Source organism: Streptomyces sp. CA-249302, assembly GCF_050936785.1.
Classification (GTDB): domain Bacteria; phylum Actinomycetota; class Actinomycetes; order Streptomycetales; family Streptomycetaceae; genus Streptomyces.
In genome coordinates this window covers 8,259,386-8,317,056 of the sequence record NZ_JBNJMG010000001.1, presented here as the reverse complement: position 1 = coordinate 8,317,056, position 57,671 = coordinate 8,259,386, and the positions used below count along the sequence as shown (strand labels likewise).

The 57,671-nt window shown below is 70.3% G+C and carries 42 protein-coding genes, 1 pseudogene and 1 riboswitch (2 of these 44 running past the window's edge); of the genes and pseudogenes, 20 read left to right on the top strand and 23 right to left on the bottom strand.

Annotated features, from left to right (window positions below; genetic code table 11):
- The 4 genes in view from ACQEWB_RS37655 to ACQEWB_RS37640 are tightly spaced (at most 36 nt apart) and all read right to left on the bottom strand, a layout consistent with a single transcriptional unit that may run on beyond the window.
- Window positions 1-1,418, bottom strand: the 5' portion of a protein-coding gene (locus ACQEWB_RS37655) for a GH39 family glycosyl hydrolase (RefSeq protein ID WP_432839193.1). It extends 121 nt beyond the left edge of the window; only the first 1,418 of its 1,539 coding nucleotides appear in the window; it begins with the start codon at window positions 1,416-1,418; the stop codon falls past the left edge of the window.
- Window positions 1,415-3,070 carry an ABC transporter substrate-binding protein gene (locus ACQEWB_RS37650; RefSeq protein ID WP_432839191.1) on the bottom strand — a complete coding sequence of 552 codons (1,656 nt, stop codon included), beginning with the start codon at window positions 3,068-3,070 and terminating at the stop codon, window positions 1,415-1,417. The genes ACQEWB_RS37655 and ACQEWB_RS37650 overlap by 4 nt, the downstream gene beginning before the upstream one ends.
- Before the next feature lie 36 nt (window positions 3,071-3,106).
- Window positions 3,107-3,979 (bottom strand): carbohydrate ABC transporter permease, encoded by an 873-nt coding sequence (locus tag ACQEWB_RS37645; protein WP_432839189.1) that lies wholly within the window; start codon window positions 3,977-3,979, stop codon window positions 3,107-3,109.
- Window positions 3,973-4,938 (bottom strand): ABC transporter permease, encoded by a 966-nt coding sequence (locus ACQEWB_RS37640; RefSeq protein WP_432839187.1) that lies wholly within the window; start codon window positions 4,936-4,938, stop codon window positions 3,973-3,975. The genes ACQEWB_RS37645 and ACQEWB_RS37640 overlap by 7 nt, the downstream gene beginning before the upstream one ends.
- Window positions 4,939-5,142: 204 nt before the next feature.
- Between ACQEWB_RS37640 and ACQEWB_RS37635 the strand changes: the two genes are divergently transcribed.
- Window positions 5,143-6,147 carry an acetylxylan esterase gene (locus ACQEWB_RS37635; protein ID WP_432839185.1) on the top strand — a complete coding sequence of 335 codons (1,005 nt, stop codon included), beginning with the start codon at window positions 5,143-5,145 and terminating at the stop codon, window positions 6,145-6,147.
- Here the strand turns inward: ACQEWB_RS37635 and ACQEWB_RS37630 are convergent.
- Together ACQEWB_RS37630 and ACQEWB_RS37625 are read right to left on the bottom strand one after the other, a co-directional pair.
- Window positions 6,128-9,400, bottom strand: a complete 3,273-nt coding sequence (locus ACQEWB_RS37630; protein ID WP_432839183.1) for a GH92 family glycosyl hydrolase — start codon at window positions 9,398-9,400, stop codon at window positions 6,128-6,130. The two genes, ACQEWB_RS37635 and ACQEWB_RS37630, sit on opposite strands and share 20 nt — an antisense overlap.
- A gap of 337 nt (window positions 9,401-9,737) precedes the next feature.
- Entirely contained in the window at window positions 9,738-10,811 is a 1,074-nt protein-coding gene (locus ACQEWB_RS37625) for a lytic polysaccharide monooxygenase (protein WP_432839181.1), read from the bottom strand.
- 266 nt (window positions 10,812-11,077) lie between these two features.
- On the opposite strand from ACQEWB_RS37625, the gene ACQEWB_RS37620 reads away from it, so the two are divergent.
- Window positions 11,078-11,692, top strand: coding sequence for a Uma2 family endonuclease (locus ACQEWB_RS37620; protein WP_432839179.1), 615 nt, complete (start codon window positions 11,078-11,080; stop codon window positions 11,690-11,692).
- A gap of 38 nt (window positions 11,693-11,730) precedes the next feature.
- Here the strand turns inward: ACQEWB_RS37620 and ACQEWB_RS37615 are convergent, their stop codons facing one another.
- Together ACQEWB_RS37615 and ACQEWB_RS37610 are read right to left on the bottom strand one after the other, a co-directional pair.
- A complete protein-coding gene (locus ACQEWB_RS37615) occupies window positions 11,731-13,260 on the bottom strand; it encodes an ATP-binding protein (RefSeq protein ID WP_432839177.1) in 1,530 nt (509 codons plus the stop codon).
- A complete protein-coding gene (locus ACQEWB_RS37610; RefSeq protein ID WP_432839175.1) occupies window positions 13,257-13,982 on the bottom strand; it encodes a response regulator transcription factor in 726 nt (241 codons plus the stop codon). Before ACQEWB_RS37610 ends, ACQEWB_RS37615 begins: the two co-directional genes overlap by 4 nt.
- A 222-nt stretch (window positions 13,983-14,204) precedes the next feature.
- Between ACQEWB_RS37610 and ACQEWB_RS37605 the strand changes: the two genes are divergently transcribed.
- Together ACQEWB_RS37605 and ACQEWB_RS37600 are read left to right on the top strand one after the other, a co-directional pair.
- Entirely contained in the window at window positions 14,205-17,321 is a 3,117-nt protein-coding gene (locus ACQEWB_RS37605; RefSeq protein ID WP_432839173.1) for a S8 family serine peptidase, read from the top strand.
- Window positions 17,322-17,964: 643 nt separating this feature from the next.
- Window positions 17,965-18,966, top strand: coding sequence for a response regulator transcription factor (locus ACQEWB_RS37600; RefSeq protein WP_432839171.1), 1,002 nt, complete (start codon window positions 17,965-17,967; stop codon window positions 18,964-18,966).
- Between the two features lie 80 nt (window positions 18,967-19,046).
- Here the strand turns inward: ACQEWB_RS37600 and acnA are convergent, their stop codons facing one another.
- Together acnA and ACQEWB_RS37590 are read right to left on the bottom strand one after the other, a co-directional pair.
- The gene (acnA, locus tag ACQEWB_RS37595; RefSeq protein ID WP_432839169.1) at window positions 19,047-21,761 is read right to left on the bottom strand and encodes an aconitate hydratase AcnA; all 2,715 of its coding nucleotides are present in this window, start codon (window positions 21,759-21,761) and stop codon (window positions 19,047-19,049) included.
- A gap of 220 nt (window positions 21,762-21,981) precedes the next feature.
- Window positions 21,982-22,371 carry a VOC family protein gene (locus ACQEWB_RS37590; protein WP_432839167.1) on the bottom strand — a complete coding sequence of 130 codons (390 nt, stop codon included), beginning with the start codon at window positions 22,369-22,371 and terminating at the stop codon, window positions 21,982-21,984.
- Between the two features lie 70 nt (window positions 22,372-22,441).
- Here ACQEWB_RS37590 and ACQEWB_RS37585 point away from each other — a divergent pair.
- Together ACQEWB_RS37585 and ACQEWB_RS37580 are read left to right on the top strand one after the other, a co-directional pair.
- Window positions 22,442-22,573 (top strand): annotated as a pseudogene (locus ACQEWB_RS37585) (DUF4236 domain-containing protein); the annotation flags it as partial.
- A 41-nt stretch (window positions 22,574-22,614) separates the two neighbouring features.
- Entirely contained in the window at window positions 22,615-24,144 is a 1,530-nt protein-coding gene (locus ACQEWB_RS37580; protein WP_432839165.1) for a helix-turn-helix domain-containing protein, read from the top strand.
- 144 nt (window positions 24,145-24,288) lie between these two features.
- Here ACQEWB_RS37580 and ACQEWB_RS37575 read toward each other — a convergent pair whose 3' ends face one another.
- The 5 genes from ACQEWB_RS37575 to ACQEWB_RS37555 form a co-directional block, all read right to left on the bottom strand.
- A complete protein-coding gene (locus ACQEWB_RS37575; protein WP_432839163.1) occupies window positions 24,289-25,461 on the bottom strand; it encodes a tyrosine-type recombinase/integrase in 1,173 nt (390 codons plus the stop codon).
- Window positions 25,462-25,595: 134 nt separating this feature from the next.
- Window positions 25,596-25,898, bottom strand: a complete 303-nt coding sequence (locus tag ACQEWB_RS37570; RefSeq protein ID WP_432839161.1) for a helix-turn-helix transcriptional regulator — start codon at window positions 25,896-25,898, stop codon at window positions 25,596-25,598.
- Window positions 25,899-26,020: 122 nt separating this feature from the next.
- Window positions 26,021-26,722, bottom strand: a complete 702-nt coding sequence (locus ACQEWB_RS37565; protein WP_432839159.1) for a hypothetical protein — start codon at window positions 26,720-26,722, stop codon at window positions 26,021-26,023.
- Between the two features lie 386 nt (window positions 26,723-27,108).
- On the bottom strand, window positions 27,109-29,223 hold the full coding sequence (locus ACQEWB_RS37560; RefSeq protein ID WP_432839157.1) for a tetratricopeptide repeat protein: 2,115 nt from the start codon (window positions 29,221-29,223) through the stop codon (window positions 27,109-27,111).
- A gap of 505 nt (window positions 29,224-29,728) precedes the next feature.
- A complete protein-coding gene (locus tag ACQEWB_RS37555; protein ID WP_432839155.1) occupies window positions 29,729-30,376 on the bottom strand; it encodes a superoxide dismutase in 648 nt (215 codons plus the stop codon).
- A 236-nt stretch (window positions 30,377-30,612) separates the two neighbouring features.
- On the opposite strand from ACQEWB_RS37555, the gene ACQEWB_RS37550 reads away from it, so the two are divergent.
- Entirely contained in the window at window positions 30,613-31,065 is a 453-nt protein-coding gene (locus tag ACQEWB_RS37550; RefSeq protein ID WP_432839153.1) for a Fur family transcriptional regulator, read from the top strand.
- Window positions 31,066-31,231: 166 nt separating this feature from the next.
- Here ACQEWB_RS37550 and cobN read toward each other — a convergent pair whose 3' ends face one another.
- A complete protein-coding gene (gene cobN / locus ACQEWB_RS37545) occupies window positions 31,232-34,810 on the bottom strand; it encodes a cobaltochelatase subunit CobN (protein WP_432839151.1) in 3,579 nt (1,192 codons plus the stop codon).
- A gap of 32 nt (window positions 34,811-34,842) precedes the next feature.
- A riboswitch (cobalamin riboswitch) is annotated at window positions 34,843-34,993 on the bottom strand.
- Between the two features lie 45 nt (window positions 34,994-35,038).
- On the opposite strand from cobN, the gene ACQEWB_RS37540 reads away from it, so the two are divergent.
- Genes ACQEWB_RS37540 through ACQEWB_RS37530 form a run of 3 tightly spaced genes read left to right on the top strand, consistent with a single transcriptional unit; the run spans window position 35,039 to window position 38,483 of the window.
- Window positions 35,039-36,325, top strand: coding sequence for a cobalamin biosynthesis protein CobG (locus tag ACQEWB_RS37540; RefSeq protein WP_432844211.1), 1,287 nt, complete (start codon window positions 35,039-35,041; stop codon window positions 36,323-36,325).
- Window positions 36,322-36,996, top strand: coding sequence for a precorrin-8X methylmutase (locus ACQEWB_RS37535; RefSeq protein ID WP_432839149.1), 675 nt, complete (start codon window positions 36,322-36,324; stop codon window positions 36,994-36,996). Before ACQEWB_RS37540 ends, ACQEWB_RS37535 begins: the two co-directional genes overlap by 4 nt.
- A complete protein-coding gene (locus ACQEWB_RS37530; RefSeq protein WP_432839147.1) occupies window positions 36,993-38,483 on the top strand; it encodes a precorrin-2 C(20)-methyltransferase in 1,491 nt (496 codons plus the stop codon). Before ACQEWB_RS37535 ends, ACQEWB_RS37530 begins: the two co-directional genes overlap by 4 nt.
- Before the next feature lie 44 nt (window positions 38,484-38,527).
- Here ACQEWB_RS37530 and ACQEWB_RS37525 read toward each other — a convergent pair whose 3' ends face one another.
- Both ACQEWB_RS37525 and ACQEWB_RS37520 read right to left on the bottom strand, forming a co-directional pair.
- Window positions 38,528-39,688 carry a HoxN/HupN/NixA family nickel/cobalt transporter gene (locus ACQEWB_RS37525; RefSeq protein ID WP_432839145.1) on the bottom strand — a complete coding sequence of 387 codons (1,161 nt, stop codon included), beginning with the start codon at window positions 39,686-39,688 and terminating at the stop codon, window positions 38,528-38,530.
- A 110-nt stretch (window positions 39,689-39,798) separates the two neighbouring features.
- Window positions 39,799-40,563: a cobalt-precorrin-6A reductase gene (locus ACQEWB_RS37520; RefSeq protein ID WP_432839143.1), complete on the bottom strand. Its 765-nt coding sequence runs from the start codon at window positions 40,561-40,563 to the stop codon at window positions 39,799-39,801.
- A gap of 18 nt (window positions 40,564-40,581) precedes the next feature.
- On the opposite strand from ACQEWB_RS37520, the gene ACQEWB_RS37515 reads away from it, so the two are divergent.
- Window positions 40,582-41,721, top strand: a complete 1,140-nt coding sequence (locus ACQEWB_RS37515) for a cobalt-precorrin-5B (C(1))-methyltransferase (RefSeq protein WP_432839141.1) — start codon at window positions 40,582-40,584, stop codon at window positions 41,719-41,721.
- Between the two features lie 33 nt (window positions 41,722-41,754).
- On the opposite strand, the gene ACQEWB_RS37510 is transcribed toward ACQEWB_RS37515, so the two are convergent.
- From ACQEWB_RS37510 to cbiE, 3 genes are all read right to left on the bottom strand, one after another.
- Window positions 41,755-42,099 carry a GNAT family N-acetyltransferase gene (locus ACQEWB_RS37510; protein ID WP_432839139.1) on the bottom strand — a complete coding sequence of 115 codons (345 nt, stop codon included), beginning with the start codon at window positions 42,097-42,099 and terminating at the stop codon, window positions 41,755-41,757.
- A gap of 61 nt (window positions 42,100-42,160) precedes the next feature.
- The gene (gene cobM, locus ACQEWB_RS37505) at window positions 42,161-42,910 is read right to left on the bottom strand and encodes a precorrin-4 C(11)-methyltransferase (protein WP_432839137.1); all 750 of its coding nucleotides are present in this window, start codon (window positions 42,908-42,910) and stop codon (window positions 42,161-42,163) included.
- Entirely contained in the window at window positions 42,907-44,175 is a 1,269-nt protein-coding gene (cbiE, locus tag ACQEWB_RS37500) for a precorrin-6y C5,15-methyltransferase (decarboxylating) subunit CbiE (RefSeq protein ID WP_432839135.1), read from the bottom strand. The genes cobM and cbiE overlap by 4 nt, the downstream gene beginning before the upstream one ends.
- A gap of 141 nt (window positions 44,176-44,316) precedes the next feature.
- Here cbiE and tsaD point away from each other — a divergent pair, with 141 nt between their 5' ends.
- The 4 genes from tsaD (at window position 44,317) to ACQEWB_RS37480 (ending at window position 47,171) form a co-directional block, all read left to right on the top strand.
- Window positions 44,317-45,369 (top strand): tRNA (adenosine(37)-N6)-threonylcarbamoyltransferase complex transferase subunit TsaD, encoded by a 1,053-nt coding sequence (gene tsaD / locus ACQEWB_RS37495; RefSeq protein WP_432839133.1) that lies wholly within the window; start codon window positions 44,317-44,319, stop codon window positions 45,367-45,369.
- Window positions 45,369-45,935, top strand: a complete 567-nt coding sequence (locus tag ACQEWB_RS37490; RefSeq protein ID WP_432839131.1) for an N-acetyltransferase family protein — start codon at window positions 45,369-45,371, stop codon at window positions 45,933-45,935. The genes tsaD and ACQEWB_RS37490 overlap by 1 nt, the downstream gene beginning before the upstream one ends.
- Before the next feature lie 100 nt (window positions 45,936-46,035).
- Window positions 46,036-46,377 (top strand): antibiotic biosynthesis monooxygenase family protein, encoded by a 342-nt coding sequence (locus tag ACQEWB_RS37485; protein ID WP_432839129.1) that lies wholly within the window; start codon window positions 46,036-46,038, stop codon window positions 46,375-46,377.
- Window positions 46,374-47,171, top strand: coding sequence for a MucR family transcriptional regulator (locus tag ACQEWB_RS37480; RefSeq protein WP_432839127.1), 798 nt, complete (start codon window positions 46,374-46,376; stop codon window positions 47,169-47,171). The genes ACQEWB_RS37485 and ACQEWB_RS37480 overlap by 4 nt, the downstream gene beginning before the upstream one ends.
- 10 nt (window positions 47,172-47,181) lie before the next feature.
- On the opposite strand, the gene ACQEWB_RS37475 is transcribed toward ACQEWB_RS37480, so the two are convergent.
- Complete coding sequence (locus tag ACQEWB_RS37475; protein ID WP_432839125.1) at window positions 47,182-47,844, bottom strand: class F sortase; 663 nt, start codon at window positions 47,842-47,844, stop codon at window positions 47,182-47,184.
- Entirely contained in the window at window positions 47,841-48,671 is an 831-nt protein-coding gene (locus tag ACQEWB_RS37470; protein WP_432839123.1) for a hypothetical protein, read from the bottom strand. Before ACQEWB_RS37470 ends, ACQEWB_RS37475 begins: the two co-directional genes overlap by 4 nt.
- A 177-nt stretch (window positions 48,672-48,848) precedes the next feature.
- Between ACQEWB_RS37470 and ACQEWB_RS37465 the strand changes: the two genes are divergently transcribed.
- The 5 genes from ACQEWB_RS37465 to ACQEWB_RS37445 form a co-directional block, all read left to right on the top strand.
- The gene (locus ACQEWB_RS37465) at window positions 48,849-49,583 is read left to right on the top strand and encodes a GntR family transcriptional regulator (RefSeq protein ID WP_432839121.1); all 735 of its coding nucleotides are present in this window, start codon (window positions 48,849-48,851) and stop codon (window positions 49,581-49,583) included.
- Between the two features lie 119 nt (window positions 49,584-49,702).
- Complete coding sequence (locus ACQEWB_RS37460) at window positions 49,703-51,349, top strand: purine-cytosine permease family protein (protein WP_432839119.1); 1,647 nt, start codon at window positions 49,703-49,705, stop codon at window positions 51,347-51,349.
- A gap of 59 nt (window positions 51,350-51,408) precedes the next feature.
- Window positions 51,409-54,984 carry an urea carboxylase gene (gene uca, locus ACQEWB_RS37455; protein WP_432839117.1) on the top strand — a complete coding sequence of 1,192 codons (3,576 nt, stop codon included), beginning with the start codon at window positions 51,409-51,411 and terminating at the stop codon, window positions 54,982-54,984.
- On the top strand, window positions 54,981-56,675 hold the full coding sequence (gene atzF, locus ACQEWB_RS37450; protein ID WP_432839115.1) for an allophanate hydrolase: 1,695 nt from the start codon (window positions 54,981-54,983) through the stop codon (window positions 56,673-56,675). The genes uca and atzF overlap by 4 nt, the downstream gene beginning before the upstream one ends.
- A gap of 562 nt (window positions 56,676-57,237) precedes the next feature.
- Window positions 57,238-57,671: the beginning of a nickel/cobalt transporter gene (locus ACQEWB_RS37445; RefSeq protein WP_432839113.1), read on the top strand. The gene runs 1,087 nt beyond the window's last position; 434 of the gene's 1,521 nt are visible here — the first part of the coding sequence; it begins with the start codon at window positions 57,238-57,240; its stop codon lies beyond the right edge, outside the window.

The following is a 57,671-nucleotide window of genomic DNA, read 5'->3' as shown; positions in this document are numbered from 1 at the left end:
CGCCCGTCCTCCACCGGCAGGCGCTCATGCCGTCGGCCCGGTTCCGCCGCCTCATGGAGTACGTCGAGCTGGTGCGGGCGTGGGGAGCGCGGGCTGCCCATCCGTTGCCAGGCCGTACGCGCGTTGCCGTGCTCCTCGTCGACCGTCGACCGGCGTACGAAGGCCTCTCCCGCGCGCATCGGCACGGACAGCCGTACCACGTGCCGGTCCGGGCCGGGTGTCGCGCCGCTCGGGTCGACCGGAGCCCAGGCCAGCACGGTCACCCGGCCGTCGGGGTGCCGTGTCACCAGGTGGTCGTCGCCGCGCGTCAGCAGCTCCTCCCCCATCCGGGCCATGAACGCGTACAGGTGGTACGTCGGTTTCCTGACCTGCCGGTGGGTGAGCAGCCCGAAGCCGCCGTGGAAGAGCGCGGTCGGCACGCCCTCCTCCTCGAACATGTCGCTGAAGGTCCAGTAGGAGAAGGAGTCGGCGTGATCGCCGCCGGCGGCCAGCACCGGTGCGAGGTAGGCGGCGTGGAAAGCCGTGTCGTGGATGGGGTTGTCGGGGCGGTAGGAGGAGTTGAACTCCGTTATGTGGACCGGGAGTTCGGCCAGAGGAGTGCCCTTGAGGCGCTCGCGTGGCGTCGCGAACTGGGTCAGCAGGTCCGCCGCCGGGGCCAGCCTCTGGTGGACGCCGAAGGGGACGTGCTGGGCCGGGCCCGAGCTGTAGGCGTGCTTGGACACGAAGTCCACCGGCACGTCACGCCGGTCGGCGAACTCGGCGAAGCGGTCCAGCCACTCGTCCGCGCCGGGCGAGATCGCCGGCCCGCCGACCTCCAGCTCCGCGTCCACCTCCTTGACGGCGTGCGCGGTCACCTCGTAGAGCCGGTGGTACGCCTGTTCGTCCGCGTGCTGCCAGAAGTCGGGGAGGTTGGGCTCGTTCCAGACCTCGATCGGCCAGGTGCGCACCTCGTCGAGGCCGTAGCGGTCGACGAGATGGGACACGGTGGCGCGCACCAGCTCGGCCCACTCCTTGTGCGAGCGGGGCGGTGTGACGTTGCCGCGCCACCAGAACACGGTCCGGTCGCCCGACGCCAACTCGACCGGCATGAAGCCGAGTTCGAGGAAGGGGCGGATGCCGAGCTCCAGGTAGGCGTCGATCACCTGGTCGACGTAGGTGAAGGAGTGCCGGACCCGGCGTCCGCCCTGCCACTCGTACGGCCGGTACACGCCCATGCCGTCGCTCAGCAGCCCGTGCCCCCGGATGTACCGGAAGCCGATGTCCCGTTGGAGCAGGGCGAGGGAGTCCTGGTAGTCGCGGCGCAGGGCGAGTTCGACGCGGCCGGTGCCGACGCAGTGGCGCCAGGCGTCGGAGAAGCGGGCCCCGCCCTCCGCGCGGCCCCCGCCCTCCGCGCGGCCCCCGGTCTCCGCGCGGCTCACCCGTTCTCCTTCTTGAAGCGCTCGTAGGCCTTGTTGTGCAGGTCGACGAGCTGCTGCATGTTCTTCGCCTTCAACTCGGCGACGTGCTGGTCCCATTCGGACATCGGGCGCTTGCCGAGGACGAACTGGAGGGTGTTCTGGATGGCCGCGTCCTTCAGCGGGGTGTCCCAGAGGGTGGCCCGCTCCTGCTCGGAGGACTGGAGGGGGTGGGCCGGGTCGACGGGGAGCTCCTTGCGCTGGGACATGACGTCCTGGAACTTCTTCTCGTCCGGGCTGAAGTTGGAGGAGACCAGCTCCCAGCTTCCGCCGTAGGTGAAGACGCCGTTGAAGAAGCCGTAGTCCTTCTGGAGGTCCTTCGGGGCGTCGGGGTCGGAGCCCATGAGCGAGATCCCGGGCCGCAGTGTGTACTTGCCGCCGGACTCGGTGTAAGTGACGCCCTCCACACCCCACTTGCAGAACTTCTGGCCCTCGTCCGAGTACCAGAGCCAGTCCACGAACTGCATCATCGCGACGAAGTCGGAGCTCTTCAGCGCCTTGCTGGAGATCATGACGCCGTTCTCCAGGCGGATACCGCTGAGCAGCACCGGGCCCGCCGGGCCGAGCGGGACCGGGACCATCTCGATGGTCGCGCCCTTGACCTGCTTGCTCAGGTTGTAGCGGTAGTTCTGCACCAGCTCCTGCGGGTTGGCGCTGATGACGTACGACTTCTCGGCGAGCAGCTTCTGCACGGCCTGGTCGTCCTGCTGGGTGAAGCTCTCCGGGTCGAGGAGCTTCTCGGCGACGAGTCCGCGCAGGTACTCGACCATCTGCCGGTAGGCGTCCTGGGTGGCGGTGAAGACGAACTTCTCCGCCTGGGTGTCGAAGCTGAGGTTGTCGTACGCCCAGCCGGCCCGGACGCCGTATGCCTGGCCGAGGTACTGGAACAACGCCCCGCACGGGAAGGGGGTGTTGGTGCTCCAGCGGTCGGTCCAGGGGTACTTGCCGGGATACTCCTGCTTGAGCGCCCTCAGGACGTCGGTCACCTCGTCCCAGGTGGTCGGCAGGGTCAGCCCGTGCTTGTCGAGGACGTCCGTGCGGAAGGACAGCGAGTAGCCGGACCTGGGCTTCTCGTGCAGGCCGGGGAGCAGGTAGTACTTGCCGTCGGACTGGCGGATGGAGTCCAGCTCGGGATCGAGCTTCCATCTCCTCACCTTGTCCCGGAAGTTGGGCATCAGGTGCACGTACTCGCTGACCGGGAGGATCGCGCCCGAGGAGACGAAGGCGACCTCGGAGGGGTGGTACGTCTTGGGGATCAGGAAGGGGGCGTCGCCCGCGCCGATGAGGACGCTGCGCTTCTTCTCGTAGTCGGCGAGGGGTACGTCGATCGGCTTGATGGTCACGCCGGTGCGCTTGGTGACCTCCTTCCAGAACAGCCACCCGGTCTTGAGGGGGTAGACCGGGTTGTCGTTGTGGAGCATGGAGAAGGACAGCGCCTTGGAGGCCTTGAACTGCTGTCCGGCGCGGTACTCCTTCATCGCGCCGTCCTGCTTCTTGGTGAGGTCCTTGCCGTCCCCTCCGTCACCGCCGCTGCCGCAGCCGGTGAGGGCGGCGAGGCCGATGAAGCCGGCGGCCGCCAGGATCTGACGCCGTGACAGCTCTCCTGCGTTCTTCACGGGAACTCCCTTGTTCCGTAGGCGAGTTGCTTGGGATCAGCCCTTGACCGCGCCGAGCATCACGCCCGAGACGAAGTAGCGCTGGACGAACGGGTACACGCAGAGGATCGGCAGGGCGGTGAGGACGATGGCGACGGACTGGATGGTCGCCCCGGCCTGGCTGAGCTGCTCGGTGGTGGCGCCCGCGTTGCCGCCGCCGGTGACGCCCGCGATGAGGTTGCGCAGATAGACGGTGACCGGCATCAGGTCGCTGCTGTCCATGTAGAGGAAGGCGCTGAACCAGGAGTTCCAGAAGGACACCGAGTAGAAGAGCACCATCGTCGCCACGACCGCCTTGGACAGCGGCAGCACGATCCTGAGCAGGATGCCGTAGGTGCTCAGGCCGTCGATCTGCGCGGCCTCCTCCAGCTCGGTCGGCAGGCTCTCGAAGAAGGCCTTCATCACCAGCAGGTTGAAGACGCTGACGGCGTTCGGGAGGGCGATCGCCCACACGGTGTTCTTCAGGCCGAGGCTGGTGACGAGGACGTAGTTGGGGATCAGACCGCCGGTGAAGAACATGGTGAAGACGGCGACACCGATGAGCGCGGTGCGGCCCTTGAGGTGTCTCTTCGACAGCACGTAGGCGTAACAGGTCGTCAGGACCATGGCCACGGCGGTCGATACGACCGTGTAGAACACGGTGTTGCCGTAGTTCCGCCAGAACATCGAGTCGTGGAAGACGATGTCGTACGTGGTGAGGCTGAACCCCTTTGGCCACAGGGTCACTTGACCGGCCCGGACCTGTCGTTCCCCGCTGAAGGACCGCGCCACGATGTTGAGGAACGGGTACAGCGTCACCAGCACCACAAGGGTGAGCACCACGCCGTTGACGCCCTGGAAGACCCGGTAGGAGCGGCTCGGCCTCACCACAGGCTGGTCCCCACCGTGCGGCGCGAGAGCTGGTTGGCGGAGGTGATCAGGACCAGCCCGATGACCGCCTCGAACAGCCCAATGGCGGCGGCGTAGCTGAAGCTGTTGGACTCGACTCCCGCGCGGTACACGTAGGTTGAGATCACGTCGGCCGTCGGATAGGTCAGCGGGTTGTAGAGCAGCAGGACCTTCTCGAAGCCGACGGCCATGAAGGTGCCGACGTTGAGGATCAGCAGCGTGACCATGGTGGGGCGGATGCCGGGCAGGGTGACATGCCAGATCTGCCGCCAGCGGCCCGCGCCGTCGATGCGTGCGGCCTCGTACAGGTCCTCGTCGATGGTGGTGAGCGCGGCCAGGTAGAGGATCGTGCCCCAGCCCGCGGTCTGCCAGATCTCCGAGCCGACGTAGATCGTGCGGAACCAGTCGGGTTCCTGGATGAAGCGGATCGGGTCGTGTCCGAGCAAGCCGAGGACGTGGTTGACGGGGCCGTCACTGGCGAGCATCTGCATGGTGATGCCGGCGACGATCACGATCGACAGGAAGTGCGGGAGGTACGACACCGACTGCACGAACCGCTTCAGCGAGCGCCGGCGCACCTCGTTCAGCAGCAGGGCGAGCACGATCGGGATCGGGAAGCAGAAGACGAGGGTGAGTCCGCCGAGCCAGAGGGTGTTGCGGAACACCTGCCAGAAGGTGGGGTCGGTGAGGAACATGCGCACATAGCGCAGGCCCACCCACTCCTCGCCGAACATCGAACCGCCCGGCTCGAAGCGGCGGAAGGCGATCACGTTGCCGATCATCGGCAGATAGCGGAAGACCAGGAAGAACAGCAGCGGCAGCACGGCCAGCGAGTACAGCTGCCAGTCCCGGCGCCAGCCGCTCCGCCGGGCCGGACGGGTGGTGGTCTTCGGCGGGTCCTGAGTCCCGGGCGGAGAGCCCGTCTTGATGATGGTGCTCATGCTCGGTCCTCCCGTGGGGCGGAGAAGTGGCCGAAACTTTCGAGCTCTTACCGGTAACTTCGCGGCAACTTAGAGGCAGTGAGAAAGCGCTGTCAATGGGTCGCGCAGGAGATACCTGGGGCGTGAGTGGGGTAGAACCGAGAGACCAAGTCCCGGTTCCCTCCGCAAGTTTCACTACTTGGACCGACTGATGCGAGGTGCCCAGTGTCTGCGTTCGACCTGCCGAGGAGAGAGCTGGAGCAGTACCGCCCCGAGGTCCAGGAGCCCCCGGATCTCGACGAGTTCTGGCAGGACACGCTCAAAGAGGCGGCGCAGGCCGAGGTGTTGGTGTCGGTGCGCCCGGTGCGGACGGGACTACGGCTGACCGACACCTGGGACGTGACCTTCCGGGGCTTCGCCGGAGATCCGGTGCGCGCCTGGTACAGCAGGCCTACCGGGGTGCGTGAGCCGCTCCCCGCGGTCGTCGAGTACGCCGGTTACGGCCGCGGCCGCGGGCTCCCGCACGAGCGGCTGACCTGGGTGAACGCCGGGTACGCGCATCTGCTGATGGACAGCCGCGGCCAGGGCGACCAGTACGGCAACGGCGGGGCGACTCCCGACCCGCACGCCTCGGCGCCGGGCGGCCCGGGTCCCGCGGTACGGGGGCTGCCGGACCCGCGCGAGTACCACTACCGGCGGCTGATCACGGACGCGGTGCGCGCGGTGGCGGCGGTGCGCGCGCTGCCCGGCGTGGACGGGGGCCGCGTCGCCGCCGTCGGCAACAGCCAGGGCGGCGGACTCGCCCTGGCCGTCGCGGGGTTGGTGCCGGACCTGGCGGCGGCCGTGGTCACCGCGCCGCTGCTCTGCGGCATCCGCCGCGCCCTGGACCTCACGAACGACGGCCCGTACGGCGAGATCGCGGCCTACCTGGCCGTCCACCGGGGTGCCGAGACGGCCGCGTACCGCACGCTCTCGTACGTCGAGGGCATCTCCTTCGCCCGCCGCGCCGCCGCCCCGGCCCACTTCGGGGTCGGCCTGCGCGACCGGGTGTGCCCGCCGAGCGGGGCGTACGCGGCGTACAACCGCTATGCGGAACTGAGCGGCGTGGACCCCCGCAAGGAGATCCACGCCTATCCCTTCAACGGCCACGAGGGCGGCGACGCGGTGCAGGTGCGCCGCCAACTCGACTGGCTGGCCGAGGTGTTGGAGCTCAGCCCGTCGCGAGGGTGAACACGTGCAGGTCCGTGTTCTCCGGCAGCTTCACGCTCGCGATCGTCCTGCCACCCGGTGCCTCGAAGGGCTTGGTGGCGAAGACGTAGGTCGCCACCGGGTCCTTGTCCGCCCCGGCGACGTTCCGGTACGCGGTCTTGGCGACGACCTCGTTGCCGTACTGGACGGTGCCGCCGCCTCCGCCGACGGTCCAGTCGGTGAAGGAGAGGTCGATCGTGTCGGTGCTGCCGTCGGTGTAGGTGACGGTGGCCTTGGTCTGCTGGTTGCCGTTGACCGCACTGCCGACGAAGGACAACTTCCTTGCCGGGGCGGCGAGTTCGACGGTCTGTCCGTCGGCCGAGACGTTGTCGGGACGCGCGCTCGGCGAGTCCGGCCAGCTGAAGCTCAGCCCGTCGACCGTCCCCTGACCGCCCGGCGTGAGTCCGGCGGCCGCGAGGGCCTGGCGGGAGTAGCTCCAGCCGCCGCCGTCGTAGTCGGCCTCGTCGTGCTCGCCCTGGTCAACCGAGACGCCGGTGTTGTTGTAGGCGGCGAGAAGGGTGCCGGGCGCGGCGACGGTGAGCGCGACGGGCTGCTCGTAGGAGGTGTCGCCGGAGGTCACGGTGACCTTGGCGTCGTAGAAGCCCTGCTTGATGTCCTTGCCGGTGCTGAGGCCGATCTCCTGCGAGCCGTCGACGACCGTTCCGTCGGCGGGAGTCGCCGTGATCCCCTCCGGCGTCTCGACCTTGAAGCGCACCTCGGGTCCGCTGCCTCCGCTCAACGACAGCGCACGGATCCCGACCTTCGTGCTCCCGCCGGGCTCGATGGTGGCCGTGGTCGGCCCGACGCCGATCTGGTACGGCTGCTCGCCCGCGCGGAAGGAGGGCGGGGCGTCGGACGGGTCGCTGCCCCAGGTCCTGTCCGCCGTGCCGGAGAGCGTGTAGTCGAGGCGGCCGCCGTCCCGCACGAGGGAGGACGGGAGCCAAGGTCGGTCACTGGTACGGCCGTTGACCTTCAGGGAGGTGATGTACGGGGCGTCGGTGGCCGCGCCTTCCGCGCGGATGGAGATGTCGTTGCCGTGCGGGCGGTCGATCTCGATGCGCGGGAACAGCGGGGAGGCGAGGGCGAGTTCGGCTCGGGAGGGGACCTGCGGGTACATGCCGAGCGCGGAGAAGACGTACCAGGAGGACATGGCGCCGAGGTCGTCGTTGCCGGGAATGCCGCCGGGCTCCGTCGACCAGAGCTGCTTCATCGCGGCCCGGACGGTCTCCTGCGTCTTGTAGGGCGCGCCCGCGTAGTCGTACAGGTAGGGCACGTTGATGGACGGCTCGTTGTCCAGCTCGGACTTGTCGCCGCCGCTGCCGGTGAAGGCCCAGCTGCCGTCGGCCTCGTGGAAGAAGGCGTCGAGCCGTGCCAGGGCCTTGTCCTTGCCGCCCATCGCGGCGAACAGTCCGGCGGGGTTGTGCTGGACCATCCAGGTGTACTGGGCGGCCGTACCCTCGACGAAGCCGTTGCCGGTGGCCGGGGTGAAGCCGGTGACCCAGCTGCCGTCGGCCTTGCGGTTGGCGATGTAGCCGCCGCTGGGGTCGGCGGCGATGTTGAAGTTGTTCTGCCACCACTGGGCGCGCTTGGCGAAGGCGGCCGCCGTGTCCTTCTCGCCTGCCGCGGTGGCGAGTTGGGAGAGCGAGAAGTCTGCGCCGGACATTTCCAGGGTCTCGGCCGCGCCGCCCCAGGCGTTGGACACGGAGGGCATGTAGTGGAGCTTCAAGTACTTGTCGAGGGAGGGTCGTTGGCCGGCCGAGAGGACGGGCTTGCCGGCGGAGGACAGGTCCTGTGCGGTGGGGACCGTGGCCGCCTTGACGAGCGAGTCCAGCGCGCCGCGGAGGTCGAAGTCCGTGCCGCCGAAGGCGCGGATGCCGGCCAGGGCGGTCGGTGAGGGGTCGCCGTTCATGACGTGGGTGCCGCTCGCGCCGTGCAGCCAGCGGTCCCAGATCCCGCCGTTCTGCCCGGCGAGTTCGTAGAGGGACTGGGCGATGTCCGAGCCGGTACGCGGGTTGAGCAGGGTCAGCAGCTGCACCTGGTCCCGGTAGACGTCCCAGCCGGAGAAGGTCCCGTACTGGGCCTGATGCCCGCGCGCGACGGTGTGCACCTTGCCGTCGCTGCCGCTGTACTTGCGGTCGACGTCGCTGATGACGTTCGGGTGGAGCAGGGCGTGGTAGAGCGCCGTGTAGAAGGTGGTGCGCTCGGCGTCGGTGCCGCCGCCGACTCGGATGGCGCGGAGCTGGTCGCGCCAGGCTCGGTGGGCGGCGTCCTGGACGGCGTCGAAGGAGCGGTGGGGCGGGTTCTCGGCGGCGAGGTTGGCGGCGGCACCGGCCTGACTCACGTACGAGATACCGACCTTGGCGTTGACCGGGCCGTCGCCGGGGGCGAACTCGACGTAGCCGCCGGCGCCCTTCCCGGCCACGGGGCGTCCGCCGTTCGTGAATCCGCCGGTGCCGCCCGACGCTTCACGCGAACCGGGGGTCAGCTTGTCGTCCTTCCAGGTGCCCGTCGACTTGAAGGCACGGTCGAAGCGGGCGGTGAAGTAGACGGTGTAGTAGGCGCGTTGGCCTTCCGGGTCGAGGTACCCGCAGAAGTCGCCGGAGGTGACGGACCCCGAGACCGTGCGCGTCGCCGGATCGATGGTGACGGTCGAATCGGTCGACCCCACCTCGGAGTTGGCGGTGCGGATGAGAAGCGAGGCGGGCTTGTCGGCCGGGTAGGTGAAGCGTGCTGAGCCCGTGCGGGGCGTGGCGGTCAGGTCGGCGGTGACCCCGGACGCCAGGCCGACCTTGTAGTGGCCGGGCTCGGCGGTCTCGTCGGCGTGGCTGAAGTCGGAGGCGTAGACGGCGTCCTTGGTGTCGCTCGCGGGCGAGGACGTGACCTCACCGGCGTACGGGAAGAACGGGATGTCGCCGCTGCCGCCCGCGCAGCCGGTGCCGGACATGTGGGTGAGGCTGAAGCCGCGGATGCGGGTGGCGTCGTACAGATAGCCACCCGGCGCGGCGGTGCGGGTGGCGTCGCCTCTGGTGTTCTCCGGGCTCCACGAGAGCATGCCGAACGGGGTGACGGCGCCCGGGAAGACATTGCCGCCGTTCTTGGTGCCGATGAGCGGATCGACGTACGACGTCGGATCCTTGACCAGGTCCGGTCGCGCGGTCGTCGCCGCGAGGGCGGGGGTGGCGCCGCTGATCGCGAGGACAGCGGCCAGCAGCAGGGACGTAGGACGGAAACGCATGACGCGGCCCCTCCTCCTTCGGACGGGTCGCGCACCACAGGTCGCACAAGCCGCAGGGACAGTAGCGTGTGTCAGCCGTACCACGGAAGGGTGCGTGCGGGACGGGGCCGCGCGGAGCAGGTCACCCGGACGGGTTGGCCGAAACGGATCGTGCAGGCCAACTGGGTTGACATCGTTGTCCGTTGACGCGATAGAGTCGTGTGCAGACCATTCGACAACGTTGTCGCATCTCAGCGTCGCCACAAGCCAGCACCACCGGGACAGGTACTCCCCGGCCTGCCCCGGCTCGCGGACCCGGTGGACCACACACCACCACCGGGTCCGCCCCGAGCGGGGGTCAGCCGACCTGGCAGGGCAGCGTCGTCGCCGTATCACCGCCGTCGCCCGAGACGACGTACCCGAAGGTCGTGCTCTGGCCCGGGCTCAGGGAGCCGTTCCAGTCGGCGTTGTGGACCATCACGTCCTGGCCGTTGTAGGTCGGGTTGCCGTTCCAGAGGCTGTTGACCTTCTGGCCGGTGGGGAGGGTCCAGTCGACCATCCAGCCGAGCATCGGGACGTCGCCGGTGTTGGTGACGGTGACCTCGGACTGGTAGCCGCCGTTCCAGCTGTTGGTGGTTCTGCGGGTGGCGGAGCAGGTGCCGGGGACCGGGTCGGTGGGGTTGCCCGGGTCGTGGATGCCCGTCACTTCACCGTTGCCGCCGTCGAACACGACGTCGGAGCAGGAGTAGAAGGTCTCCGCGCTGTCCGAGCGCTGCCACACCATGTAGATGATGTGGCGCCCCGACTTGTTCGCGGGAAGCTGCCCGGTCCACGAGTAGTTGGCCTCGACCGTGCCCGGGGTGCCGTTGAGCGGCGGGTGGTCGACCGTGAGGAACGGGGTGTCCTCCATGTCGTCCCAGGTGAGGGTCTTGGTCGGGTCGAAGCCGTCCTTGGTGATGTAGACGTAGAACCAACCCGGGTGCGCGGCCCAGGCGTTGTAGGAGAAGTCGACGGTCGCGCCCGAGGTCAGATGGGTCAACGGCCAGTCGTCGCGCGGGAGGTTGAAGCCGGTGAAGTTGGCGTTGCCACCGCTGCACAGCTCGCCGTCCGGGACGAAGCCGCGGGTGCGGCCGGCGCCGTCGGAGCGCAGTACGGAGAACCAGTTGTAGAACGGCGTTGTGCCGCTGACCTGTTGGGCGGCCTTGCAGGCCGGGTTGACGGGTTTGATCTCGCCGGTGTCGGTCAGCCCGTCCTGCCAGCAGAGGAAGGTGCGGCTGCCGGGTTTCATGGGGGTGCCGTGGGCTTCCGCCTTGCCGCCCGCGGTGACGACGAGGGCGAAGGCGGGGACGGTGGCGAGGAGGGAGACCAGGATGAGGAAGAAGGCTCTGGTGGTTAATCGGCGCGCCGGTCGGCGCGTGTTTGTCAGGATCATGACAGACAGATTCCTTCGGGTACGGCCATGTGGACGCGGGCGTTGGGATGCGGGCGAGGCGGGAGCGCCGTGAGGGGGGCGGGTTCCGGTCCACCATCCCCATATGGGAGCGCTCCCACCCTGCCTTCTGCGGAAGGTAGCGGCACGAGGGGCACTTGTAAACGCCTTACCGGGTCCGTCAATGGCGTGCCATGGCCTCACCGGTTCGCGTGGCGGTATCTTCGTACGCACGATCACGACGCGTAACGGCGTCCACACTGGCGTCCATGGGAGCAGTGATGACCACACCCCAGCAGGGACGGGCCACCGAGGACACCTGGATGTTCGCGCCGGCTGACGGCTGGACCTTCGACCAGGTCAAGGACTTGGAGCTGCCCTTCGACTGGGAACTCGTGGACGGACGGATCGTGGTTCGAGGACAGACCAAGTTCTGGCACAACCAGGTGCGGGACGACATCCTGGGCGGCTTGAAGGCAGCTCGAACGGAGCCGTACAAGGTCGTGGCCGAACAGTGTGTGATGGTGGACGACCAGAACACGCCCAAGCCCGATGTGATCGTCTTCGACCCCCGGAAGCTGGACTTCTTCGAGCTTGAGTGTGTCCCGGTGGGGAGGGTGTCGCTCGTGGTGGAAGTCGTCTCCCCCGGCTCCCGCCAGGACGACCGCGTACGCAAACCCGCCCTCTTCGCCGCGCACAAGGTGCCGTACTACTGGCGCGTGGAGCTGGACCGGGACCAGAAGCTCGCGGTGCACGAGTACTGGCTCAACGCGGACACCCTCGCGTACTTCCCCGCGCCGTCGCACCCGGTGCACCACGACAAGCTCGTCACCGAGCTGCCGTTCCCCGTGGACATCGACCTCACCGCACTCGTCGGATTCTGAACTCGCCGCCGCACCGCACGGGACACGTGCTTGGCCGCTCAGAAAATGGAGGCGCTGGGTGTCTCCACCATCGTGCTCACGCGCTCCGGCACCGGGCTTTCCTGCGCCGGTGGCAGTTCGACGGTGAACTCGGTACACCCCGGTTCGCTCTGTACGTCGATCCGCCCGCCGTGCGCCCCCACGATGGCCTCCACAATGGCCAGCCCCAGTCCCGAACCGCCCTCCGCGCCCGCCGCCCGGGCTCTGGACGAGTCGCCGCGGGTGAAGCGTTCGAAGACCCTTGGCAGCAACTCCCCCGGGATCCCCGGCCCGTTGTCGCGGATGCGGAGCACGCACCGCTCCCCCGTCACCTCCACCTCCGCCACCACCGTCGTACCGACCGGCGTGTGCGCACGGGCGTTGGCCAGCAGGTTGGCCACCACCTGGTGGAGGCGGGCCTCGTCGCCGGTGACCAGGGCGGGAGCCTCGTCGAGGTGCAGCGCGAGGTGCCATTCGTGGCCGCCGCCCGCCGCCCGGGCGTCCCAGACCGCCTCCGCGACCACCGCCGCGAGGTCGACCTCGCCCGAGTGCAGCGGGCGGCCCTCGTCCAGGCGGGCCAGCAGGAGGAGGTCCTCCACCAGGCCCGTCATGCGGGCCGATTCGGCCGAGACGCGGCGCCAGGCCAGGACCGGTTCGATGCGGTCGGTGCCGCGGTTCATCAGTTCCGCGTAGCCCGCGATCGAGGCGAGCGGGGTACGGAGTTCGTGGCTCGCGTCCGCCAGGAACCGGCGCATGCGCTCCTCGCTGTGGCGCACCTGCTCCTCGCTGCGCTGGCGTTCCGCGAGCGAGGACTCCACGTGTTCGATCATCCGGTTGAGCGCGGCGCCCACCTGGCCGGCCTCGCTGCCGGGGTCGGTGTCCCGCGCGGGGACCCGGGTGAGGCCGGTGACCTCGCCGCGGTCCAGCGGGGCCCGGGAGACCTCGACCGCGGTGGCGGCGAGCCGGCCCAGGGGGCGCAGCTGCCGTCGTATCACCACCGCGCAGACCGCGCCCGCGATCGCCAGACCGGCCACCGCGACGCCCGCCTCCACCATGACGAGTCCGCCGATCATGTCCTGGACGTCGTCCATCGGGAGGCCGGTCAGGACGCGGATGCCGTTCGAGTCGAGCGCGGTGACCCGGTAGGTGCCGAGGCCGGGGACGGTGACCGTGTGCTTGGAGCCGTCGGTCGCGAGGCCCTTCAGGACGGCACGCTGGGTGGTGGTCAGGTTCTGCGGCGGGGCGTCCTGGCTGACCACGGCGGCGGAGAGGATCGAGCCATGGCTGTCGAGGCGGGCGGCGAGCAGGCCGACGGGCTGGCCGGTCTCCATGAGGAAGGACAGGTTGGCCGCGTCGTCCGGGTGGAGGCCGGAGCCGCCCAGGCTGCGCTGGCCCGCGTTGGCCACCCGGTCGTCCAGGTCGCCCATGAGATAGGCGCGTTGGACCACCGCGGTGATGCCGGCCATCGCGGCGCAGACGATGACGAGGGTGACGCTGACGAAGAGCAACAGGCGGGTGCGCAGGGAGCGTCCGCCGAGCCGGGGGGTCATCTGCCGTCCCCCGTCGGTCTGATGGAGTAGCCCATGCCGCGCACGGTGTGGATCATCGGGGCCCGGCCCCGGTCGATCTTCCGGCGCAGGCTGGAGATGTAGACCTCGACGAGGTTGCCGCCGCCGTCGAAGGAGCTGGACCACACGTGGTCCAGGATCTGGGCCTTGCTCAGTACCTGGCGCGGGTGCTGCAGCAGCAGGCTGAGCAGGTCGAACTCCTTGGCCGTGAGCTGGATCGGCGTGTCCGCGCGGTGCACCTCGCGGGTCTCCTCGGTCAGTACGAGGTCGCCGAGCACGTGTACGGAGTCCTCGGAGCGGTTCTTCTCGGTGCCGGCCCGGCGCAGCAGGCCGCGCAACCGCACCACGACCTCCTCCAGGGAGAAGGGCTTGGTGACGTAGTCGTCGGCGCCGTTGTCGAGGCCGTCGATGCGGTGTTCCAGGGCGTCGCGGGCGGTGAGCATGAGGACCGGCAGCTTGGGGTTCTCGTACCGGAGGCGGCGCAGTACCTGGATGCCGTCCAGGTCGGGGAGCATTCCGTCGAGCACGACCGCGTGCGGGGCGCAGCCGCGGGCGATGCGCAGCGCGCTGTGTCCGTCGGGGGCCGGGTAGGGCCGCCAGCCCGCCTCGGTGACGGCGACGGAGAGCAGCTCGGTGAGCGCGGGCTCGTCGTCGACGATGAGCACACGGACGCGGTCGCCGCGGGACACGGAGGTGCCAGACATGTCTCGATACTGTCCCGGGAGGCTGAGGGAATCCTGTGTTCCGGCTGAGCTGAAGCCGTGCGACCGAACGGTCCGTCGCCAACTGCCGTGACCGAAGGGGGCATTGGCACTCCCCGGCCACAGGAATCCCTTGAGTCGCCTTCTGTGCGGCGACCACTCTGATCACTGGCTTCCGCCCACCGGGCCGGAAGCGTTCCAGTGTTCAGGGGAGGAAGTCCACACATGCGAAGACTCCACGCCCTCTGGGCCGTGGCGGGGGCGGCCGGACTGCTCGCGGGGGCCGTCGTGCCCGCCACGGCCGGTCCCGGATCGCCGGTCGACGGACCGGGCGCCACGAGCGCCCCGGGCGTCACCGCGCCGACCGCCACGAGAGCCCAGACCGTCACCCTCATCACCGGCGACACCGTGACGCTCACCCCCGCGGCCGACGGCCGGTCCGGCGTCGACGTCCGGCGCGGGACAGGCCGTGAGGCCGTCACGTTCCTGTCCAGCGAGGAGAACGGCGAGGTCAGCGTCGTACCGTCGGACGCCGTCCCGCTGCTCCGGGCGGGCCGTCTCGACCCGGCCCTGTTCAATGTCAGCCAACTGGTGAAGCAGGGGTACGGCGACGCGAAGACCGGCACCACCCCGGTGATCGCGACGTACCGGAAGGGCAGCGAGACACCGGAGGGCGCACACCGCACGCTCGCGCTGCCCGGGATCGACGGAGCCGCGCTGACCGCGAAGAAGTCGACCGCCTTCTGGACGGACGTGGCCCCGGCCGCCGGCACCGAGCCCACCGCGAAGGCCGCTCGGCAACTCGGCGACGGCATCGACAAGATCTGGCTCGACGCCAAGGTGAAGGTGTCGCTCGACCAGAGCGTGCCGCAGATCGGCGCACCCGAGGTGTGGAAGGCCGGCTACGACGGCACGGGCATCAAGGTCGCGGTCCTGGACACGGGCGTGGACACCGGCCACCCTGACCTCGCCGGGAAGATCGCGGGCACGCAGAGCTTCGTGCCGGACGAGTCCGTGCAGGACGGCCACGGGCACGGCACCCATGTGGCCGACACCATCGTCGGCTCGGGCGCCGCCTCGGACGGAAAGTACAAGGGTGTGGCGCCGGGGGCGCAGCTGCTGGTCGGCAAGGTGCTGGACAACACCGGCTCGGGCCAGGAGTCCTGGATCATCTCCGGCATGGAGTGGGCGGCGAACTCCGGCGCGAAGATCGTCTCCATGTCCCTGGGCGGTACGGCCTCGGGCGCCTCGGACGCGATGAGCGAGACCGTCGACGAGCTGTCCGCCGCCACGGGCACCCTCTTTGTGATCGCCTCGGGCAACACCGGCCCGTCCGACCAGACCGTCGGTACCCCCGGCATCGCGGACTCGGCCCTCACCGTCGGCGCCGTCGACAAGTCCGACAAGCTGGCCTCGTTCTCCAGCCGCGGCCCGCGCCTCGGCGACTACGCGGTCAAGCCGGAGATCACCGCGCCGGGCGTGAACATCACGGCGGCCCGCGCGGCCGGGACCAGCATGGGCACCCCGGTGAACGACTACTACACGACGGCGAGCGGTACGTCGATGGCGACCCCGCACGTGGCGGGCGCGGCGGCGCTGGTCGCCGAGGCGCACCCCGACTGGACCGGCCAGCAGATCAAGGCGGATCTGGCGAGCACCGCGAAGACGATGACCGACGCCACCACGTTCGAGCAGGGCGACGGCAGGGTCGACGCCGTACGGGCGGTGGAGCAGGGCGTGTTCGCGACCCCGACGCTGAGTTTCGGCAAGTACGAGGACGGGGACAACGATGTCTCCACCAAGGACATCACGTACACCAACACCACTGACAAGGCGGTGGAGTTGAAGGTCTCCTCCAGCCTCGCGGAGCTCGCGCTCGGCGCCGCCGCGGTGACCGTGCCCGCGCAGGGCACCGCCACGGTCCCGGTCGGTGTCGACCCGGAGAAGCTGGCCTCCGGCAGCTACACGGGTTACGTCACCGCGACCGCCGACGGCGTCGAGACCACCACGGGCGTCGGCTTCGAGAAGACGCCGAAGATGTACGCCCTGAAGGTGTCGCTCGTGAACCGGGAGGGCCAACCGTCCACCGGGGCGTCGCTCTTCAGTCTCCAGGAACTCAACGGCGCCTACCCCAACACGTACGGCTACCTGGGCTCCGGCTGGACCTTTGAGGTGCCCGCCGGCACGTACTCCATCGCGAGCTGGATCCCGGACCTCGACGCGGGCGGCCTGGCCGTCGGCACCTCGGTGGTCGGCGACCCGGAGATCAAGGTCGACGGGGACACCGCGGTCGTCCTGGACGCCCGCAAGGCCGTGGAGATCAAACCGAAGACCAAGGAGGACTCCGAGTTCCAGGGCTTCAGCACCAGCTGGCACCGCGAAGGGCCGGGCAGCACCTGGGGGCTGACGTACAGTCAGGGCTTCTGGACCGACCACATCTATGTGGCGCCGACCCAGCAGGTGACCGTGGGAACCCTGGAGTTCTCCGCCAAGTTCCGCCTGTACGCGAAGGAGTTGACGGCGAGCGTCACCAGCCCGCAGAAGATCTCCCTGTCCTCGTTGTACTACTCGCAGACCTACGACGGCCTCCCACTCAGGATCAGCGGTGAGCACACCGTGCAGGCGGTGGACGCGGGCGGCGGTACCGAGGCCGACTTCGCGGGGCTCGACGTGAAGGGCAAGGTCGCGGTGGTCCGGGTCGGGGCCACCGAGCGGGCCCAGAGCGCTCTGGACAACGCGACCAAGGCGGGCGCCGGTTACCTCATCGTGTACCGCGACAAGCCCGGCTTCTGGATCGAGGCCGTGGACCACGCCACCACCGTCCCGGTGATGATCGCCACCGGCGAGGAGGGCGCCGAACTCGCCGCCCTGCTCAAGACCGGCAAGAAGGTCACGCTGAAGCTGGGCGGCACACCGGTCAGCCCCTACGTCTACAACCTGCTCGCCGCGCAGAGCGGTGCCATATCGGCGAACCAGACGTACCGCCTGGACAGCTCCGACACGGCGAAGGTGAGCGCCCGTTACTACGGGGCCGCGTCCGGCACGACCGGCATGGACAGCCTGTACACGTACCGTCCCTGGCAGTTCTTCAGCATCGAGACCCCCGAGGAGGTTCCGCTCGGCACGCAACGCACCGAGTACTACTACGCCGACCCGGACACCCGTACCTGGCACACCGTCTATCCCGACACGGCGGCGCTCAGGGGCGAGTGGAGCCCCTGCGGACCTACGACAAGGCCGGCGCACAGCCCGCCGAGGACTGGCTGCGCCAGGTCGTCCGCCCCGGCAGCAGTCGGTCGTACGGGCTCTCCCAGCGCACCGGCGACAAACTCACCCTCCTGATACCGGAGTTGAACGACGCGACGCCGGGCCACTACGGCTCCGTCGACGGCGTCCAGAACACCGCGCAGGGCACGCTGTACCGGGACGGGCAACTGGTCGGCCCGTCCGCACTCGGCGGCTACGGCACCTTCACCGTGCCGGCGGACCAGGCGTCGTACCGCTTCGTCCTGGACGCGCGGCGCAGCGCCGACTGGCCCGCGTACTCGACGAGCACGCACACCGAGTGGACCTTCGGCTCGGCGCACACCGACGCCGCGACACCGCTGCCGCTGCTCTCCCTCGGTATCGCCCCGAAGGGACTCGACCTCCTCAACCGGGCCTACGGCAAACGGGAGTTGGAAATCGGCCTGTCGGTCGCGAACCAGCTGGGAAGTGTCAAGGCGGCCGGTCTGAAGGCGTGGGTCTCCTACGACGACGGCACCTCCTGGAAGGCAGTGCCGGTCACGCACGGCGAGGCACGGTTCAGGCCCGCGAAGGGCGCGCACACCGTGTCGCTGCGCGTGCGCGCAACCGACGGGGCCGGTGACGGAATCGACCAGACCGTACTGCGGGCGTTCGGCCTGAAGTGAGCGGCGGCCTGAAGTGAACGATGATCTCGACCATGGTAAGGATCCTTAACAAAGAACCTCTACCGTGGCGAGCCATGGTGAACACGGCACAAGATCCTGCCCGACAGACCCCCGCCGCGAGCCCCTGGGCCGTGGTGGGGGTCTCCGCCTTCGACGAGCTGGTGTACCGGTCGGTTCTCCATCAGCCCGACGCCGGCGCGGCCGGCTGGGCGCTGCTGACCGGGGCGAGCCCGGCCCGGCTGCGCGAGGCCTGTGGCCGGCTGCTCACCCTCGGACTGCTCCAACCCCCGGACTCCATGGGCGGGTTGCGGGCGGTCGACCCGCGGGTGGCGATCCGGGCGCTGATCCGGCGGCGTGAGACGGAGTCCGAACTGCTCGCCGCCACCGCCGAGGAGATGGCCACCGCGTACGAGGCCGGACTGCTGCGCGAGGAGCCGTCCCGGCTGATCGAGGTCGCCTCCGGCGAGGGTGCCATCGCGGCCCGGCTGGAGGAGATGTACGCCCGCGCCGAGCACGAGGTGTGCCTGTTCGACACCCCGCCCTACCTCGCCCCGCCCGCATCGCAGTTGGACTCCCAGGCCGACCTGCTCAGGCGCGGAATCGTCTCGCGCGGCATCTACGCGGCGAGCGGCCTGGAGGATCCGAACGCCCTGTCCCGCACCTGGAAGATGGTCGAACTCGGCGAGCAGGCACGGGTGTTGCCGTCCGTTCCGCTGAAACTGCTGGTGGTCGACGGACGCCGGGCGATGCTCCCGCTGACCTCGTCGGACGCGGGCGGCTACTGCGCCGTCGTGGTGTGGCACTCGGCGGTGACCGAGGCCCTCCAGAAGCTGTTCGAGCTGGCCTGGCAGCAGGCGACGCCGCTCGGCCGACCGGTCGGCGAGGGTGAACTCTCCGATGGCGAACGGACGTTGATCAGGCTGCTGTCGGCCGGGATGAAGGACGAGGCGGTGGCCCGTCATCTGGGGGTGAGCCTGAGGACGCTGCGGCGGCGGGTGAGTGAGCTGCAGGAGCGGCTGGGGGCGGCGAGCCGGTTCCAGTTGGGGGTGCGGGCCGCCCAGCGGGGCTGGGTGTAGCCGTACCGGGGCGGGTACGGCGAAGGGCCGCGCCCCCGGGGAACCAGGGGACGCGGCCCTCAACCGCCCTGCCGTACCGCTTACTTGCGGATCAGGCTGCGCAGCACGTACTGCATGATGCCGCCGTTGCGGTAGTAGTCGGCCTCACCCGGGGTGTCGATGCGGACGACCGCGTCGAACTCGACGCCCGTGTCGGTGGTGACCTTGACCGTGCTCGGGGTGGTGCCGTCGTTCAGCTCGGTCACGCCGGTGATGGAGAAGGTCTCCTCGCCGGTCAGGCCGAGCGAGTCGGCGGTCTGGCCGGCCGGGAACTGGAGCGGGAGGACGCCCATGCCGATGAGGTTCGAGCGGTGGATGCGCTCGTACGACTCGGTGATGACGGCCTTGACGCCGAGGAGCGCGGTGCCCTTGGCGGCCCAGTCGCGGGACGAGCCGGAGCCGTACTCCTTGCCGCCCAGGATGACCAGCGGGGTGCCGGCGGCCTGGTAGTTCTGCGAGGCGTCGTAGATGAACGACACCGGCGCGCCCTCGGCGGTGAAGTCGCGGGTGTAGCCGCCCTCGGTGCCCGGCGCGATCTGGTTGCGCAGGCGGATGTTGGCGAACGTACCGCGGATCATGACCTCGTGGTTGCCGCGGCGGGAGCCGTAGCTGTTGAAGTCGCGGCGCTCGACGCCGTGCTCCGTGAGGTACTTGCCGGCCGGGGTGTCGGCCTTGATGGCGCCGGCCGGGGAGATGTGGTCGGTGGTGACCGAGTCGCCCAGCTTGGCGAGGACGCGGGCGCCCGTGATGTCGGAGACCGGGGTGGTCTCCATCGTCATGCCCTCGAAGTAAGGGGGCTTGCGGACGTACGTCGACTCGGCGTCCCACTCGAAGGTGTTGCCGGTCGGGATCGGCAGCGCCTGCCACTGGGCGTCGCCCGCGAAGACGTCGGAGTAGGACTTGTTGAACATGTCCTCGCCGATGGCGTTCGCCACGACGTCGTTGACCTCGGCCTCGGAGGGCCAGATGTCGGCCAGGAAGACCGGCTTGCCCTCGAGGTCCGTGCCGAGCGCGTCCTTGGTGATGTCCACCTTCATGGAGCCCGCGAGCGCGTACGCGACGACCAGCGGCGGGGAGGCCAGGTAGTTCATCTTGACGTCGGGGTTGATACGGCCCTCGAAGTTCCGGTTGCCGGAGAGGACCGAGGTGACCGCGAGGTCGTGGTCGTTGACGGCCTTGGAGACCTCCTCCGGCAGCGGGCCGGAGTTGCCGATGCAGGTGGTGCAGCCGTAGCCGACCAGGTTGAAGCCGACCTTGTCGAGGTAGGGGGTGAGCCCCGCCTTGTCGAAGTAGTCGGTGACGACCTTGGAGCCCGGGGCGAGGGTGGTCTTGACCCACGGCTTGCGGGTCAGGCCCTTCTCCACGGCCTTCTTCGCGACCAGCGCGGCGGCGACCATGACGTACGGGTTCGAGGTGTTGGTGCAGGAGGTGATGGCCGCGACCGTCACCGCACCGTGGTCGATCTCGTAGGTCGAGCCGTCGGGGGCGGTCACGGTGACCGGGTTCGACGGGACGCCGTTGGAGGCGGCCGGGGCGTCGGAGGCCGGGAAGGACTCCTTGCCCGCCTCGTCGGCGGTGTCCACGTAGTTGCGGACGTCCTGGGCGAACTGCTGGGCGGCGTTCGCGAGGACGATGCGGTCCTGCGGGCGCTTCGGGCCGGCGATGGAGGGGACGACCGTGGAGAGGTCGAGCTCCAGCTTCTCGGAGAAGTCGGGCTCGGCCTTCGGGTCCAGCCAGAGGCCCTGCTCCTTGGCGTACGCCTCGACGAGCGCGACCTGCTGGGCGTCACGGCCGGTCAGCCGCAGGTAGTTCAGGGTCTCGTCGTCGATCGGGAAGATCGCGGCGGTGGAGCCGAACTCCGGCGACATGTTGCCGATGGTGGCGCGGTTGGCGAGGGAGGTGGCGGCCACGCCCTCGCCGTAGAACTCGACGAACTTGCCGACGACGCCGTGCTTGCGGAGCATCTCGGTGATGGTCAGCACGAGGTCGGTGGCGGTGGTGCCGGGCTTGAGCTCGCCGGTCAGCTTGAAGCCGACGACGCGCGGGATGAGCATCGAGACCGGCTGGCCGAGCATCGCGGCCTCGGCCTCGATGCCGCCGACGCCCCAGCCGAGGACGCCGAGGCCGTTGACCATGGTGGTGTGCGAGTCGGTGCCGACCAGGGTGTCGGGGTACGCCTGCCCGTTACGGACCATGACAGTGCGCGCGAGGTGCTCGATGTTCACCTGGTGGACGATGCCGGTGCCCGGCGGGACGACCTTGAAGTCGTCGAAGGCGGTCTGGCCCCAGCGCAGGAACTGGTAGCGCTCGCGGTTGCGGCCGTACTCCAGCTCGACGTTCTGCGCGAAGGCGTCGTTCGTGCCGAACTTGTCGGCGATGACGGAGTGGTCGATGACCAGCTCGGCCGGGGAGAGCGGGTTGACCTTCGCCGGGTCGCCGCCGAGCTCCTTCACGGCCTCACGCATGGTGGCGAGGTCGACGACACAGGGCACGCCGGTGAAGTCCTGCATGATCACGCGGGCCGGCGTGAACTGGATCTCCTGCGAGGGCTGGGCCTGGGAGTCCCAGCCGCCGAGGGCGCGGATGTGGTCGGCGGTGATGTTCGCGCCGTCCTCGGTGCGGAGCAGGTTCTCCAGCAGCACCTTGAGGCTGTACGGAAGGCGAGCCGAGCCTTCCACCTTGTCCAGCCGGAAGATCTCGTACGACTCGTCGCCCACGCTGAGCGTGGCGCGGGCGTCGAAGCTGTTCGCCGACACGACAGTCTCCTTCTTTGATGTGCGCGTTCCCACCGCATCCTGCCGCCACGACGACTTGGCCGATCCGCTAAGGTAAGGCTAAGTTAGGTAACCCTAATCAGGGTGGCGGCTGCGGTGCGCCTCGGTAGATATCTCGATGTCGAGATAACTCTAGTACACAGGGGCCGGATGGTCATGCCCGGCCTCCTGTGCCGTGGCACTCACTCGCGCCCGGTCGCGCTCAGTCGAGGCAGAACTCGTTGCCCTCGACGTCCTGCATCACGATGCAGGACTCGTTGACGCCGTCGGCGATCAGCGTCCGCACGTGCGACGCGCCGAGCGGTTCCAGGCGGGCCCGCTCGGCCTCGAGTGCGGCCAGGCGCTCGTCGCCCACGAGGCCGGTGCCGACCCGTGCGCAGAGGTGCACCCGGTTCTTGACGACCTTCCCCTCGGGAACGCGCTGGAAGAACAGTCGCGGGCCCTCGCCCGTGGGGTCGGCGCATGCGGACCACGCGGTCTCGCCCTCGGCCGACGGCGGTATGACGTAGCCCAGCACCTCGCACCAGAAACGGGCGACACGCGCGGGCTCCGCACAGTCGAAGGTGACCTGGAACTTCCTGATCGTTGCCATCGGGCCACCATAGTTGCGCGCGCCCGGCCGCGAGTCGGCCGAGTCGGGGTAACCGAGAGGGGAGTTCCGGATCCTTCCCGGCGTGCGGCTGAACATCGGCCGACGCTCCTGGCCCATCACCACCGGCGGCCGACACGGGCCGCGGCACACCCGCAGCAGCAACGGCAAGGCGGCATTGACGGGCCGTCACCCGAACGGCCCCCTTGAGATGCCCCATCTCATATCTGAGATAGCCTCAACCCCATGGCAGACGATTACCTCGTACGCATCGGCAAGCTCATCCGTGACGCCCGGCAACACCGTGGCTGGACACAGGCACAGCTCGCGGAGGCACTCGGCACGAGTCAGAGCGCCGTCAACCGCATCGAGCGCGGCAACCAAAACATCAGCCTTGAGATGATCGCTCGAATCGGTGAAGCACTCGAGAGTGAAATCGTCTCTCTGGGCTACGCGGGACCGATGCATCTGCGCGTCGTGGGCGGCCGTCGGCTGTCCGGGGCCATCGACGTCAAGACCAGCAAGAACGCGTGTGTCGCGCTGCTGTGCGCGTCCCTGCTCAACAAGGGGCGGACCGTGCTGCGCCGGGTGGCGCGCATCGAGGAGGTCTACCGGCTGCTGGAGGTGCTCAACTCCATCGGCGTGCGCACCCGGTGGGTGAACGACGGGGTCGACCTGGAGATCGTGCCGCCGGCCGAGCTGGACATGGCGGCCATCGACGCCGACGCGGCCGTCCGCACCCGCTCCATCATCATGTTCCTCGGCCCGCTGCTGCACGTCATGGACCGCTTCAAGCTGCCGTACGCCGGCGGCTGCGACCTCGGCACCAGGACCATCGAGCCGCACATGATCGCGCTGCGGCGCTTCGGACTGGACATCGCGGCGACCGAGGGGCAGTACCACGCCCAGGTCGACCGGGCCGTCCGGCCCGACCGCCCGATCGTGCTGACCGAGCGCGGGGACACCGTCACCGAGAACGCGCTGCTGGCCGCCGCCCGCCACGACGGTGCCACCGTCATCCGCAACGCGTCCTCCAACTACATGGTCCAGGACCTGTGCTTCTTCCTGGAGGCCCTGGGCGTACGGGTCGAGGGCATCGGCACCACCACCCTCACCGTGCACGGCGTCCCGGACATCGACGCCGACGTGGACTACTCCCCCTCCGAGGACCCGGTCGAGGCGATGAGCCTGCTGGCCGCCGCGGTCGTCACGGAGTCGGAGCTGACCGTGCGCCGGGTGCCGATCGAGTTCCTGGAGATCGAGCTCGCGGTCCTGGAGGAGATGGGCCTCGACCACGACCGTACGCCCGAGTACTTCGCGGACAACGGCCGTACCCGCCTGGTGGACCTCACCGTCCGCCCCTCCAAGCTCGAAGCCCCGATCGACAAGATCCACCCGATGCCCTTCCCGGGCCTGAACATCGACAACGTCCCCTTCTTCGCGGCCATCGCGGCCGTCGCGCAGGGCAAGACCCTCATCCACGACTGGGTCTACGACAACCGGGCGATCTACCTCACCGACCTCAACCGCCTCGGCGGCCGCCTCCAACTCCTCGACCCGCACCGCGTGTTGGTGGAGGGCCCGACCCGCTGGCGAGCCGCCGAGATGATGTGCCCGCCGGCCCTGCGCCCGGCGGTGGTCGTCCTGCTGGCGATGATGGCGGCCGAGGGCACGTCGGTGCTGCGCAACGTGTACGTCATCAACCGCGGGTACGAGGACCTCGCGGAGCGGCTGAACACCATCGGGGCGCAGATCGAGATCTTCCGGGACATTTGATACGACGATGCCGCCGCACCCCGTCTGACCTGCTGCTTAGCGGGTCAGGGAGGGGTGCGGCGGCATCTGTGGGACTTCTCTGGGACTTTGGGCCTGGCGGCGGGCTACGAGCCACGCTCCACGGGCTCTACCGGCCGGCCGCGGCTACGCGAAGATCGCGTCGATGGCGGCGCTGCCTCGTGCGCCGGCGCGGGGCAGGAAGTGGGAGTACTTCCGCAGCGTGAACCCGGGATCGGAGTGCCCCAGCCAGCGTGCCAGGGAGACGACCGATTCGCCAGCCTCCAGTTCCTCGGAGGCGTAGAAGTGGCGCAGGGCGTGGAAGCCGTGTTCCCGGGACGGCTCCCACACGCGGGCACCGTCGGTGCTGCCCTCGTCCAGCGGGGCGATCACACGCGCGGCGGCCAGCGCGGGCTTCCACACGTAGGAGTTGAAGTAGTTCCGGTTGATGGCCTTCCGCTCGCGTCCCGTCACCAGGAGGTTGTGGGTCCTCGGTCGCCGGTGCTTGGCCTCCACCGGCGTCTCGGCCGGAGTCGGGTCGTCCCAGGGCAGCGTGACCGGCACCGGCGCGAAGTGCTCCATGTGCTGCCGGATGGCCCGGGCCACGCTGGACGGCAGCGGCACGTCCCGGACCTTGCGGCCCTTCGGAAGCGCGAAACACAGTTTCGCCCGCACCATCTTGATCTGCCGCCGGACGTGCACGACCTCCTTCTCGAAGTCGATGTCGTCCGCTGAGAGACCGAGCGCCTCCCCTTGGCGGAGCCCGAGACCTGCTCCGATCACGAGGAGGAGCCGGTAGCGATCCGGCAGGGCCTCCCGTACCGCCAGGACCCGTTCGGGCGGCCACGCCTCGACCCTGCCAGGGGCCGCGGGCGGGGGCCCGACCGTGCTGGACCGGCATGGGTTGCGTCCGAGGCGACGGTCCTCGACGGCCGCCTGGAGGACGCTGGAGAGCGTCGCCCAGACCAGACGGATGGAGGTCGGACCGAGGTCCTTCTCCAGCCGCTTCTTCCAGTGGCGCAGGACTTCCGTGCCGATGGCGTTGAGCGGCTGAGCACCCAGGTGGGGAACGATGTGACGGCGTACCCGCTGCTCAATCCGCTCGATCGTGGACGGGTCGCCGCTCTGGGTGGGCCACCAGTGGGTGGCGATGTAGTCCTTGAGGGAGATGGCCCCGTCACGGGGATCGACGAACTCGCCTCGGCGGGCATCGGTCTGAGCCTGGGCGAGCCAGGTCTTGGCGTCCTGGAGGGCGTCGAAGGAACGGTCCTTGACGCCGGGGATGCCCTTGACGCGGTAGCGGGTGCACTTGCCGTACATGGCGGTGCGGTCGCGTTTGCCGGTTTTCGGGTTCGGGCGCTTCTTCAGCCATCGGTCTTCTATGTAGCCGGCCAGGTGGAACTCCTTTGTGATGAGGGTGACGGCGGCGTTCTATGGCGCAGGAGGCGGCCGTGTCAGGCGGTGGTGAAGCGGGCGGAACGCTCCTGCGGCCGGACGCTGAGTGGGTTCAGGGCGGGGTTGGAGCGGGAGTCGGCCTGCTCCTGTTCGCGGACCCAGGCGTCGAGGGCTTCCACCCGGTACATGACGCGACCGCGGGGGCCCATGCGGAAGCTCGGCGGTCCCTGACGGCGGTGGCGCCAGACGTAGAGGGTGTGGGGTGAGAGGCCGAGGTAATCGGCGGCGTCCTTCACGGTCAGGAAGGCGGTGCGTACGGCTGTGGAGGAAGCAGTGGAGGCAGGCAAGGGTCGTGCAGGCATCTGGGGTTCTCTGTGAGGGACGGGAGAGGGGAGCCCGGCTGGGCGGAAACCATTGGTCCGCCCAGCCGTTGCCTGTCGTGAGGCAGGGAAGAATCGCGGAGAAGCCGCGACCCGGAGTACTGCTACGGACGCCGCGCGGTCGGAGTCGGCTGGCTAGGCAGGTCAGGAAGGGCCAAGGCAGCTTCGAGTCGATCCCACGGGATTTCGTCCCGTGTCGGCTTGCGAAGGCAGTACGCGAAGCGTTCGGCGAGGCGGGGAGCGCTCATTCCGGCGCATTCGGCCACCGCGAGGATGTGCCCCGCCGTCTGGTCGCCGTTCTTCAGCCACGCCGCGATGCGTGCGTCACGGAGAGCCGAGACGTGCCTGCCGAGCGGCGAGTCGGTTTCATGCGCCTGTAGAACCGCCGCTCGTGCTTGCCGCCAGACCTTCCGGTAGACCTCCGCGGTCAGCGGCCGTCCATCGTCGAGAACGAATATCGCGTCCTCCGGGTGGAGATCGCGCCGGATGGTCTCCTCCTTCAGGATCGCCGCCAAGTCGCGGCAGAGGGGAACACGCCGTACGGCGCCCGCGCGGTCCGCATCCTTCTCGCGGCGCTCTTCTGCCTGAGGGTGGACCAGGAGCCAACTGGCGCCGTCCTCTGCGATTTCCACGTCTCGAACGCGCAGCGCCAGGGCTTCCTCCGGGCGCAGGGCCGCGAGAGCGATGGAGGCCAGGAAGGCCCGCAGAACCAGGCCGCTCTGTGGCTGCTCGGCGGCCCAGTCCAGGGTCGCGAAGCACTGCCGATCGGACAGATGGAACGTTTCTTCACTAACAACTGCGACCATGGGAAAGCTCCTTGGAGTGAGGTGTGGGAATAGGCACAGCCGCCCGGCCATCGCATGCAAATCGCACGGCGACCGGACTCCTCCAATACTCCGGAGAATCGCCGGTTTGGGTAACCGGCGATCCCGTGCTATGTTGCCCCGCTCACGCACACACTCTTCCGCGAGCTGATCTAGGTTCGCTTGCTTCGCCGCACGATTCCAGTCCCTTCCGGGATCAATATGTCTGCCGTCGGCGAACCACACGACAAACCGCCACACCGGTGCCGAAATCACCAGGATCGGCCCATCGAGCACTCGGCACAGAACAGGCGAAAACGCTGTAACAGAGCAGGTGCCTTCTAAGCGCCTGCCCTGAATCCAAGAAGTAGCCGATCACTCCTGGGAGTTCAGCCCTCCCGGTGGCCGACAGCGGCTCGCGCTGCCCGGGCTGACTGGTCGGAGGCGCCGGCGCGGTGGTACGCCTTGGCGGCTAGAGCCCAAGTGGCTCTGGCTGTAGAGAAGTTGTGGCCGGCATGGTGAACAAGCGCGAGATTACGCAGCGTGTCCCCTACGGCGTGCCAGTCCTCAAGGCTTTCCCAGATCTCCAACGCATGGGTATAGGAACCGTGGGCCGCGTCCCGGCGTCGCTCCTGGAGTAGCGCGTTGCCGAGGCTGGTCAGCGCCGCCGCCTCTCCGCGCCTGTCCCCGATGGACCGAAATGCTCGGAGTGCCATTTCGAAGGCATTACCGGCCTCTGCGAGGCGTCCTGCAACCCGAAATGCGCTACCGAGGTTGGTTGTTGCCGCGGCCTGGCACTGGATGTCACCGACTACCTCGAAGAGATGACGAGCAAGTGCGTGAGAGCTAATGGCTTCTGCCGTCCGCCCCAGCTGAAGCTGGGCGTTTCCAAAGTTGTTCCACGCCTTAGCCTCTCCGTATTGATCGCCAATCGCTCGGTATAGATTGAGGGCACGGACAAGCGCACGAATCCCCGCACTGATTCCTCCAGTCGCCTTCTTCTTCCACAGCCCATTGCCGAGGTTGTTCCAGGCCCTGGCTTCGCCGGCCTGGTCCCCGACTCGGTGAGCCGCCTGCTGAGCCAGGCGACTTACGGAGATCAAGTCGTCGAAACGCCGCCGTAGTTCCAGATAGACGCCCAGTTCGAGGGCGAGTTTGATACCCAGGGATGCGTGCTGGTCCTCGTCCGTCCACTGAACCGCGGCCAGGAGATTCGTGGCTTCGGTATCAAGCCAGGCCAACGCCGCAGCCCCGCTCTCGAACTCCTGCCCCTCCCGGTTCGCCGCATCAGGCCGCATGACCTGCAGGTGCCGGCAGGCGGCTTCTGTCCTGCCTGCGTACCACTGCAGCACCCTTGCCCGGGCGTTGCCAGCCTCATCGGGCTGATCGCCGTGCGTGGCCGATACGCCCGCCGCGTACGCCCGTACCAGGCTGTGCAGCCGCCATCGCCGGGCATGCCGGCTTGGGTTGACCAAGTGCGCGGCTGCCAGGTCTTCCAAGAGGGGGAGGGCTCGGGCGGCGGGCAGGTCCGCGATGACAGCCGCTGTCTCGGTTGGCACATCTGCCGTAGGGGCAAGTGCCAACAGCCTCAGCAACCGCGCCTGGTCGGTGGGCAGGTGGCGGTACGTGGTGTCGAAGACCGGACGCAGACGCAGGGTGTCGGTGGGATCGGCCGAGGCTTTGATGTCATCGACAAGCGTGGCGATGGCACGGTGTCGACGTCGGCGCAGAAGGCCGGCCGCGATGTCCAGTGCGTGCGGCAAGTATCCACACAGGGCAGCGAGTTCGAGCAGTGCGTCGGGTTCGCGAACGGGGCGGTCATCGTCTTCGTCGCTGGTCTGCAGGGCACTGGCAACGAGCTCGGCGGCGGACTGTGGGGTCAGCGTCCGGATGTCGATGAGCCGGGCGTTCAGGTCCGTCAGCCTGTGTCGCGAGGTCACAAGGACCCGGTGGCGCGGGGAGGCGGGAATCAGCGGAGTGATCTGTGCCGTGGTAGAGGCGTTGTCCAGGACGAGAAGCATCCGCTCGGACTGCCTCGCGAGCAACGTGCGGTAGAGGGCCAGCCGAGCCGACGTGGTTCGGGGCAGGCCCCGCCCGCGAACCCCCAGGGAGTCGAGCAGATCCGCCACCACCTGGTCCGCGGAGAGGGGTCTTGCGCTGTATCCCGCCACGTCGGCGAAGAGCGTCCCGCCGGGGAACCAGCCATACCCATGGGCGCGGTGCGCGGCGTGCAGGGCGAGCGCGGTCTTGCCGATGCCGGCCAGGCCCGATACGGCGCAGACTACCACGGGACGCTGCGTGTCGGATCGAGGGTCGAGTGCGGGCAGAATCCGGACCAGTTCGTCGTCCCGGCCGAAGAGAGGAACCGGCGCTGCGGGCAGCGCTGCCGTGGCCAGGGGGACCTCGGTTCCGACGCCGTGGTAGTGGTGCTCGACCTTGCCCGACACCGAGCCGTGGAAGTCGCTACCACGAAGATCGATGTGGTCCTCGTACCCTGCGGTCACGGGGCCGTCCCTCCTCTCTTGCGCCAGATTAGGGGGCGGACTCCCCTACCGAAGCAGGAATGCAGGCTTCCGCTGGAGGCGTCGGACGCGACCGCGGACCTCGTACAGCGGCCGATCCTCCCGTCCGTACACGAGGCGGACGTCGCCGACGCGCAAAGCGTCGATGTGGCGCCGCCGAGCAGGGTGGCGGGCGTGGGCCGCCCTCGCTCAGGCGAAAACGACGACTGGCAGGCCGATCAAGCCAATGGCTTCGCCCACCTGCGTCAGTGCCCGGCTACCCATCAGGCCCAATGCCGACTTTACGACCGTATCGGCCGACGCCGGCGCGACCACGTACTACGCACACGGCACTCGCGGAGCGTCGGCCATTCCGGTCGCACCGCGACAGACAGAAGGGCTCCCGCAAGCATCCGGCCTGCGGGAGCCCTTCGTTGTTCCGCCTGCGAGTGAAGGTTGAGAAGACGATCACGAGCAGGACGTCTGTGCCGCCGACGCGACTACGGCCTCACGGGCGCAGCAGCAGGCTGTCGCCGCGCTCCTTGGCCGCGGCGTAGCGCTTCGCCACGTCCTGCCAGTTGACGACCGCCCACATGGCGTCGATGAAGTCCACCTTCTGGTTCTTGTACTGCAGGTAGAAGGCGTGCTCCCAGGCATCGAAGACCAGGACCGGGGTGGAGCCCTGGCCGATGTTGCCCTGGTGGTCGTAGACCTGCTCGACGATCAGCCGACCGCTGACGGGCTCGTAGGCGAGTACGCCCCAGCCCGAACCCTGCGTGGTCGCCGCGGCCTTGGTCAGCTGGGCCTTGAAACCGGCGAACGAACCGAAGGACTCGGTGATCGCGTCGGCCAAGTCGCCCACGCCGTCGGCGGCCAGGGGCTCACCGCCGCCGTCCTTCGGGCCGGTCATGTTCTGCCAGTAGATCGAGTGCAGGATGTGCCCGGAGAGATGGAAGGCCAGGTTCTTCTCCAGGCCGTTGATCGAGCCCCACGTCTCCTTGTCCCGCGCCTCCGCCAGCTGCTCAAGCGTGTCGTTGGCGCCCTTCACGTAGGCCGCATGGTGCTTGTCGTGGTGCAGCTCGATGATCTCCGGGCTGATCACCGGCGCCAGCGCCGAGTAGTCGTAGGGAAGCTCCGGGAGCGTGTAAACCGCCATGTCCAACATCCTCCGACATAATTGCCACTCATGTGCAGTTGCACGCTAGCAGCAGGAGAGCCTAGCCGCAGATCAGGCATTGGTCCTAGGACCCGAGGCGCGTCGAAGGGGACTCATGGGAGGACCTTTGCTGTTGCGAGACGTTCGCAATAACCTTTGTGCGGCAGTCTGGCGGCAGTCGGTAGGCCGCGCCCTGTCCGTTCGCGCGCAGACCGCGGCCCGGGAGAGGCAGCAGCGTGAGCGTGGCCCCGCAGATGGAGCACGGCCGTACGGCGATGCCGGACGAACCGCGGGTTCGACTGAGGAAGCACGGGCTGCGATGCACTCCGGGGCGCCTGCGGGTACTGGCGCTACTTACGGCCTCCGGGCGCCATCTGTCCATCGCGCAGACCTGGGAAGAACTGGCGCGCACCGGAAGCGCCGTCCATCCCGCCACGGTCTACCGCACGTTGGAAACCCTCACGGAGATCGGGCTGGTGCACGCCGTGCATGGCCCGGGACCTGTGCGCTACGGCATCACGGGCGAGCCGCACCACCACACCGTGTGCCGGCAGTGCGGTCATGTCGAGGGGCTCGCGAGCCGGCACCTGACGGAAGCCGTGGAGAAGATCGAGGAGCTGACAGGGCTGCGGCCCGACGCCTCGGGGTCCCTGCTCGTTTACGGCCGGTGCGCCGACTGCGGCGGCTGACCGGCGGCCGGGTGCGAGGCGACGTCGTGGAACGGACGCTGTCAGGCGGGACGGCGCCCCGCACCTGGTCTGTGTCGGCAGGTTCCATGGGATTCGACCGGCCGGGCACTTATTGCAATGTAGTTGTTATTGCGATACTCATGCAATAGAGCCCGGCACCTGGACATCACCCCTCGTCTTCGAGGTCGCCTTCCGTCTCCAGGTAAACCTGGCGCAGCTCCTCCAGCACCGCCCGGTCGGGCTTGGCCCACATCCCGCGCGACTCCGCCTCCAGCAGCCGCTCGGCGATCCCGTGCAGGGCCCAGGGGTTGGCCTGCTGGAGGAACTCGCGGTTCACCGGGTCCAGGACATACGTCTCCGTGAGCTTGTCGTACATCCAGTCGGCGACCACGCCCGTCGTGGCGTCGTAGCCGAACAAGTAGTCCACGGTGGCGGCGAGTTCGAAGGCGCCCTTGTAGCCGTGGCGGCGCATCGCCTCGATCCACTTGGGGTTGACGACGCGGGCGCGGAAGACGCGGGAGGTCTCCTCGACGAGAGTGCGGGTGCGGACCGTCTCGGGGCGGGTGGAGTCGCCGATGTACGCCTCGGGGGCGGTGCCGCGCAGCGCGCGGACCGTGGCCACCATGCCGCCGTGGTACTGGAAGTAGTCGTCGGAGTCGGCGATGTCGTGCTCGCGGGTGTCCGTGTTCTTGGCCGCCACTTCGATGCGCCTGTACGCCGTCTCCATCTCCTCGCGGGCCGGGCGGCCGTCGAGTTCGCGGCCGTAGGCGTAGCCGCCCCAGACCGTGTAGACCTCGGCGAGGTCGGCGTCGGTGCGCCAGTCGCGGGAGTCGATGAGCTGGAGCAGGCCGGCGCCGTAGGTGCCTGGGCGGGAGCCGAAGATGCGGGTGGTGGCGCGGCGTTCGTCACCGCGGGATGCCAGGTCGGCCTGGACATGGGCCCGTACGTGGTTGGCGGAGGGCGGCTCGTCAAGGGACGCGGCCAGGCGTACGGCGTCGTCGAGGAGGCCGATAGTGTGCGGGAAGGCGTCCCGGAAGAAGCCCGAGATACGCAGGGTGACGTCGATTCGGGGGCGGCCCAACTCCTCGTAAGGGATGGCTTCCAGGCCAGTCACGCGGCGGGAGGCGTCGTCCCAGACAGGCCGGATGCCGAGCAGGGCGAGGGCCTCGGCCACGTCATCTCCCGCTGTGCGCATGGCACTTGTGCCCCACAGGGAGAGGCCGACGGAGGTGGGCCAGTCGCCGTTGTCGGTGCGGTAGCGCTCCAACAACGACTCAGCCAGGGCCTGTCCAGTCTCCCAGGCGAGGCGGGAGGGAACGGCCTTGGGGTCGACGGAGTAGAAGTTGCGGCCGGTCGGCAAGACGTTGACCAGACCGCGAAGCGGGGAGCCTGACGGGCCCGCCGGGACGAAGCCGCCGCCCAGGGCATGCACGGTGTGGTCCAGCTCCGCGGTGGTCGCGGCCAGGCGCGGGACGACCTCGCGGGCGGCGAACTCCAGGACGGCGGCGACCTGTTCGCCGTACTCCGCAGGTACGGCGGCCGGATCCCAGCCCGCGTCCTCCATCGCCTGGACGAGGGCGCGGGCCTTCTCCTCCGCCTCGTCGGCCGTCGTACGGGTCGCGGCGGACTCGTCGAGGCCGAGCGCCTCGCGCAGGCCGGGCAGGGCGGTTGTGCCGCCCCAGATCTGGCGGGCGCGGAGGATGGCGAGGACGAGATTGACGCGGTCCCCGCCCTGCGGCGGGTTGCCCAGGACATGCAGTCCGTCGCGAATCTGGGCGTCCTTGACCTCGCAGAGCCAGCCGTCGACGTGGAGGAGGAAGTCGTCGAAGCCGTCGTCGTCGGGACGGTCGGCGAGTCCCAGGTCGTGGTCGAGCTTGGCGGCCTGGATGAGGGTCCAGATCTGGGCGCGGATCGCCGGGAGCTTCGCCGGGTCCATGGAGGCGATCTGGGCGTATTCGTCGAGGAGTTGTTCCAGGCGCGCGATGTCGCCGTAGGAGTCGGCGCGGGCCATGGGCGGGACGAGGTGGTCGACGAGGGTGGCGTGGACGCGGCGCTTGGCCTGGGTGCCCTCGCCGGGGTCGTTGACCAGGAAGGGGTAGATCAGGGGGAGGTCGCCGAGGGCCGCGTCGGGGCCGCAGGCGGCGGACAGGCCGGCGTTCTTTCCGGGCAGCCACTCCAGGTTGCCGTGCTTGCCAAGGTGGATCATCGCGTCCGCGCCGAAGCCGCCGTCGGAGGCCGCGGCGGCGATCCATCGGTAGGCGGCCAGGTAGTGGTGGGAGGGCGGGAGGTGCGGGTCGTGGTAGATCGCGATCGGGTTCTCGCCGAAGCCGCGCGGGGGCTGGATGAGGATCAGCAGGTTCCCGAAGCGGAGGGCCGCGAGGACGATGTCGCCATCGGGGTTGCGGCTGCGGTCGACGAACATCTCGCCCGGCGCCGGGCCCCAGTGCTCCTCGACCACCGTGCGCAGTTCCTTGGGGAGCGTGGCGAACCAGCGGCGGTAGTCCGCCGCCGGGATTCGGACCGGGTTGCGGGCCAACTGCTCCTCGGTGAGCCAGTCCTGGTCGTGGCCGCCCGCCTCGATCAGGGCGCGGATCAGCTCGTCGCCGTCACCGGAAGCCATCCCGGGGACGTCGTCGAAGGTGTAGCCCTCGTCCCGCAGCCTGCGCAGTAGCGCGATCGCGCTGGCGGGGGTGTCCAGGCCGACCGCGTTGCCGATGCGGGAGTGCTTGGTCGGGTACGCGGACAGGACCAGCGCGAGGCGCTTCTCGGCGGGTGGGATGTGGCGAAGTCGGGCATGGCGTACGGCGATTCCGGCGGCGCGGGCCGCGCGCTCGGGGTCGGCGACGTATGCGGGGAGGCCGTCGGCGTCGATCTCCTTGAAGGAGAACGGGACGGTGATGAGACGGCCGTCGAACTCGGGTACGGCGATCTGGCTCGCCGCGTCCAGCGGAGTGACCCCCTCGTCGTTCGCGTCCCACGCGGACCGGGAGGAGGTCAGGCACAGGGCCTGGAGGATCGGGACGTCGAGCGAGGTCAGCGCACCGGCGTCCCAGGATTCGTCGTCGCCGCCGGCCGATGCCTCGGCGGGCCTGGTGCCGCCCGCGGCCAGAACGGTGGTGATGATGGCGTCGGCGGACCGGAGTTCCTCGATCAGCTCGGGCTCGGGGGCGCGGAGGGAGGCGACGTAGAGCGGGAGGGGCCGGCCGCCCGCATCCTCGATGGCCTCGCACAGGGCGCCCACGAAAGCCGTGTTCCCGCTCATGTGGTGGGCGCGGTAGTAGAGCACGGCGACCGTCGGCCCCTCGCCCCGGGAGGCGCGCTCCAGCGGCCCCCAACTCGGCGCGGGCGCCGGAGCTTCGAAGCCGTGCCCGGTCAGCAGCACCGTGTCCGACAGGAACCGGGCGAGCTGCGCCAGGTTGGCCGGGCCGCCGTGGGCGAGGTAGGCGTGGGCCTCGGCCGCGATCCCGACCGGGACCGTCGAGGCCGCCATCAGCTGGGCGTCGGGCGCCTGTTCACCGCTGAGGACGACCACCGGGCGACCATCGGCGAGCAGCAGGTCGAGACCGTCCTGCCAGGCGCGCAGGCCGCCGAGGAGGCGTACGACGACCAGGTCGGCGCCGTCGAGAAGGGCGGGGAGGTCGTCGAGCGGGAGCCGGGCCGGGTTGGCGAACCGGTAGGGCACCGGGCCGCCCGCCGCGCGGGCGCTGAGCAGGTCGGTGTCGGACGTCGACAGCAGGAGGATCATGCGGCGTCGGCCTTCCTCGGGGTCCGCGCCCCGGGCGTTGCAGGACGGCGGGAGTTCCTGACTCACCCGGCCCCGGAGGGCGGGCTCACAGTGGCGGGACCGCGCCGGATTCGCACCGGGCTTCCTCCCCTGTCGCCGTCGTGGCGTCGGCGGACCGGATGATCCACCGAGGAGCATAGTAAGGGTCACAGGAAAGGGGCGGGGCATACATCCGGCGTGATCGTGGGTATGCTCGCCGCCATGTCCACGGCTGCCCGTCGTTCATCACCCCAGGCCACAGGGGTCCCACGAGTGCGCGCTGACGCGTGCCCGGGGTCGCTGCGACTGCACGCGGCGGACGACGGGACGCTGGCCCGCATCCGGGTTCCCGGCGGTGTCCTGACCGTGCGGCAGGCGGAGGCCCTCGGCGAGGCGGCAGAACGGCTGGGCGACGGCGAACTGCATCTGACCTCGCGGGGCAACGTGCAGCTGCGGGGGCTGCGTGGCGAGTGCGGTGGAGAGTTGACCCAACTGCTGGACACGGCCGGGCTGTCGCCCTCGCCCGCGCACGAACGGGTCCGCAACATCGTCGCCTCGCCGCTGTCCGGTGTGGACGGGCGGGGCGTACGGGAGGTACGGCCCTGGCTGACGGATCTCGACGCGGCGCTGTGCGCGAGCGAGACCGCGCAGGCGTTGTCGGGGCGGTTCCTGTTCGCGCTCGACGACGGGCGCGGGGACGTGGCCGGGCTCGGCGCCGATGTGACCGTACGAGCGACGGAGGACGACAGCGCGCAACTCGCCCTCGGAACCGGGCCCGAGGCGCTGCGTCTCTCCGCCGAGGACGCCGCGCGAGGCTCCCTGCTCGCCGCGGAGACCTTCGTGGAGGCCGTGCAGGCGAGCGGGACGCACGCGTGGCGCGTGGATGAACTCTCCTGTCAGCGTGGCGAGTTGCTCCAGATGGTCAGCCACCGCCTGAGAGCCGAAGGCATCGCTCACGGGCGGCGGACCCGGGACACCGCGCATGCCGACGGGCCACTCATCGGAGCCGTGGGCAACGGCCTGTCCGTGCACGTCCCCCTGGGTCGGCTGTCGGCCCTCCGATGGCGGGAGCTGACGCGGGTCGCCGTCGGCGAGCTGCGGCTGACCCCGTGGAGCGGCGTGGTCCTTCCCGCAACGCGGGCGGACGCGGACGAGCCGCTCGCCCGCCTCGCCGCCGTCGGCCTCGTCACCGATCCCGGCTCCCCCTGGCTGCGCGTCGGCGCCTGCATCGGCCGGCCCGGATGCGCCAAGTCCCGGGCCGACGTGCAGAGCGACGCGACCGCCGCCCTCGGCACGGTCGGCCCCAACGACCTCCCCCTGTACTGGTCCGGCTGCGAGCGCCGCTGCGGCCGTCCCCGGGGCGACCGGATCGACGTGGTCGCCGCGCCAGCAGGCGGCTACCGGCTCTCCACCGCCGTACGGGGACAGCATCCGCGCACAGCCGACCTCGACGATCCCTCCCGACTCCCCGCCGCCCTGGCGGCGATCACCTCATGAGCCGTACAAGCCTGTTGACGACCGAAAGCAGCGAGAAGACCACCGTGACCCCCTACGACTACGAGAAGGACGGCGTGGCCATCTACCGCCAGTCCTTCGCCACCATCCGCGCGGAGGCGGACCTCGCCGGCCTGCCCGCCGACGTCAGCCAGGTCGCCGTCCGGATGATCCACGCCTGCGGAATGGTCGACCTCGTACGAGACATGGCGTACACACCCGCCGCCGTGGCCCGCGCCCGCGAGGCCCTGCGCGCCGGTGCGCCCATCTTCACGGACGTGCAGATGGTGGCCAGCGGAGTCACCCGCAAGCGGCTGCCCGCCGGCAACGACGTGCTCTGCACCCTCTCCGACCCCGCCGTCCCGGAGCTCGCGGCGAAGCTCGGCACCACCCGCAGCGCCGCCGCCCTGGAGCTGTGGCGCGACCGGCTGGAGGGCGCGGTCGTCGCCGTCGGCAACGCCCCCACCGCCCTGTTCCGCCTCCTGGAGATGATCGAGGCGGGCGCACCCCGCCCCGCCGCCGTCATCGGTGTGCCGGTCGGGTTCGTCGGCGCCGCCGAGTCCAAGGACGCGCTGGCGGCCTCGACTCTCGAACACCTGGTCGTACGCGGCCGTCGCGGCGGCAGCGCCATCGCCGCCGCCGCGCTCAACGCGATCGCGAGCGAGGAAGAGTGACCGGCAAGTTGTACGGAGTCGGGCTCGGCCCCGGCGACCCGTCCCTGATGACCCTACGGGCCGTCGAGGTCATCGCCGAGGCGGACGTGATCGCGTACCACAGCGCCCGCCACGGCCGTTCCATCGCCCGCTCGATCGCGGCGAAGCACATCCGCGCCCACCACGTCGAGGAGCCGCTGGTCTACCCGGTCACGACGGAGACCACCGACCACCCCGGCGGGTACAAGGGCGCCATGGAGGAGTTCTACGCCCAGGCGTCGGCCCGCCTCGCCGCACACCTCGACGCCGGCCGGACCGTCGCCGTACTCGCCGAGGGCGACCCGCTCTTCTACGGCTCCTACATGCACATGCACAAGCGGCTCGCCGACCGCTACGACACCGAGGTCGTCCCCGGTGTCACCTCCGTGTCCGCCGCCGCGGCCCGGCTCGGCACCCCGCTCGCCGAGGGCGAGGAGGTGCTGACGATCCTGCCGGGCACGCTGCCCGAGGAGGAGCTGACCGCGCGGCTGGCCTCGACGGACGCCGCCGTGGTGATGAAGCTCGGGCGGACCTTCACCAAGGTGCGCGGCGCGCTGGAGAGTTCGGGAAAGCTGGGCGAGGCCCGGTACGTCGAGCGGGCCACCATGGCCGGGGAGCGGGTCGCCGAACTGGCGGACGTGGACGCGAAGTCGGTGCCGTACTTCTCGGTGGCCGTGCTGCCCAGCCGGGCCGACGCCGAGCGGCCTTCGTCGCGAGAGCGAGGCGAGGTCGTGGTGGTCGGGACCGGGCCGGCAGGTCCCCTGTGGCTGACGCCGGAGACGCGAGGTGCGCTGGCCGCCGCCGACGACCTGGTCGGCTACACCACCTACCTGGACCGCGTGCCCGTGCGCGCCGGTCAGCGGCGACACGGCAGCGACAACCGGGTCGAGGCCGAGCGCGCGGAGTTCGCGCTCCAACTGGCCCAGCGGGGGCGGCGGGTGGCCGTCGTCTCGGGCGGCGACCCGGGGGTGTTCGCCATGGCGACGGCCGTGCTGGAGGCCGCCTCGCAGAAGGAGCACCTGGACGTGCCGGTGCGGGTGCTGCCTGGCGTGACCGCCGCCAACGCGGCGGCGGCCCGCGCAGGCGCCCCGCTCGGGCACGACTACGCCGCCATCTCGCTCTCCGACCGGCTCAAGCCATGGGAGGTCATCGCCGAGCGGCTGCGCGCGGCGGCTGCGGCGGATCTGGTGCTGGCGCTGTACAACCCCGGCTCGCGCAGCCGTACTTGGCAGGTCGGCAAGGCGCGCGAGCTGCTGCTGGAACTCCGGGCGCCGGACACGCCGGTCGTGGTGGCGCGGGATGTCGGCGGGTCTGGTGAGCGCGTGCGGATCGTACGGCTGACCGACCTCGACCCGGCCGAAGTGGACATGCGCACGATCCTGCTGGTCGGCTCCTCGCAGACCCAGGCCGTACGGCGGGGAACCGGCGAGGACGCCGTCTGGACCCCTCGCCGGTATCCCGAGACGTGAGCATGTGCGGCGCCTCCACTCCGGCGGAGGCACCGCGACCGGCTCTACTCGGCGCCTTGTTCGGCGGGGGCCAGCCCCGCCGTCCACTTCTCCTCGATCCGGCCGACCTTCCACACCAGCAGGGCCACCGCCCATGTCGCGAAGAACAGGCCGACGATGACGTAACCGATGATGTTCAGGTCGAGACCGGAGACCCAGTCCCAGAACGGGCCGTGCAGGTCCGCCTTCTCGGCGACCAGGCCCAGCAGCTCCACCGTGCCGATGATGAGGGCGACGGCGACGGACAGGCCGGTGATCGTGAGGTTGTAGTAGACCTTGCGGACCGGCTTGGAGAAGGCCCAGCCGTAGGCGAAGTTCATGAACGAGCCGTCGATCGTGTCGAGCAGCGACATACCGGCCGCGAAGAGGATCGGCAGGCACAGGATCGCGTACCAGGGCAAGCCGGAAGCCGCGCCCGAGCCGGCCAGCACCAGCAGTGCGATCTCGGTGGCGGTGTCGAAGCCGAGACCGAAGAGCACACCCAGCGGGTACATCTGCCACGGCTTGGTGATCGACTTCATGACGCGGCCGAGGATGCGGTTCATGAAGCCGCGGTTGTTGAGCTGCTCCTCCAGGGCGGCCTCGTCGAAGTGGCCGTGGCGCATCTGCCGGAAGACCTTCCAGATGCCAACCATGATCACCAGGTTGATGATCGCGATGACGTAGAGGAAGGTCCCGGAGACAGTCGTACCGATCCAGCCCGTGACGCTGTGGAGGGTGGAGTCGTCGTTCTCGACCGGCCCGGCCAGTTCCTTCACACCGAGCGAGAGCAGGAAGGCGAGAGCGAAGACGATCGTCGAGTGGCCGAGGGAGAACCAGAAACCGACCGACATCGGGCGCTGGCCCTCGTTCATCAGCTTCCGGGTGGTGTTGTCGATGGCGGCGATGTGGTCGGCGTCGAAGGCATGCCGCATACCGAGGGTGTACGCGGTGACGCCGATTCCGATACCAAAGGTCTTGGTACCCAGGCTGTAGTGCTCCGGGGCGACGATCGCCACGAGCGTGAACCAGCCGATGACGTGCAGCGCCAGGATGAACGCGGCCATCCCGCCGACGCTCGCCCATTCCTTGCGGGTCATGGACGTGCGTATGCGGTGCCACGAGATACCGCCCCGCGTACCCGGAGCGGCCGGGCGTGCGGAGGTGGAATCGGGAGCGGAGGTCATGGGGACGTGGGCCTTACTGCTGGGCGAGTGGCTGTTTTCAGCCGCACCTTTCAGGTTTCTGCCAATGAGTTGCAAGAACAAGATGGTTGCGGTAAAGCCCGCGTCAGGATTCAGTCAGGGAGACGAAAAGTGTGCAGGTCGAGGCGTTCGTGGAGCCAGCGGGCCGCCTCCTCCGGTTCGGGCACGACCGGTACGCCCTCGGGAACCGGGGGCCGCCGGACCACGATCACGGGCACTCCGGCCTCCCGTGCAGCGGTCAGTTTCGGCGCCGTGGCGGCTCCGCCGCTGTCCTTCGTCACGACGACGTCGATGCGATGGCCGCGCAGGAGTTCGCGTTCGCCGTCGAGGGTGAAGGGGCCGCGGTCGAGCAGGGTCTGCATGCGGGGCGGGTGCGGCGGCTCCGGCGCGTCCACGGAGCGGACCAGGAACCACGGGTCGGTGAGGTCCGCGAAGGCGGCGAGGCCCGTCCGGCCGGTGGTGAGGAAGATCCGGCGCCCGAGCCCGGGCAACAGCCGTGCCGCCGCCTCCAGCGAGCCGGCCTCGTGCCAGCGGTCGCCCTCGACGGGGACCCAGCCGGGGCGGCGCAGCGCCAGCAGGGGAACATGGACCGCGGCAGCCGCCTGCGCGGCATGGAAACTGATCGTGCCTGCGAAGGGGTGGGTTGCGTCGATCAGGGCGTCGACCGCGTGCTCGCGCAGCCACTGGGCGAGTCCTCCGGGCCCGCCGAACCCGCCGACCCGGACCTCGCCCGGTGGCAGCCGCGGACTTGCGACCCGTCCGGCGAGGGAGCTGGTCGCGCGCAGTCCCGGCGTGCCGTGCAGCAGCTCGGCGAGGCGGCGGGCCTCCGTGGTGCCGCCGAGGATCAGTACGTGCATGGGAGTCCGAGTCCGTTCATGAGCAGCAGTGAAGAGCGAGGTTCCGGCGAGGCGAAGGGGGGTCGCGGCGCCCAACTCAAGCACACCGGTCTACGCCCCGGCTGGACCACCGGCGCCTGCGCGACGGCGGCCACCACGGCCGCGTACACCGCGCTGCTGACCGGCGAGTTTCCCGACCCGGTGACGATCACGCTGCCCAAGGGGCAGACACCGTCGTTCGCGCTGGCGGCCGAGAAACTTGCCGGTGGGGCGGCGATGGCCGGGGTGGTGAAGGACGCGGGCGACGACCCGGACGTCACACACGGGGCGCTGATCCGGGCGACGGTACGGCAGCTGTCCGCCGGGGCCGGAGTCGTCTTCAAGGCGGGTCCGGGCGTGGGCACGATCACCCGCCCCGGTCTGCCGCTGCCCGTCGGCGAGCCGGCCGTCAACCCGGTTCCGCGCCAGATGATGCGCGACCACGTCGCCGAGGTCGCCGCCCGGTACGGCGGCACCGGCGATGTCGAGATCGCCGTCTCCGTCGACCACGGCGAGGAGATCGCCCGCTCCACCTGGAACCCACGGCTCGGCATCCTCGGCGGTCTGTCCATCCTCGGCACCACCGGGATCGTCGTCCCGTACTCCTGCTCGGCCTGGATCGACTCCATTCGGCGCGGTGTGGACGTGGCGCGGGCGGCCGGGCGCACGCATGTCGCCGGGTGCACGGGGTCGACGTCGGAGAGGACGGTCGTCGCCGAGTACGGCCTGCCCGAGGACGCCCTGCTCGACATGGGCGACTTCGCGGGCGCGGTGCTGAAGTACGTCCGCCGTCACCCCGTGGACCGCCTGACGATCTGCGGCGGCTTCGCCAAGTTGTCGAAGCTGGCTGCCGGACACCTGGACCTGCACTCGGCCCGCTCCCAGGTCGACAAGGGCTTCCTCGCCGAACTGGCCCGACGCGGCGGCGCGCACGACTCCCTGGCCGCCGAGGTGGCCACCGCCAACACGGGCCTCGCCGCCCTGCAGCTGTGCATGGCCGCCGGGGTGCCGCTCGGCGACCTGGTCGCCACGGAGGCCCGCGACGAGGCGCTCGCCGTACTGCGGGGCGCACCGGTCGCGGTGGACATGATCTGCATCGACCGGGCGGGGGCGGTGGTGGGGCGCAGCGCCGTGGCCTGACGAACGGGAACGGGAACGGGAGGGGCATGGACGTCACGCCGGGCCCATCGTCCCCACCCGTTCGGCGCCCATGCGGGCGTAGAACCCCTCGGCCGGCGGGTTGGACACCACGCGCACCTCGGCCAGGCCGGCCTCGCGGGCCTGACCGAGCATGTGGCTGATCAGCAGTCGCCCGACGCCGGCGCCCTGAAGGTCGTCCGCGACGAACGCCAGGTCCAGCTCAGGAGGTTGGAGGACCAGGGAGTAGAAGCCCAGCAAGCGCTCGGACGCGTCCTGGGCGAGGTAGACGGGGTGGCGAGCGATGTACTCCGCATCCACCCGGTATCCGTCGATGATCGAGGCGTGCTCACGCTGACAGGCGCCGGATGCGTGAATCATGGTGGTGAGTCGCTCCGCGTCCCGTGCGACAGCGCGACTGATCTCCACGGACGGCGGCTGTTCAGCAGACATGCCGTTCCCGCTCCGGCGAGTACAGGTGGCTGTCCCGGAACTGCTCCGCGCCCAGCGTCCGCCCCACCATGATCACAGCCGTGCGCAGGACCCCGGCCTCCTTCACCTTCCCGGCGATCTCGTCGAGTGTGCCCCGAATGATCAGCTCGTCGGGGCGGGAGGCGTAGGCGACGACGGCGGCCGGGCAGTCGGCGCCGTAGTGCGGGAGCAGTTCGCCGACCACACGGTCCACGTACTTGGCGGCCAGGTGCAGCACGATCAGCGCGCCGCTCCGCCCGAGCGTGGCCAGGTCCTCACCCTCCGGCATGGCGGTGGCGCGGTTCGCGACGCGGGTGAGGATGACGGTCTGGCCGACGGTCGGCACGGTCAACTCCCGCTTCAGGGAAGCCGCCGCGGCGGCGAACGCCGGTACGCCCGGGACGACCTCGTACGGCACACCGGCCGCGTCCAGCCTCCGCATCTGCTCGGCGACCGCACTGAACACGGACGGGTCCCCGGAGTGCAGCCGGGCCACGTCGTGCCCCTCCTCGTGCGCGCGGATCAACTCGGCTGTGATCTCGTCGAGGTTGAGCTGCGCGGTGTCCACCAGCCGCGCGTCCGGCGGGCATTCGGCGAGCAGCTCGCGCGGAACCAGGCTGCCCGCGTACAGACAGACCTGGCAGGCGGCGAGCGTGCGGGCGCCGCGGACCGTGATCAGGTCGGCGGCGCCGGGGCCGGCGCCGATGAAGTACACGGTCATCTGTCCACTCCTGGAAGGGGGTTGAGGGTCGTCCGCGGTTTCTGTACGGCCCACTGGGTCACCGGCATCGCCTGTCGCCACCCGGTGAAGCCGCCCACGGGCACGGCGTGCGCCACGGCCAGCTTCACCAGCTCGCCACCGTGAAGACGGTAGGCGTCGGCGAGCAGCGCCTCGGACTCCAGCGTCACCGTGTTGGCGACCAGCCGTCCGCCCACGGGCAGGGCCTGCCAGCAGGCGTCGAGGAGACCAGGGGCCGTGAGCCCGCCGCCGACGAACACGGCGTCGGGCGGGGGGAGTTCGGCGATGGCCGCGGGTGCGGCACCGATGACGACCCGCAGGCCGGGGACGCCGAGGCGTTCGGCGTTGCGTGTGATGCGTTCTGCTCGTACCGGGTCGCGCTCGACGGTGACCGCGCGGCACGAGGCGTGGGTGCGCATCCACTCGATCGCGATCGAGCCGGAGCCGCCGCCGATGTCCCACAGCAGCTCGCCGGGCGCGGGCGCGAGCGCGCCGAGCGTGGCGGCCCGGACGTGCCGCTTGGTGAGCTGTCCGTCGTGCTCGTACGCCGCGTCCGGCAGGCCCGGGACGGCGCCCAGACGCAGGGCGTCGGGTGCTCGGCGGCACTCGACGGCGACGAGGTTGAGCGGGTCGCCGGGCGGGTGCCGCCAGTCGTCGGTCGCGGCTTCGCGGGTCGTACGTTCCCTGCCGCCGCCGAGCTGCTCCAGGACCCGCATCCGGCTCGGCCCGAAACCCCGGTCCCGCAGCAGGGCGGCGACCTCGCCGGGCGTACCGGCGTCCGCACTGAGCACGAGGAGCCGTCGGCCGTCGTGCAGCGCGGCGGCCAGGCGAGCCGTCGGACGGCCGACGAGCGAGACGACCTCGACGTCCTCCAACGGCCAGCCGAGACGAGCGGCGGCGTACGAGACGGAGGACGGATGCGGCAGGACCCGCAGGGCGCCGTCCTCCTCGGCGAGGGCGCGTCCGATGCCGTAGAACATCGGGTCCCCGCTGGCCAGGACGGCGATCCGGCGGCCGGCGTGCTCGGCGAGCAGGCCGGGGACGGCGGGGCGCAGTGGCGAGGGCCAGGTGATCCGCTCCCCGGTGCACTCCGGTGGCAGCAGGCCCAGTTGGCGCCGGCCGCCGATCAGGACCTCGGCCTCGCGCAGCGCCGCACGGGAGGCATCGGGCAGTCCAGCCCAGCCGTCGGCACCGACCCCGACCACGGTCACAGCTGCGGCGTCCGGTGCCGGACGTGCGGGATTCACTGCTCGGTTCCTCAGGGCTCGGGGGCAACGGGGGCGCACTCTACAGGGCGGTGACCAGCACACCCTTGTTCAGGTACACATCACCCCCGCCTTTATTGCACACTACTCGCAACAACTTATGAAGTGCAGGAGGGTGGGCACATGGGCTCTCGGATCGTGCTGGGCATCGAGTCGTCCTGCGACGAGACCGGCGCGGGGCTGGTCCGCGACGGGCGGCTGCTCGGTCACGCGCTGGCGTCGAGCATGGACGAGCACGCCCGCTACGGCGGGGTGGTGCCGGAGATCGCCTCCCGGGCACACCTGCACGCACTCCGTCCGGTGGTCCGGCAGGCGCTGGACGAGGCGAGGCTGCGGCTGTCGGACGTCGGCGCGGTCGCGGTGACCACCGGCCCGGGTCTGTCGGGCGCCCTCCAGGTGGGGCTGGCCGGGGCGAAGGGGATCGCGTACGCGCTCGACGTCCCGCTGTACGGCGTCCACCACCTCGCCGGTCACGTCGCCGCCGACGCCCTGGAGCACGGGCCGCTGCCCGATCCCTGCCTGGTGCTGATCGTCTCCGGCGGCCACACCTCGCTCCTCCTCGTCCGTGACCTGGTCCGCGATCCGATCCTCCACCTCGGCGACACCCTCGACGACGCCGCCGGGGAGTGCTTCGACAAGGTCGCGCGGGTCTTCGGGCTGCCGTATCCCGGCGGTCCGGCCATCGACCGGGCGGCGCGTGAGGGGGACCCGGGCGCTGTCGCCTTCCCCCGGCCGCTGCCGGGCTCGTACGACTTCTCCTTCTCGGGGCTGAAGACGGCCGCGGCGCGCTGGGCGGAGGGGCACGCGGGCCGTGAGCTGCCGGTGGCCGACGGCGCGGCCTCGCTGCAGGAAGCGGTCGCCGACGTGTTGACCCGGAAGGCGGTGGCCGCCTGCCGAGAGCACGGCGTCGGCACGCTCGTCGTGGTCGGCGGGGTGGCCGCGAACTCACGGGTGCGGTCGCTGGCCGAGGAGCGCTGCCGGGCCGCCGGGATCGAACTGCGCGTACCTCCGCTGAAGTTGTGCACGGACAACGGCGCGATGATCGCGGCCGTCGGTGACCTGCTCGTCCGCGCCGGGGCCGGGCCCGCGCCCCTGGACGTGTCGATCGATCCGTCGGCGCCGCTGGAGTACGCGGCGCTGCACCCCCTCTCGGCGGGCGGGGTGGTGGCGGCCTGATGGAGATCCGGATCTTCAACGATGAGGGGTTGCTGGCCCACGTTCCCGCCCTGCACTCCGTGTACCTGGACGCCTTCTGCGTTCCGCCGTGGAACGAGGACGAGGAGAAGGCGGTCGAGTTCGTGGGACGCCTGCCGGTGAACGTTCGGCGCCCCGGTTTCACCGCCGCGGTCGCCTTCGCCGATGACGAGGTCGTCGGATTCGCCACTGCCTGGACCACCCTCGCCCCCTTCCCGACGGACCGCTGCTATCCGCAGGCAGCCGCGGGACTGGGTGCCGAGCGGACCGTGAACTGGCTGTGCGGGGCCCGAGAGGTCGACGAGCTGGCCGTGCGCCCCGGCAACCGGGGCACCGGCCTCGCCGGTGACCTGCTCTCGGCGATCACGCTGGACGCCCCCGAGGGCCGCTCCTGGCTGCTGACCTCCGTCCGGTCGCCCCTGGCGATGTCCTTCTACCGGCGCGAGGGCTGGACACAGGCGACCTACCCCTCCCCGGACGGCCAGGGCATAGCCGTCTTCCTCGGCCCCGGCCACCCGGCCAGAACCCTCGCCCCCGAGCCCCTGTGAAGGCCCACACCCTCTGCCTCGCCGACGCGATCGCGTCCGATCGGGGGAATGAGGGCCCTCGCCCTCTCCCCACACCCGCAGTAAGGGGAGAGAGAGGATTATGACTGTTACCGCACGGATCGACAGCACCCGCACGGTCGCGACGCTCATCAACGTCTTCACCGTCTCCCCCGACCGCCAGAGCGAACTCATCGAGCTCCTCGCGCGCGCCACCGAGGAGACGATGAAGCACCAACCCGGTTTCATCTGCGCCAACTTCCACGCCTCCCAGGACGGCGAGCGCGTCGTCAACTACGCCCAGTGGGAGTCCGAGGAGCACTACCGCACGATGCTCGCCAACCCCGCGGCCCGCATCCACATGGACCAGGCGGCGACCATCGCGACCGACGTGCAGCCGCGACTGTTCCGGGTGCAGTCGACGCACGGCAGGGCCGCGCCGTGACCGGTGCGCGCAGGGGCGAGGGCGACCGAGCGAGCCGGCATCCCGACTTCGGTCGCCTGATCCGCGACGAGACCGCGGACACCGTCATCTGCCATGTGTGCGGAAGGGCCTTCCGCTCGCTCGGCGCCCATGTGCGCGTGCACGACATGACTGCGGCGGAGTACCGACGGGAGTTCGGGCTGCTGCGCGCGCGGGCGTTGAGTGCGCGGTCCCTGGCCCGGCAGCGGTCCCGCGCCCGCCGTGCCGCGTACCTGGCCTCGGAGGAGACTCAGGCGTGGTTCGCGGCGGGACGGGAGATGGCCCGTTCCGGTGAGTTGAACCGCAGACGCTGGAACGGCGCCACCGGGCAGGCGGAGACGGACGAGCAACGGCAGGTCCGACGGGAGAGCCTCGCCGCCGGCCGCCGCGCCCAGGCCCGGGACGCGGACGGCCGGCTGACTGCCGCGCTGCGGGCCGGGGGCTTCGCCGACCTCGGACAGGCGCTGCGGACCGTGTACGTCGACCGGCAGAACAGCGTCGAGGACACGGCACGCGTCCTCGACGTCGGGAAGGGCCGGCTGCGGCGGCTGCTCGCCGAGCACGGCATCGCGATCCGCCCGTCCGGCCAGAACTCCGAGACCGGGCGGCACGCACGCGTGGAGCTCAACAACCGGGCCGCCGCCGAGCGCGTCGGCGCCCGGGACATCACGGTGTGGCTGCGCGAGCGGGCCGCCGAGGGCGCCACCCTGCGGGAACTGGCGGCGGCCACCGGCCGCAGCATCCCCTGGGTGGCGGCCCGGATCGGCCCGCGCTGAGCCGCCGCCTCTACGCGACGGCCGTCATGGTCGCGAACACCACCACGTTGTTGGGGTAGTAGTGGCGGTCCGCGTCGAAGTCTCCGCCGCAGGTGATCAGTCGCAGTCCCGCGTAGTCGAGGTTCTTGTACACCTCCAGGGTGGGGAACTCCGCCTTCGAGTACTCCTCGACCCGGTCCACCGTGAAGGTGACCTTCTTCCCGTCCTCGCGCACCACGTCGACCGTGTCCCCGGCCTGCATCGTCTTCAGCTTCTTGAAGACCGCGTTCGCACCGTTCCAGGTGACGTGACCGGCGATCACCGCGGGGCCCTGGGAACCGGGGGTCGGGCCGGGCTCGTACCAGCCCGCCAGATCCGGGTCCTTCGGGGTCGTCATCGCGCCCTCCGCGTTCTGGCGCAGCGTCTCCAGGGTGCTCGACACACCGATGGAGGGAATGGTGACCCGCTGCGGCACCGACCGGTCCAGGGCGGCGACCGTCTGCCCCGTCGAGCCGACCGCCGGTGTCCCGCTGCCCGCCGTGGCCACGGGCACGTTCTGCCCCGGGGTGGTCTGCGCGGCCGAACCGTCCTGCCCCCCGCAGGCTGTGAGCAGCAGAACAGCGGCGGCGCCGACGGCCACGGCGGCGGAGGCACGCCGGACCCCGGCCCGTGTGCGCACGGCCGCGCGGCTCACGCAGCCTCCCCGGTCTTCACCGCCACGGGCACGGACGCGGACGCCGCACGCCGCCGTACGACGAACAACGCGCCGACCGCGAGCACCGAAGCGGCACCGGCCGCGCCGATCATCACTCCCGGCGACACGGACGACTCGGCGGCGGCCCCGCTGCCGGTCTCGATCCCGCCGACCGGGACGGATCCAACGGCGGCGCCCTTGACCTCACCGCAGTTGGTTGGCGCGGTCGCCTCCTGGGGGAGTTTCGGGTCGAGTTCGCTCTTGCCGGCGCCCTCGAAGTCGTACTTGCCGTTGTCGTTGCGGTCGATGCCGTGCTGCACGACGTGCAGGTCCTTGAGGTGGTCGATCACGTCCTGGGAGACCGGGATGGTCCGCTTGTAGGAGATCTTGCCTTCCTTGTCGGCGACCGGCATCCGGTCCACCGCCAGACCGCTGGTCGCCGCGTCGGTGTCGCCCGAGACGGTCAACGCGATGTTGATGTCGCCGTAGTGAACCGTGGCCTCGGTGTTGTTGAGGATCCCGTCGCCGTTGGTGTCGGCACTGTCGTCCGGGCACTGGAAGTCGTGGCCCTCGGTCGAGCCGTGCAGGTGCTGGGCCGAGGGCTGGCCGGGCACCATGCCCTCGGACTTGATCCACACGGTCAGCTCGGTGCCGCGCGCACTCAGCAGCACAGTCCCCCTGGATCCGGAGTCGTTCAGCTGCTGCAGGTCGATCTGGTAGGCCGGGGTGTCCTCCGCCGCGAACACCGGTGCCGAGCCGACCGCGGTGAGCAGGGCGGCGGCCGGAAGAGCGGCGAGTAAGGCGAGACGGCCGGTTTGCTTGGGCATCGCGTTCATTGCCTTTCCTATTGCGACTGATATGCAGTTACTTACTGAACGCAGTAAGGCCCATGGGTGTTCAAAGCCGCCGGAAGGATCCGCCCGCGACGGAGTGAGATCCCGGAAACGAGCCGTTCACGGGACGAGATCCTTCCGGGAAACAAGCGGTTTCTAGCGTGTCCGCTCATGGATTCGAAGCTGTATACGCACCCGGACACCGCTCCGGATGCGGTCGCGCCGCCCGCTCCCTCGCTGCGTGAGGCGGTCTACGGGAAGCTGCGCTCGGCCGTGCTCGACGGCGAGTTCGGCCCCCGCGAGCGGTTGGCAGAGATGCGGCTGGCGGCCCGGTTCGGGGTGTCACGGACCCCGGTGCGCGAGGCGCTGGCGCGGCTGGCGTCCGACGGGCTGATCGAGCGGGGTGACGGCGGTTTCTTCGTCACGATCCCCAACCTCACCCAGCTCAAGGACTTCTACGAGCTTCGGATCACCCTCGAACTGCGCGGCATCGCCCGCGCGATCGAGGACACCTCCGTCCGCCACGACCAGGCAGTCCTAGCGGCGGAGTTGGACCGGTGGTACGCCATGCGCGAGCAGCCGCCCGCCCCGGACCCGCGCTTCGTCGTCCAGGACGAACGCTTCCACGCCGAACTCTCCCGTGCCTCCGGCAACCCCGCCCTCACGGACGCCCTGGTGACGGTCAGCGAGCGCATCCGCCGGGTGCGGATGTACGACTTCCTCACCGAGGACCGTGTCGAGACGACCATCGCCGAGCACATCGAGATCATGGAGTTCGTCCGCGACGGACGCCTCGACGAGGGCTACCGCGCCCTGCACGCCCACGTCGGCGACTCGATGGCCGTGGTCCTCGAACGCGCCCAGCGCGCCATGACCCAGATGGCCCTGCACGCCGACCGCCTCTGAAATCCCGGGAGTTGTCCTCCCGCCCCCTGAACACCCCGGCTGCCGAGGACGCCAACCGGGGGTGCCCCACCGCTCTCCCCACCCGCACCCAGCGCCACCGCACCCCCGAAGGACCGCCCATGAGCACCACCCAGTCACCGGATACAGCCGCACCGGCTTCCCCCACCAGTCAGGCGACGAAGGAGACCCTGGAGGACTACACCCTCCGCTTCGCGCCCCGTACCTACCGCCGCTGGACCCCGATGGTCGTGGCCACCACAGCACTCGGCGGCATCGCCTACATGGCCGACTTCTCCATCGGCGCCGGCATCGGCCTGGCCCACGGCACCGGCAACGCGCTCGTGGCGATCGCCGTCGCCGCGGTCGTCATCTTCGTCACCGGCTTCCCGCTGGCGTACTACGGTGCCCGCTACAACATCGACCTCGACCTGATCACCCGCGGCTCCGGCTTCGGCTACTACGGCTCGGTGCTCACCAGCGTCATCTTCGCCAGCTTCACCTTCATCTTCTTCGCCCTCGAAGGCTCGATCATGGCCCAGGGGCTGAAGCTGGGCCTCGGACTGCCGCTGTGGCTCGGCTACCTGGTCTCCACCTTCATGGTGATCCCCCTGGTGATCTACGGCATGAAGGCGCTCAGCAAGCTCCAGGTGTGGACCACACCGGTCTGGCTGATCCTGATGGTCGCCCCGCTGGTCTACCTGATCTCCAAGGACCCCGGCACGGTTGACCGCTTCCTCGCCTACGCCGGCACGGACGGCGACGGCGGCGTCAACACCGCCTCCGTCCTCCTCGGCGCGGGCGTGTGCCTCTCGCTCATCGCGCAGATCGGCGAGCAGATCGACTACCTGCGGTTCATGCCGCCCAAGACCGAGGCCAACAAGCGCACTTGGTGGACCGCCGTGATGATGGCCGGCCCCGGCTGGGTGGTGCTCGGCGCGCTGAAGCAGGTCATCGGTGTCTTCCTCGCCGTCTACATCCTCGCCAAGGTCGGCCCCTCCGTCGCGCCCGAGCCGATCCAGCAGTTCCGCGGCGCCTTCGACGCGATGATGCCGTCCTGGATGGTCATCCCGCTCGCGGTGGCGCTCGTGGTCATCAGCCAGATCAAGATCAACGTGACCAACGCCTACTCGGGCTCCCTGGCCTGGACGAACTCCTTCACCCGCGTCACCAGGCACTACCCCGGCCGCATGGTCTTCGTCCTGGTCAACCTCGGCTTCGCGCTCGCACTGATGGAAGCCGACATGTTCAGCTTCCTCAACAACATCCTGGGCTTCTACTCGAACTGCGCGATCGCCTGGATCGTCACCGTCGCCACCGACATCGGCATCAACAAGTACCTGCTGAAGCTCTCCCCGCTCCAGCCCGAGTTCCGCCGCGGCATGCTCTACGCGGTCAACCCGGTCGGCGTCGTGGCCTTCGTCGCCGCGTCCGGCCTGTCCATCGCCATGTACTTCCACGCCCTTGGCGACACCCTGCAGCCGTACTCCCCCGTCGCCGCCGCCGTCATCGCCTTCGTCCTCACCCCGCTGATGGCGATCGTCACCAAGGGCCGGTACTACCTGCGCCGCGCCGACGACGGCATCGACGAGCCGATCCTCGACACGGACGGCAACCCCAGCGCGGTCACCCTGGACTGCCACGTCTGCCACCAGCCCTACGAGCGGCCGGACCTGGCGGCCTGTGCCACCCATGACGCGATGGTCTGCTCGCTGTGCCTGAGCACGGACAAGGTCGGCGACCACGTACTGCCGGCGCAGGCTGCCTGACCCTCACGGCCGGGCGGCGGCCTGGCCGCCCGGCCTCTTCCGCCAGAGGAGTTGCCGCAGTGTTCGACACCCTGCTCGTCGCCAACCGCGGAGAGATCGCCTGCCGCATCATCCGCAGCGCGCGGGCACTCGGCCTGCGGACCGTGGCGGTGTACTCCGACGCCGACCGTACGGCGCCCCACGTCCGGATGGCCGACGAGGCCGTACGACTGGGCCCGGCGCCCGCCGCCGAGAGCTACCTGTGCGCCGACCTGGTCCTTGAAGCCGCGCGGGCCACCGGCGCGGGAGCGGTCCATCCCGGTTACGGCTTCCTCTCCGAGAACACGGCTTTCGCCACCGCCGTCGAGGAGGCCGGCCTGGTCTTCGTCGGGCCCACGCCGGCCCAGTTGGACGTCTTCGGCGCCAAGCACACCGCACGGGCGGCGGCACTCGCGGCGGGTGTGCCCCTGCTCCCCGGCAGCGGCCTGCTCGCCGACGAGGCGGAGGCGCTGAGCGCGGCATCCACGACCGGTTACCCGGTGATGCTGAAGGCGACCGGCGGCGGAGGCGGCATCGGCATGCAGGCATGCGCCGGACCCGACGAACTGCGGGAGGCGTTCGCCCGGGTGACCCGGCTGGCCCGGGGCAGCTTCGGCGACGGCGGGGTCTTCCTGGAGCGGTACGTCGAACGCGCCCGCCATGTCGAAGTGCAGGTCTTCGGCGACGGAGCGGGCGGGATCGCCGTGCTCGGTGACCGGGACTGCTCCCTCCAGCGCCGTAACCAGAAGGTGGTCGAGGAGGCTCCGGCGCCCGGCCTGCCCGCCCGCGTACGCGCCGAACTGCACACGGCCGCACGGGAGTTGTGCGCCTCGGTGGACTACCGCTCTGCCGGCACGGTCGAGTTCGTGTACGACCCGGTGCGCGAGGAGGCGTACTTCCTGGAGGTCAACACCCGCCTCCAGGTGGAACATCCGGTCAGCGAGGAGATCCACGGCATCGACCTGGTCGCCTGGATGCTGCGGCTTGCCCGCGGTGAGACCGGCTTCCTGCAGGAGCCGCCGTCACGGGGGCACGCGGTGGAGGCCCGCATCTACGCCGAGGACCCCGCCCTCGGCCACCGGCCCAGCTCCGGCCTGCTCACCCGGGTCCGCTTCCCCGAGGGCGTCCGCGTGGACGGGTGGGCGGAGACCGGGCAGGAGGTCTCGACGGCGTACGACCCGATGCTCGCCAAGGTGATCGCGACCGGCCGCGACCGTGCGGAGGCGTTCGCGAAGCTGGCCCAGGCCCTGGACGCGACGTCCGTGGACGGCGTGGAGACCAACGTCGGCCTGCTGCGCGCCGCTTGCCGTACGCCGGAGGTCCTCGCCGCCCGGCACACCACCGCCACCCTCGCCGGCGTCACCGACCCGCGCCCCCGTATCGACGTCGTGCGCGGCGGTGCCCAGACCACTGTGCAGGACTGGCCGGGCCGCACCGGTTACTGGGAGGTCGGCATCCCGCCCGGCGGTCCGATGGACGACCTCTCCTTCCGGATCGGCAACACCGTCGTCGGCAACCCCGAGGGCGCACCCGGCCTGGAATGCACTCTGGACGGCCCGGCCCTGCGGTTCTCGCACCCGGCGGTCGTCTGCGTCACCGGCGCGCCCGCCGAGGTCACCGTCGACGGCCGCCCGGTCGCCCAATGGGAGCCACTGGAGCTGGCGGCGGGCCAGGTGCTCGACGTGGGCCTGCCACAAGGCCCCGGCATGCGGACGTACGTCCTGGTCCGCGGCGGACTCGACCTGCCCGCGTATCTGGGCAGCACGGCCACCTTCACGCTCGGCTGCTTCGGCGGGCACGCGGGCCGCGCCCTGCGTACCGGAGACGTCCTGCGCCCCGCCGCACCCGCGGCCGACGCCCCGGAACCGGCCCCCGTGTCCCAGCGCCCGCACTTCACCACCCACTGGCGCATCGCGGTGGGTGAAGGCCCGCACCCCGCACCGGACTTCCTCACCCGCGACGGCATCAGGACCGTCTACGAGACCGACTGGAAGGTCTCGGCCCAGTCCGCCCGCACCGGCGTACGCCTCATCGGCCCGCGCCCCGCATGGGCCCGCCCCGACGGCGGCGAGGCCGGACTGCACCCCTCCAACGTCCACGACACCGCGTACTCCGTCGGCGCGGTCAACTTCACGGGCGACACCCCCGCGATCCTCGGCCCCGACGGGCCCAGCCTCGGCGGCTTCGCCTGCCCCGTGACCATCGTCCGGGCCGACCGCTGGAAGACCGGCCAGCTGCGCCCCGGCGACACCGTGCGCTTCGTCCCCGTCGGCGAGGCGACCGCCGACACCCTGCGCCGCGCGCCCGCCCTGATCACCCTCCCCACGAACGCCGACCCGGACGGCGACGACGGCGTCCTCGCCCGCCGCCCCGCCACCGGCACCACCCCGGAAGTCACCTACCGGCGCGGTGCCGAGGACAACATCCTCGTCGAGTACGGCCCGATGACCCTCGACCTGGCCCTGCGCATGCGCGTCCACGCGCTCGCCCAACACCTGCACGCCCTGCGGCCTTCGGGGCTGGTCGACATCACACCGGGCGTCCGCTCGCTGCACCTGCACACCGACCCCGACACCCTCCCCCTGCGCACCCTCCTGGGCCTGCTCCAAGAGGCCGAGGAGCACCTGCCCGCCTCCGCCGAACTCACCGTGCCCAGCAGGGAAGTCCACCTCCCCCTGTCCTGGGACGACCCCACCGTCGACGAGGCCATAGCCCGCTACACCGCCTCCGTACGCGACGACGCGCCCTGGAACCCCTCCAACATCGAGTTCATCCGCCGGATCAACGGCCTGGACAGCGTGGAGGAGGTACGCCGTACGGTCTTCGACGCCCAGTACCTCGTCCTCGGCCTCGGCGACGTCTACCTGGGCGCACCCGCCGCCACCCCCCTCGACCCCCGCCACCGCCTGGTCACCACCAAGTACAACCCCGCCCGCACCTGGACCGCCGAGGGCGGCGTCGGCATCGGCGGCGCCTACCTCTGCGTCTACGGCATGGAGAGCCCCGGCGGCTACCAGCTCATCGGCCGCACCGTCCCCGTCTGGGGCGGTCTGCGCCCGCCCCGCTCCTTCGCCGACGGCACGCCGTGGCTGCTGCGCTTCTTCGACCGGATCGTCTGGCACCCGGTGAGCACCGAGGAACTCCTCGACGTCCGGGCCGACTTGGCCGCGGAGCGCACCGCCCTGGACATCCGGCCCGGCGCCTTCTCCCTCGCCGAGCACGAGAGCTTCCTGCGCGAGAACGCCGCCAGCATCACCGCTTTCCGCACGCGCCAGGCCGCCGCCTTCGCGTCCGAACGCCGGGCGTGGGAGGCGGCGGGCGAGTTCGCACCACGCCAGGCACCCGAGCCACGCCCCGCCGACACCGCCGGACTCGCCCTCCCGCCGGGCGGCAGCCTGATCGAGGCGCCGCTGAGTTCCACGGTCTGGAAGATCGAGGCAGAACCGGGCACCCGCGTCGAACCCGGTCGGCCGCTCCTCGTCCTGGAGGCCATGAAGATGGAGGTCGTGGTCCGCGCCCCCGCGCACGGCGTCGTCACCGACGTCCTCGTCAGCACCGGACAGCAGATCGACGCCGGCGCCCCGCTGGCCGTCGTCGTACGAGAGGAAGCAGCGTGACCCAGAGCTGTGTCGAGCGCGTCACCGCCGCGTACCGGCGCATGGCCGAGACCGACCGCCCGGAGATCTGGATCACTCTGCGCGCCGAGGCGGACGTACTGGAGGAGGCACGGGCGCTCGACCGTCAGGACACCGAACTGCCGTTGGCGGGCGTGCTGGTGGCGGTCAAGGACAACATCGACGTCGCGGGCCTGCCCACCACCGCGGCCTGCCCCGCGTACGCCTACACACCGGACGTCTCCGCACCGGCCGTGCAACGCCTGGTCGACGCGGGCGCGTTGGTGCTCGGCAAGACGAACATGGACCAGTTCGCCACCGGCCTGGTCGGCACCCGCAGCCCGCACGGCCCGGTCCGCAACGCACTCCGCCCCGAGAAGATCTCCGGCGGCTCCAGCTCCGGCTCCGCGGTCGCCGTCGCCGTGGACATCGCGGACATCGCCCTCGGCACCGACACGGCGGGCTCCGGACGGGTCCCCGCCGCCCTCAACGGCATCGTCGGCATCAAGCCCACGCTGGGACTGGTGCCGACGACAGGCGTGATCCCGGCGGCCCGCTCGTACGACGCGGTGACGGTGTTCGCCCGCACCCTGACAGAAGCTCAGCAGGCACTCGCCGTCATGGTCGGCCCCCACGAGGACGACCCTCTCAGCCGCACATGGCCGGACGACGTACGCCTTGCCGCCCCCGAGCACCCCCGCGTCGCGATCCCGAGGAACGAGGACCTCGCACCGCTCTCCGCCAAGGCACGCGCCGCGTTCGCCGACGCCGTCAAACGCCTTGAGGCAGCGGGCGCCGACACCACCGTCATCGACGTCTCACCCCTGCTCCAGGCGGCACGGCTGCTCTACGACGGCGCGCTGGTCGCCGAACGCCACGCCGCGGTAGGCGAGTTCATCGCCCACGACCCGTCCGCCGCCGACCCGACCGTGGCCAGCATCATCCTCGCCGCGGCCGAACTGCCCGCCCACGCACTCGCCGCCGACCAGGAACGCCTCGACCGGTACAAGACCCTCGCCCGCCGCATCCTCTCCGGCCACGACGCCCTGCTGCTGCCGACCACCACCGAGCACCCCGACATCGCCGCCGTCCAGGCCGACCCCGTCACCATCAACTCCCGCCTGGGCACCTACACCAACTTCGTCAACCTCCTCGACCTGGCCGCCGTCGCCGTGGCGGCCGGCGAGGCCGACGGCAGCCCTTTCGGCGTCAGCGTCATTACACGAGCCTTCGAAGACCAACCGGCTGTCGACATCGCGGCCCTGCTCACGGGCGAACAGGCAGGAACTCCCTTGCCCGGCAACGGAGTCGACCTCGCCGTCTTCGGCGCGCACCTGCGGGGACAGCCCCTCAACCACCAGCTCGCGGACGCCGGCGCGCGCTACGCGGGCGAGGTCACCACGGCCGCCGCCTACCGCCTCGCCGCTCTCGACACGACTCCGAGGAAGCCTGGACTCGTCCGCGTAGGCCCGGACGCCGGCGCCGAGATCACGGGTGAACGCTGGACCCTCTCCCCCACCGCCCTCGGCCGTTTCCTCGCCGCCCTTCCCGCACCCATGTCCCTGGGCCGGATCGAACTCGCCGACGGCACCTGGGTCCTCGGCTTCCAGTGCAACCCTCATTCCGCGAGCACCGGCACCGACATCTCCCGTTATGGCCGCTGGACCTCGTACTTGACCGATGGCCACCTCTGAATCCTTCGACGCTCATACGGAGAGCCGCGCGGTCGCACCAAGCCGGCCAACCGCCTTCAAGTCACGGATCAGCCACTCATGGGCGAGTGCGGTGGCCGGGCGAGATGAACCCGTGGACAGCTCGCGATCTTCGTCGTACGGCTGATGGAAGTTCGTCGTGGCATCGACCGAGCCGCCGGGAAACGGAACGGCAGGGCCGAACCTCACTCCAGATGGGTCATCACCTCGGCGGCTCGCGCCTGGGTCCCCGTGCGGCAGGCAATGAGATCGGGCAGCCCACCGCAGGAAGCCGATCCCTGTCAGTAGGCAAGGACGCCTGTGGGCTTCCCACGAATCGCTCCAGTTCCTTTGTCAACGTGATTGCCGACAGCTTTCATGCTCTCCAGAGCGGACAAGCGATGCCACGGCCGGTTCGCCCTCAGAGCAGGGCAGCGTGACCGGCACGGCTGTCCATCCCCTGGCAGGAGGCCACGTGTTGTCGTACCGCTACGCCCCGGAGCCCGCTCCCGCTCCGTCCTCCAGCGGGTTCGGCAACAACCGACAACGCCTCAAGGAGCACTCCGTGAGCCTCCGACACCGCCTGGTCCGTTGGACGGCAGCGCTCCTGCTGGCCGCCGCCGGCTCAAGCCTTGCGGCCGCCCCGGCCTGGGCCCACCCCAACAACGAGGTCGCCCAACAGGCGAACCTCAGAGTCGACGGCACGCACCTCGACATCCAGATCCTCATCACCCCGGGCGTGCTGGTGGCCCCCGCCTTCGCCAAGGCCCTCGACACCGACGGCGACCGGACACTGAGCACGGCCGAGAAGACAGCGCACGCCGAACGGGTGAGCGCGGCACTCGCCGTGCGGGCCGGCGGGCGGAAGATCCCCCTGACGCTCAACACGACGTCATACCCGCACTACGCGCTCCTGGCCGCCAGCGGCGGCTCCGTCCTGTTCGACCTCACAGCCGACCTGCCGTCCGGCAGCGGGAACTTCACCTTCACCAACGCCTA

Excerpts from the sequence above, each read along its gene's own strand:
- ACQEWB_RS37460 (WP_432839119.1), top strand. The coding sequence starts at position 49,703 with ATGAGCACCACCCAGTCACCGGATACAGCCGCACCGGCTTCCCCCACC.
- ACQEWB_RS37605 (WP_432839173.1), top strand. The coding sequence starts at position 14,205 with ATGCGAAGACTCCACGCCCTCTGGGCCGTGGCGGGGGCGGCCGGACTG.
- ACQEWB_RS37600 (WP_432839171.1), top strand. The coding sequence starts at position 17,965 with ATGGTGAACACGGCACAAGATCCTGCCCGACAGACCCCCGCCGCGAGC.
- ACQEWB_RS37510 (WP_432839139.1), bottom strand. The coding sequence starts at position 42,099 with ATGATTCACGCATCCGGCGCCTGTCAGCGTGAGCACGCCTCGATCATC.
- ACQEWB_RS37620 (WP_432839179.1), top strand. The coding sequence starts at position 11,078 with ATGGGAGCAGTGATGACCACACCCCAGCAGGGACGGGCCACCGAGGAC.
- ACQEWB_RS37555 (WP_432839155.1), bottom strand. The coding sequence starts at position 30,376 with ATGGCGGTTTACACGCTCCCGGAGCTTCCCTACGACTACTCGGCGCTG.
- ACQEWB_RS37570 (WP_432839161.1), bottom strand. The coding sequence starts at position 25,898 with ATGCCTGCACGACCCTTGCCTGCCTCCACTGCTTCCTCCACAGCCGTA.
- ACQEWB_RS37535 (WP_432839149.1), top strand. The coding sequence starts at position 36,322 with ATGAGCCGTACAAGCCTGTTGACGACCGAAAGCAGCGAGAAGACCACC.
- ACQEWB_RS37615 (WP_432839177.1), bottom strand. The coding sequence starts at position 13,260 with ATGACCCCCCGGCTCGGCGGACGCTCCCTGCGCACCCGCCTGTTGCTC.
- ACQEWB_RS37590 (WP_432839167.1), bottom strand. The coding sequence starts at position 22,371 with ATGGCAACGATCAGGAAGTTCCAGGTCACCTTCGACTGTGCGGAGCCC.
- ACQEWB_RS37470 (WP_432839123.1), bottom strand. The coding sequence starts at position 48,671 with ATGCCCAAGCAAACCGGCCGTCTCGCCTTACTCGCCGCTCTTCCGGCC.
- ACQEWB_RS37525 (WP_432839145.1), bottom strand. The coding sequence starts at position 39,688 with ATGACCTCCGCTCCCGATTCCACCTCCGCACGCCCGGCCGCTCCGGGT.
- ACQEWB_RS37575 (WP_432839163.1), bottom strand. The coding sequence starts at position 25,461 with ATGTACGGCAAGTGCACCCGCTACCGCGTCAAGGGCATCCCCGGCGTC.
- tsaD (WP_432839133.1), top strand. The coding sequence starts at position 44,317 with ATGGGCTCTCGGATCGTGCTGGGCATCGAGTCGTCCTGCGACGAGACC.
- ACQEWB_RS37520 (WP_432839143.1), bottom strand. The coding sequence starts at position 40,563 with ATGCACGTACTGATCCTCGGCGGCACCACGGAGGCCCGCCGCCTCGCC.
- ACQEWB_RS37485 (WP_432839129.1), top strand. The coding sequence starts at position 46,036 with ATGACTGTTACCGCACGGATCGACAGCACCCGCACGGTCGCGACGCTC.
- ACQEWB_RS37610 (WP_432839175.1), bottom strand. The coding sequence starts at position 13,982 with ATGTCTGGCACCTCCGTGTCCCGCGGCGACCGCGTCCGTGTGCTCATC.
- cobN (WP_432839151.1), bottom strand. The coding sequence starts at position 34,810 with ATGATCCTCCTGCTGTCGACGTCCGACACCGACCTGCTCAGCGCCCGC.
- ACQEWB_RS37515 (WP_432839141.1), top strand. The coding sequence starts at position 40,582 with ATGAGCAGCAGTGAAGAGCGAGGTTCCGGCGAGGCGAAGGGGGGTCGC.
- ACQEWB_RS37640 (WP_432839187.1), bottom strand. The coding sequence starts at position 4,938 with ATGAGCACCATCATCAAGACGGGCTCTCCGCCCGGGACTCAGGACCCG.
- ACQEWB_RS37465 (WP_432839121.1), top strand. The coding sequence starts at position 48,849 with ATGGATTCGAAGCTGTATACGCACCCGGACACCGCTCCGGATGCGGTC.
- ACQEWB_RS37565 (WP_432839159.1), bottom strand. The coding sequence starts at position 26,722 with ATGGTCGCAGTTGTTAGTGAAGAAACGTTCCATCTGTCCGATCGGCAG.
- ACQEWB_RS37625 (WP_432839181.1), bottom strand. The coding sequence starts at position 10,811 with ATGATCCTGACAAACACGCGCCGACCGGCGCGCCGATTAACCACCAGA.
- cobM (WP_432839137.1), bottom strand. The coding sequence starts at position 42,910 with ATGACCGTGTACTTCATCGGCGCCGGCCCCGGCGCCGCCGACCTGATC.
- ACQEWB_RS37540 (WP_432844211.1), top strand. The coding sequence starts at position 35,039 with ATGCTCGCCGCCATGTCCACGGCTGCCCGTCGTTCATCACCCCAGGCC.
- ACQEWB_RS37630 (WP_432839183.1), bottom strand. The coding sequence starts at position 9,400 with ATGCGTTTCCGTCCTACGTCCCTGCTGCTGGCCGCTGTCCTCGCGATC.
- ACQEWB_RS37490 (WP_432839131.1), top strand. The coding sequence starts at position 45,369 with ATGGAGATCCGGATCTTCAACGATGAGGGGTTGCTGGCCCACGTTCCC.
- ACQEWB_RS37580 (WP_432839165.1), top strand. The coding sequence starts at position 22,615 with ATGGCAGACGATTACCTCGTACGCATCGGCAAGCTCATCCGTGACGCC.